General features: G+C 39.8%; 47 protein-coding genes, 5 tRNA genes and 6 pseudogenes (2 of these 58 running past the window's edge). 28 read left to right on the top strand and 30 right to left on the bottom strand.

What is annotated here, in order from left to right:
- A protein-coding gene (tgt, locus tag NXV01_RS17340; RefSeq protein ID WP_004295910.1) for a tRNA guanosine(34) transglycosylase Tgt crosses the window boundary here: on the bottom strand, positions 1 to 997 show its 5' portion. It extends 134 nt beyond the left edge of the window; only the first 997 of its 1,131 coding nucleotides appear in the window; the start codon lies at positions 995 to 997; its stop codon lies off the left edge, out of view.
- Positions 994 to 3,459 carry an endopeptidase La gene (gene lon / locus NXV01_RS17335; protein WP_195650301.1) on the bottom strand — a complete coding sequence of 822 codons (2,466 nt, stop codon included), beginning with the start codon at positions 3,457 to 3,459 and terminating at the stop codon, positions 994 to 996. The genes tgt and lon overlap by 4 nt, the downstream gene beginning before the upstream one ends.
- Positions 3,460 to 3,674: 215 nt before the next feature.
- On the opposite strand from lon, the gene NXV01_RS17330 reads away from it, so the two are divergent.
- Positions 3,675 to 4,385, top strand: coding sequence for a tRNA1(Val) (adenine(37)-N6)-methyltransferase (locus NXV01_RS17330; protein WP_099147034.1), 711 nt, complete (start codon positions 3,675 to 3,677; stop codon positions 4,383 to 4,385).
- A gap of 282 nt (positions 4,386 to 4,667) precedes the next feature.
- Here the strand turns inward: NXV01_RS17330 and NXV01_RS17325 are convergent, their stop codons facing one another.
- From NXV01_RS17325 to NXV01_RS17310, 4 genes are all read right to left on the bottom strand, one after another.
- Entirely contained in the window at positions 4,668 to 5,177 is a 510-nt protein-coding gene (locus NXV01_RS17325; RefSeq protein WP_229128677.1) for a hypothetical protein, read from the bottom strand.
- Positions 5,178 to 5,714: 537 nt separating this feature from the next.
- Positions 5,715 to 5,789: transfer RNA gene (locus tag NXV01_RS17320), tRNA-Pro, on the bottom strand.
- A 34-nt stretch (positions 5,790 to 5,823) separates the two neighbouring features.
- A tRNA-Pro gene (locus NXV01_RS17315) sits at positions 5,824 to 5,898 on the bottom strand.
- A gap of 126 nt (positions 5,899 to 6,024) precedes the next feature.
- Positions 6,025 to 6,762, bottom strand: coding sequence for a bifunctional 2-polyprenyl-6-hydroxyphenol methylase/3-demethylubiquinol 3-O-methyltransferase UbiG (locus NXV01_RS17310; protein WP_259022947.1), 738 nt, complete (start codon positions 6,760 to 6,762; stop codon positions 6,025 to 6,027).
- A gap of 149 nt (positions 6,763 to 6,911) precedes the next feature.
- Here NXV01_RS17310 and NXV01_RS17305 point away from each other — a divergent pair, with 149 nt between their 5' ends.
- On the top strand, positions 6,912 to 7,106 hold the full coding sequence (locus tag NXV01_RS17305) for a hypothetical protein (protein WP_074558541.1): 195 nt from the start codon (positions 6,912 to 6,914) through the stop codon (positions 7,104 to 7,106).
- 62 nt (positions 7,107 to 7,168) lie between these two features.
- Here the strand turns inward: NXV01_RS17305 and NXV01_RS17300 are convergent.
- Positions 7,169 to 7,312: pseudogene (locus NXV01_RS17300) on the bottom strand (ATP-binding protein); the annotation flags it as partial.
- A gap of 498 nt (positions 7,313 to 7,810) precedes the next feature.
- On the opposite strand from NXV01_RS17300, the gene NXV01_RS17295 reads away from it, so the two are divergent.
- Positions 7,811 to 8,083, top strand: a complete 273-nt coding sequence (locus NXV01_RS17295) for a hypothetical protein (protein WP_175486903.1) — start codon at positions 7,811 to 7,813, stop codon at positions 8,081 to 8,083.
- On the opposite strand, the gene NXV01_RS17290 is transcribed toward NXV01_RS17295, so the two are convergent.
- Together NXV01_RS17290 and spt are read right to left on the bottom strand one after the other, a co-directional pair.
- The gene (locus NXV01_RS17290) at positions 8,026 to 8,592 is read right to left on the bottom strand and encodes a DNA-3-methyladenine glycosylase I (protein ID WP_148366666.1); all 567 of its coding nucleotides are present in this window, start codon (positions 8,590 to 8,592) and stop codon (positions 8,026 to 8,028) included. The two genes, NXV01_RS17295 and NXV01_RS17290, sit on opposite strands and share 58 nt — an antisense overlap.
- Positions 8,593 to 8,682: 90 nt before the next feature.
- A complete protein-coding gene (gene spt, locus NXV01_RS17285; protein ID WP_148366667.1) occupies positions 8,683 to 9,867 on the bottom strand; it encodes a serine palmitoyltransferase in 1,185 nt (394 codons plus the stop codon).
- A gap of 220 nt (positions 9,868 to 10,087) precedes the next feature.
- On the opposite strand from spt, the gene NXV01_RS17280 reads away from it, so the two are divergent.
- The 3 genes and pseudogenes from NXV01_RS17280 to NXV01_RS17270 all read left to right on the top strand — a co-directional run bounded on the left by NXV01_RS17280 (position 10,088) and on the right by NXV01_RS17270 (position 13,372).
- Entirely contained in the window at positions 10,088 to 11,113 is a 1,026-nt protein-coding gene (locus NXV01_RS17280) for a diacylglycerol kinase family protein (protein ID WP_167511853.1), read from the top strand.
- 108 nt (positions 11,114 to 11,221) lie between these two features.
- A pseudogene (aspS, locus tag NXV01_RS17275) lies at positions 11,222 to 12,986 on the top strand (aspartate--tRNA ligase).
- Positions 12,983 to 13,372: a GtrA family protein gene (locus tag NXV01_RS17270; RefSeq protein ID WP_004295929.1), complete on the top strand. Its 390-nt coding sequence runs from the start codon at positions 12,983 to 12,985 to the stop codon at positions 13,370 to 13,372. The pseudogene aspS and the gene NXV01_RS17270 overlap by 4 nt, the downstream one beginning before the upstream one ends.
- A 191-nt stretch (positions 13,373 to 13,563) precedes the next feature.
- Here the strand turns inward: NXV01_RS17270 and NXV01_RS17265 are convergent, their stop codons facing one another.
- The 4 genes from NXV01_RS17265 to NXV01_RS17250 form a co-directional block, all read right to left on the bottom strand.
- Complete coding sequence (locus NXV01_RS17265) at positions 13,564 to 14,448, bottom strand: carbon-nitrogen hydrolase (protein WP_099147040.1); 885 nt, start codon at positions 14,446 to 14,448, stop codon at positions 13,564 to 13,566.
- Between the two features lie 67 nt (positions 14,449 to 14,515).
- The gene (locus NXV01_RS17260; protein ID WP_148366669.1) at positions 14,516 to 15,637 is read right to left on the bottom strand and encodes an agmatine deiminase family protein; all 1,122 of its coding nucleotides are present in this window, start codon (positions 15,635 to 15,637) and stop codon (positions 14,516 to 14,518) included.
- A gap of 83 nt (positions 15,638 to 15,720) precedes the next feature.
- A complete protein-coding gene (locus tag NXV01_RS17255) occupies positions 15,721 to 16,263 on the bottom strand; it encodes a ferredoxin domain-containing protein (protein WP_099147042.1) in 543 nt (180 codons plus the stop codon).
- Positions 16,264 to 16,318: 55 nt separating this feature from the next.
- Positions 16,319 to 16,582: a hypothetical protein gene (locus NXV01_RS17250; protein WP_141561026.1), complete on the bottom strand. Its 264-nt coding sequence runs from the start codon at positions 16,580 to 16,582 to the stop codon at positions 16,319 to 16,321.
- Positions 16,583 to 16,734: 152 nt separating this feature from the next.
- Here NXV01_RS17250 and NXV01_RS17245 point away from each other — a divergent pair, with 152 nt between their 5' ends.
- The gene (locus NXV01_RS17245) at positions 16,735 to 17,223 is read left to right on the top strand and encodes an HU family DNA-binding protein (protein WP_099147043.1); all 489 of its coding nucleotides are present in this window, start codon (positions 16,735 to 16,737) and stop codon (positions 17,221 to 17,223) included.
- A gap of 657 nt (positions 17,224 to 17,880) precedes the next feature.
- Here NXV01_RS17245 and NXV01_RS17240 read toward each other — a convergent pair.
- Positions 17,881 to 18,816: a transposase gene (locus NXV01_RS17240; protein ID WP_259021648.1), complete on the bottom strand. Its 936-nt coding sequence runs from the start codon at positions 18,814 to 18,816 to the stop codon at positions 17,881 to 17,883.
- A gap of 40 nt (positions 18,817 to 18,856) precedes the next feature.
- Entirely contained in the window at positions 18,857 to 19,228 is a 372-nt protein-coding gene (locus NXV01_RS17235; RefSeq protein WP_259021647.1) for a transposase, read from the bottom strand.
- 98 nt (positions 19,229 to 19,326) lie between these two features.
- On the opposite strand from NXV01_RS17235, the gene NXV01_RS17230 reads away from it, so the two are divergent.
- From NXV01_RS17230 to NXV01_RS17200, 7 genes and pseudogenes are all read left to right on the top strand, one after another.
- Positions 19,327 to 19,734 carry a hypothetical protein gene (locus NXV01_RS17230; RefSeq protein ID WP_217722854.1) on the top strand — a complete coding sequence of 136 codons (408 nt, stop codon included), beginning with the start codon at positions 19,327 to 19,329 and terminating at the stop codon, positions 19,732 to 19,734.
- Positions 19,735 to 19,758: 24 nt separating this feature from the next.
- On the top strand, positions 19,759 to 20,502 hold the full coding sequence (locus NXV01_RS17225) for a hypothetical protein (RefSeq protein ID WP_217722851.1): 744 nt from the start codon (positions 19,759 to 19,761) through the stop codon (positions 20,500 to 20,502).
- A 57-nt stretch (positions 20,503 to 20,559) separates the two neighbouring features.
- Positions 20,560 to 20,709, top strand: coding sequence for a hypothetical protein (locus NXV01_RS17220; protein ID WP_008998617.1), 150 nt, complete (start codon positions 20,560 to 20,562; stop codon positions 20,707 to 20,709).
- 141 nt (positions 20,710 to 20,850) lie between these two features.
- Positions 20,851 to 20,946, top strand: a pseudogene (locus NXV01_RS17215) (AAA family ATPase); the annotation flags it as partial.
- A 50-nt stretch (positions 20,947 to 20,996) separates the two neighbouring features.
- The gene (locus NXV01_RS17210; RefSeq protein ID WP_195650730.1) at positions 20,997 to 21,617 is read left to right on the top strand and encodes an ATP-binding cassette domain-containing protein; all 621 of its coding nucleotides are present in this window, start codon (positions 20,997 to 20,999) and stop codon (positions 21,615 to 21,617) included.
- Between the two features lie 47 nt (positions 21,618 to 21,664).
- Entirely contained in the window at positions 21,665 to 22,459 is a 795-nt protein-coding gene (locus NXV01_RS17205) for an ABC transporter permease (protein WP_148366671.1), read from the top strand.
- Positions 22,456 to 22,752 carry a hypothetical protein gene (locus tag NXV01_RS17200; RefSeq protein WP_004308920.1) on the top strand — a complete coding sequence of 99 codons (297 nt, stop codon included), beginning with the start codon at positions 22,456 to 22,458 and terminating at the stop codon, positions 22,750 to 22,752. The genes NXV01_RS17205 and NXV01_RS17200 overlap by 4 nt, the downstream gene beginning before the upstream one ends.
- A gap of 18 nt (positions 22,753 to 22,770) precedes the next feature.
- On the opposite strand, the gene NXV01_RS17195 is transcribed toward NXV01_RS17200, so the two are convergent.
- On the bottom strand, positions 22,771 to 23,184 hold the full coding sequence (locus NXV01_RS17195; protein ID WP_259022946.1) for a DUF4891 domain-containing protein: 414 nt from the start codon (positions 23,182 to 23,184) through the stop codon (positions 22,771 to 22,773).
- Positions 23,185 to 23,404: 220 nt separating this feature from the next.
- Positions 23,405 to 23,908, bottom strand: coding sequence for an RNA polymerase sigma factor (locus NXV01_RS17190; protein ID WP_004303051.1), 504 nt, complete (start codon positions 23,906 to 23,908; stop codon positions 23,405 to 23,407).
- 278 nt (positions 23,909 to 24,186) lie between these two features.
- Here NXV01_RS17190 and NXV01_RS17185 point away from each other — a divergent pair, with 278 nt between their 5' ends.
- The 5 genes and pseudogenes from NXV01_RS17185 (at position 24,187) to NXV01_RS17165 (ending at position 32,133) form a co-directional block, all read left to right on the top strand.
- Positions 24,187 to 25,281 carry a Nif3-like dinuclear metal center hexameric protein gene (locus tag NXV01_RS17185; RefSeq protein WP_148366674.1) on the top strand — a complete coding sequence of 365 codons (1,095 nt, stop codon included), beginning with the start codon at positions 24,187 to 24,189 and terminating at the stop codon, positions 25,279 to 25,281.
- A gap of 39 nt (positions 25,282 to 25,320) precedes the next feature.
- Positions 25,321 to 26,119, top strand: a pseudogene (locus tag NXV01_RS17180) (zinc ribbon domain-containing protein).
- A gap of 159 nt (positions 26,120 to 26,278) precedes the next feature.
- On the top strand, positions 26,279 to 27,676 hold the full coding sequence (locus NXV01_RS17175) for an efflux transporter outer membrane subunit (RefSeq protein WP_004295943.1): 1,398 nt from the start codon (positions 26,279 to 26,281) through the stop codon (positions 27,674 to 27,676).
- A gap of 33 nt (positions 27,677 to 27,709) precedes the next feature.
- Positions 27,710 to 28,843, top strand: coding sequence for an efflux RND transporter periplasmic adaptor subunit (locus tag NXV01_RS17170; protein ID WP_167511854.1), 1,134 nt, complete (start codon positions 27,710 to 27,712; stop codon positions 28,841 to 28,843).
- 140 nt (positions 28,844 to 28,983) lie between these two features.
- Positions 28,984 to 32,133 carry an efflux RND transporter permease subunit gene (locus tag NXV01_RS17165; protein ID WP_259022945.1) on the top strand — a complete coding sequence of 1,050 codons (3,150 nt, stop codon included), beginning with the start codon at positions 28,984 to 28,986 and terminating at the stop codon, positions 32,131 to 32,133.
- Positions 32,134 to 32,305: 172 nt separating this feature from the next.
- Here NXV01_RS17165 and NXV01_RS17160 read toward each other — a convergent pair whose 3' ends face one another.
- Entirely contained in the window at positions 32,306 to 32,755 is a 450-nt protein-coding gene (locus NXV01_RS17160; RefSeq protein WP_004295946.1) for a type I restriction enzyme HsdR N-terminal domain-containing protein, read from the bottom strand.
- A 63-nt stretch (positions 32,756 to 32,818) separates the two neighbouring features.
- Between NXV01_RS17160 and NXV01_RS17155 the strand changes: the two genes are divergently transcribed.
- The 5 genes from NXV01_RS17155 to NXV01_RS17135 all read left to right on the top strand — a co-directional run bounded on the left by NXV01_RS17155 (position 32,819) and on the right by NXV01_RS17135 (position 38,074).
- Positions 32,819 to 33,595 (top strand): AMP nucleosidase, encoded by a 777-nt coding sequence (locus NXV01_RS17155; protein ID WP_004295947.1) that lies wholly within the window; start codon positions 32,819 to 32,821, stop codon positions 33,593 to 33,595.
- Positions 33,596 to 33,618: 23 nt separating this feature from the next.
- Positions 33,619 to 34,638 carry a DNA polymerase III subunit delta gene (gene holA, locus NXV01_RS17150; RefSeq protein WP_074558529.1) on the top strand — a complete coding sequence of 340 codons (1,020 nt, stop codon included), beginning with the start codon at positions 33,619 to 33,621 and terminating at the stop codon, positions 34,636 to 34,638.
- Between the two features lie 1,213 nt (positions 34,639 to 35,851).
- Entirely contained in the window at positions 35,852 to 36,322 is a 471-nt protein-coding gene (locus NXV01_RS17145; RefSeq protein ID WP_074558527.1) for a helix-turn-helix domain-containing protein, read from the top strand.
- A gap of 76 nt (positions 36,323 to 36,398) precedes the next feature.
- Positions 36,399 to 37,175 carry a dihydroorotate dehydrogenase electron transfer subunit gene (locus tag NXV01_RS17140; protein WP_004295951.1) on the top strand — a complete coding sequence of 259 codons (777 nt, stop codon included), beginning with the start codon at positions 36,399 to 36,401 and terminating at the stop codon, positions 37,173 to 37,175.
- Positions 37,163 to 38,074: a dihydroorotate dehydrogenase gene (locus tag NXV01_RS17135; protein WP_148366677.1), complete on the top strand. Its 912-nt coding sequence runs from the start codon at positions 37,163 to 37,165 to the stop codon at positions 38,072 to 38,074. Before NXV01_RS17140 ends, NXV01_RS17135 begins: the two co-directional genes overlap by 13 nt.
- Before the next feature lie 216 nt (positions 38,075 to 38,290).
- Here NXV01_RS17135 and trmD read toward each other — a convergent pair whose 3' ends face one another.
- Positions 38,291 to 38,968 (bottom strand): tRNA (guanosine(37)-N1)-methyltransferase TrmD, encoded by a 678-nt coding sequence (gene trmD, locus NXV01_RS17130; RefSeq protein ID WP_004295953.1) that lies wholly within the window; start codon positions 38,966 to 38,968, stop codon positions 38,291 to 38,293.
- 75 nt (positions 38,969 to 39,043) lie between these two features.
- Between trmD and ligA the strand changes: the two are divergent.
- A pseudogene (ligA, locus tag NXV01_RS17125) lies at positions 39,044 to 41,045 on the top strand (NAD-dependent DNA ligase LigA).
- A gap of 59 nt (positions 41,046 to 41,104) precedes the next feature.
- Positions 41,105 to 41,998, top strand: coding sequence for a 4-hydroxy-tetrahydrodipicolinate synthase (gene dapA, locus NXV01_RS17120; protein WP_004303039.1), 894 nt, complete (start codon positions 41,105 to 41,107; stop codon positions 41,996 to 41,998).
- A 295-nt stretch (positions 41,999 to 42,293) separates the two neighbouring features.
- Here dapA and NXV01_RS17115 read toward each other — a convergent pair whose 3' ends face one another.
- From NXV01_RS17115 to NXV01_RS17080, 8 genes and pseudogenes are all read right to left on the bottom strand, one after another.
- Positions 42,294 to 43,229, bottom strand: a complete 936-nt coding sequence (locus NXV01_RS17115) for a transposase (protein WP_259021648.1) — start codon at positions 43,227 to 43,229, stop codon at positions 42,294 to 42,296.
- Positions 43,230 to 43,269: 40 nt separating this feature from the next.
- Positions 43,270 to 43,641 (bottom strand): transposase, encoded by a 372-nt coding sequence (locus NXV01_RS17110; RefSeq protein WP_259021647.1) that lies wholly within the window; start codon positions 43,639 to 43,641, stop codon positions 43,270 to 43,272.
- A gap of 333 nt (positions 43,642 to 43,974) precedes the next feature.
- Positions 43,975 to 44,048, bottom strand: a tRNA-Arg gene (locus tag NXV01_RS17105).
- A 29-nt stretch (positions 44,049 to 44,077) separates the two neighbouring features.
- Positions 44,078 to 44,151, bottom strand: a tRNA-Arg gene (locus NXV01_RS17100).
- 20 nt (positions 44,152 to 44,171) lie between these two features.
- Positions 44,172 to 44,245 (bottom strand) — tRNA-Arg (locus tag NXV01_RS17095).
- 79 nt (positions 44,246 to 44,324) lie between these two features.
- A pseudogene (locus NXV01_RS17090) lies at positions 44,325 to 46,623 on the bottom strand (patatin-like phospholipase family protein).
- 171 nt (positions 46,624 to 46,794) lie between these two features.
- Positions 46,795 to 48,840: a molecular chaperone HtpG gene (gene htpG, locus NXV01_RS17085; RefSeq protein WP_148366680.1), complete on the bottom strand. Its 2,046-nt coding sequence runs from the start codon at positions 48,838 to 48,840 to the stop codon at positions 46,795 to 46,797.
- Positions 48,841 to 48,973: 133 nt separating this feature from the next.
- Entirely contained in the window at positions 48,974 to 51,502 is a 2,529-nt protein-coding gene (locus NXV01_RS17080) for an ATP-dependent Clp protease ATP-binding subunit (RefSeq protein WP_195650134.1), read from the bottom strand.
- 357 nt (positions 51,503 to 51,859) lie between these two features.
- Here NXV01_RS17080 and gyrA point away from each other — a divergent pair, with 357 nt between their 5' ends.
- Positions 51,860 to 54,436: a DNA gyrase subunit A gene (gyrA, locus tag NXV01_RS17075; RefSeq protein WP_259022944.1), complete on the top strand. Its 2,577-nt coding sequence runs from the start codon at positions 51,860 to 51,862 to the stop codon at positions 54,434 to 54,436.
- A 32-nt stretch (positions 54,437 to 54,468) separates the two neighbouring features.
- Positions 54,469 to 55,683: a M48 family metallopeptidase gene (locus tag NXV01_RS17070; protein ID WP_074559631.1), complete on the top strand. Its 1,215-nt coding sequence runs from the start codon at positions 54,469 to 54,471 to the stop codon at positions 55,681 to 55,683.
- Between the two features lie 240 nt (positions 55,684 to 55,923).
- On the opposite strand, the gene NXV01_RS17065 is transcribed toward NXV01_RS17070, so the two are convergent.
- From NXV01_RS17065 to NXV01_RS17055, 3 genes are all read right to left on the bottom strand, one after another.
- Positions 55,924 to 57,045, bottom strand: coding sequence for a universal stress protein (locus tag NXV01_RS17065; protein ID WP_148366689.1), 1,122 nt, complete (start codon positions 57,043 to 57,045; stop codon positions 55,924 to 55,926).
- A 77-nt stretch (positions 57,046 to 57,122) separates the two neighbouring features.
- On the bottom strand, positions 57,123 to 57,413 hold the full coding sequence (locus NXV01_RS17060; protein WP_004295969.1) for a hypothetical protein: 291 nt from the start codon (positions 57,411 to 57,413) through the stop codon (positions 57,123 to 57,125).
- Between the two features lie 130 nt (positions 57,414 to 57,543).
- Positions 57,544 to 57,671, bottom strand: the end of a protein-coding gene (locus tag NXV01_RS17055; protein WP_074559635.1) for a tetratricopeptide repeat protein. Its footprint extends 706 nt past the window's final position; 128 of the gene's 834 nt are visible here — the last part of the coding sequence; its start codon lies off the right edge, out of view; it ends in the stop codon at positions 57,544 to 57,546.

Below are 57,671 nucleotides of genomic sequence, written 5' to 3'. Positions count from 1 at the left end.
CCAGTAGCTCTTGTGCATGGAAAAGATGGCGCAAATAAGCCTTGCTGTACAATGTATCCACGCAAGAGGCTCCGTCGGCTTCAATAGGAGAGAAGTCTGTTTCCCATTTTTTGTTCCGCATATTGATAATGCCATCTTTGGTGAACAACATGCCATTTCGTCCGTTTCTTGTAGGCATAACGCAGTCGAACATATCCACGCCGCGTTCTATTCCTTCAAGAATGTTGACAGGAGTTCCGACCCCCATCAGGTAACGGGGTTTGTCTTTGGGAAGTATTTCATTGACAATCTCGATCATTTCATACATCTTGTCTACCGGTTCACCTACCGCCAAACCGCCGATAGCATTCCCGTCAGCACCTTTGGACGCTACAAACTCTGCAGATTGCTTGCGCAGGTCAGGATAAACGCATCCCTGGACGATGGGGAAGAGAGACTGGTTGTAACCGTATTTAGGTTCTGTCTCATTAAAACGTTGTATACAACGGTCGAGCCACCTGTGGGTTAATCCTAATGACTTTTTGGCATACTCGTAATCCGAGTCGCCCGGAGGACATTCGTCAAAAGCCATCATAATATCCGCACCGATAGTCCGTTCAATGTCCATCACCTTCTCCGGAGTGAAGATGTGCTTGCTTCCGTCGATATGCGAACGAAATTCAGCTCCTTCTTCACGCAGCTTTCTGATTCCGGCTAATGAGAATACCTGAAAACCACCGCTGTCAGTCAGCATGGGGCGGTCGAAACCGTTAAAGCGGTGCAGTCCGCCTGCTTTCTCGATCACGTCCAATCCCGGACGCAAATAGAGGTGATAGGTATTACCCAGAATAATCTGTGCCTGAATGTCTTCTTTTAATTCGGTCAGATGTACTCCCTTTACAGTGCCCAGTGTGCCCACCGGCATGAAGATAGGTGTTTGTATCTGCCCGTGGTCTGTTGTTATCAGACCGGCACGGGCATTACTTTTAGTGTCTGTATATTGTAACTCAAATGTCATTCCTGGCTGGGTTTCTTAACAGATAAATCAATAGGATCCGTTACTTTTTCGTTGGTCAATGCAATAGCGAATACCTCTTTTATATCGTTTACATAGTGGAAAGTCAGTCCTTTCAAATAAATATCCTGAATTTCATCTATGTTCTTTTTGTTCTCGGCACTCATGATGATTTCCTTGATTCCGGCACGTTTGGCTGCCAATATCTTCTCCTTGATGCCACCCACAGGAAGCACTTTGCCGCGAAGAGTGATTTCTCCCGTCATGGCAATGTTGGCTTTCACTTTTCTTTGAGTCAGGGCAGAAGCCAGTGAAGTGGCCATCGTGATACCTGCTGATGGACCGTCTTTCGGAATAGCCCCTTCAGGAACGTGGATATGGATATTCCAGTTGTCAAAGATCTCTTCGTCCAGACTAAGGACAGAAGCATGCGCCTTGATATATTCAAGTGCCAGCATGGCAGATTCTTTCATCACATCTCCCAAGTTACCGGTCAATGTAAGACGTCCGCCCTTGCCGCGGCTCAAACTGGTTTCTACAAATAAGATTTCGCCTCCGACAGCTGTCCATGCCAATCCGGTGACTACACCTGCGTAATCATTTCCCTGATACTTGTCGCGTGTATATTCGGGTGCTCCGAGGAAATCATACAAATCTGTCGGTTTGATTTCCGTCTTAGCGAAATAACCGTCCGTAGCATATTGGCGAGCCGATTTGCGAAGAATCTTACCGATCTTCTTTTCCAGTTCGCGAACGCCGCTTTCACGGGTATATGACTCGATTATAGCTTCCAGCGTATCTTTAGGAAGCTTGATATCCGTTTTTTTGAGTCCGTTGGCTTCCAATTCTTTGGGTAGCAGATGCTTGCGGGCAATCTCGACTTTCTCTTCCGTGATATATCCGCTTACTTCAATCAATTCCATACGGTCCAGCAACGGACCGGGGATTGTGTTCAGGTTGTTGGCTGTTGCAATAAACAATACCTTGGAGAGATCGTAGTCTACATCTAGGAAGTTATCATGGAAAGAAGTATTCTGTTCCGGGTCGAGCACTTCCAGCAATGCAGAAGAAGGGTCCCCCTGACGGTCGGCACTGACCTTGTCTATTTCATCCAAGATGAAAACAGGATTGGAAGCACCGGCTTTTATCAAGCTCTTGATGATTCGTCCGGGCATAGCACCGATATAAGTCTTACGATGACCACGAATCTCCGCTTCGTCATGCACACCACCTAAAGACATACGTACATATTTCCGTTTGAGCGCAGATGCGATGGATCTTCCAAGAGATGTTTTACCCACTCCCGGAGGGCCATACAAGCAGATAATCGGTGATTTCATATCACCTTTCAGCTTCAATACGGCTAAGTGTTCCAAAATACGTTCTTTTACTTTCTCCAGTCCGTAATGGTCTTTGTTCAACGTCTTTTCTGCGTTTTTAAGGTTCAGATTGTCAGTTGTATAAGTACCCCATGGGAGATTGAGCATCGTTTGCAGATAGTTGAGCTGTACGCTGTAATCCGGAGATTGCGGGTGAGTACGCTCCAGTTTGGCAAGTTCTTTCATGAACGTGTCTCTGACTTCTAAATTCCAGCGCATTCTTTCTGCCTTCTGGCGCATTTCCTCTATTTCCTGCTCTTGGCCGCCGCCACCCAGTTCATCCTGAATAGTCTTGATCTGCTGTTGCAGGAAGTATTCGCGTTGTTGCTGGTCGATATCTTCACGGGCACGCATTTGGATGGATGCCTTGATTTCTGCCAACTGCACTTCACGGTTCAGAATTTCCAGTAAGTGATAAGTGCGTTCACGCAATGAGTTGATGCTCAACAAGTCCATCTTCTCATCTTTCTTGAACGGCAGGTTTGAGCAGATGAAATTGACCAGGAACATTGGGTTGTTGATGTTTTTAATAGCAAACGACGAATCCTGATGCATCACATCTGACGATTTGATGTATCTCATTGTCAAGTCCTTGCAAGTTTCCACCAAGGCTTGAAACTCTTTATCATCTTTGCCTGGGACATCTTCCTCCAAAAGTTGTATTTCACCTTTCAGGTACGGATGAGTTTCGATGATGTTTGTCAGACTTAAACGTTTCATTCCCTGAAGAATGACAGTTGTTGTCTGATCGGGCATTTCCAATATCCGCACAATTCGTCCTACGGTACCGATATTGTGTAAATCCTCCAGTTTCGGATCTTCTGTATGTGCCGATCTCTGGCATACTACTGCAATATCTTTATGTTTCTTGTCGGCATCTCGTACGAGTTTCAGAGAAGACTTGCGGCCTACCGTGATCGGCAGGAATACTCCAGGAAACAACACCATATTACGTAAGGGGAGTACTGGAAGAATTTCACCAGATTTCACATTTACATCAAATGCTTGTTCATCGTTCCCATCATAGTCTGTGATTAGCGAGAAGCTGTTATCGCCTCCATCTTCCAATAAATATCTTTCTTTCATCTTTTCGTTTTAATTTAGTTTATGTCATACTGATATGCATAAATCGTTTGCAAAGTTAATTGATTCTCTCTAATAATAAAGCACTGCGCAGAATAAAAACACAAAAACAATGCCAAAATATCGGCTTATAAAGGGAGTATTCCATAATTATTATTTATTTTTGGCGATTTGCAATAAAATAATAGTATAAAACGGCTTTAAGATAAACGGATAAAATGTCGAATCCTTATTTTAAATTTAAGCAATTTACGGTATGGCATGATAAATGTGCCATGAAAGTCGGTACGGATGGAGTACTTCTGGGGGCTTGGACTCTCGTTGAGAGTGCGCACCGGATTCTGGACATTGGGACGGGAACTGGGTTGGTGGCTTTAATGTTGGCGCAACGCAGTTTGCCGGATGCAAATATTGTAGCGTTGGAAATAGACGAAGCGGCTGTTGGGCAAGCCAGGGAAAATATCATTCGTTCGCCTTGGAAGGAGCGGGTAGAAGTGGTGCAGGCTGATTTTAAGAAATACAGGTCTTCGGATAAATTCGACGTAATTGTTTCTAATCCTCCTTATTTTGTCGATTCGCTGGAATGTCCGGATCGTCAGAGAGCCGCGGCTCGTCACAATGATTCTTTGACTTATGAAGATTTGTTGGAAGGGGTAAGCGGATTATTGGCAGAAGACGGATTTTTCACAATGGTGATTCCGGCAGATGTAGCTGAACGGGTAAAAAAGATAGCTTATATGAGAAAGCTATATGCAGTCCGTCAACTGAATGTAATCACTAAGCCCGGCGGTATTCCGAAACGTGTTTTGATTACTTTTTCTTTTTCCAATCAAGAGTGTATTGTAGAAGAACTATTGACAGAACTGGCTCGTCATCAATATAGTGAGGAATATATGACGCTAACCCGGGATTATTATTTGAATATGTAAAAGGGTGACGCTATCCGGTAAAGATAGTGACGGTATATGACAGCGATACCGTCACTATCGCGAGCATATACCGTCACTCTTTCAAAGCTGGTTCAAATACGCTATTTTGAGATCTTTGTTTTGTTCTTTTCTAACTCATAATTCAAGAGAGTAATTTCTAGCTTTTGAACACTATTTTTTAGCAGTACTTTCTGAAGTTGCTCTCGAAGTGAAATTATTATTTTGTCTTTTGATAGTCTTAAATTCAATAAGCTGCTGCAATAACTAAACTACTCTCTTAAATTATTTGTTTTGTATATGCTTTATTTTAAATTCTTTCAGTGACTTTTCTATCTTTTGATAAAGGTCTGTCGTTTTTGTTGAGTATGTAGATAAAGAGCCCCTAGGCTCATCTGCAAATCTGAATAATTCATCTGCATCTGCATATATTGATACTAACTCATTATAAGCATCTTTACAATTTGAAGGATAATCATTTAGTTGTGGCATTATAGCCTCAATTGAATCTTTCTTTTGTTTGAGCCTCTTATAGGTGTCTGTTGTGATTATAAACTCCTGATGCTTCGCTAAGGCTTCATTGAAATCAGTACAATATTCTCCATTGTATTCATGATCATAAATCACTTTTCTCCAAGTATCACAATAATGAAGAGCTATTGCTTCACTTAAATCAGCTTCTTTCTCAATCATGGAAGCGGTATTAGAGAGCTTTGCTATATACTCCTTTTCTGAATTACATGAAACCAAAACGATGGCTAGTATCGCACTCAAATAAAAAAACTTTTTCATCATATCGTTACTTTTGTTATACAATCAATTTATTGGAATCCTGTTTGTAATACTGTATTAGAGTATTACAAGGTTGATATTTTATATTCAAAAAAAACATCTATTTTATTACTTGAAGAATATCCAATGATACGCTTATTTGATTTTTCTGGAATTCTAAAATTCAGAAAGGGACTTTGTGAATGCGAATATAATGAAATGAAAATAACAACGAGCATCAGCAGAGTTTTCTTCATGTGTTTAAGTATTTTGTTTGTTATCGTTTTCTCTATAAACAATGTTTGTATTTCCGCTATAAAGTTAACGCAAAACATTGATAACGCCAAAATAAAAGGGGAATAAAGTTAACAAAATAGATTTTTACTCTAAATTAAATAAAAAAATGAAGATAATGCTAGGAATCTGTTCAAAGATGTTTCAAAGAATTGCCCTTTTTATTTGTCCCCAAACAGGGATAATTGCACTTATCCTATATATAATAAAAAAGCCAATACTAATTGTACTGGCTTTATTTTGTGAATCTTGACTTGATTTTCTTCGTCGGGGTAGCGGGATTCGAACCCACGACCCCCTGCTCCCAAAGCAGGTGCGCTAACCGGACTGCGCTACACCCCGAAAAACTTTGAACTTAATAACCCTCTTTTTGTAGTCGGGGTAGCGGGATTCGAACCCACGACCTCCTGCTCCCAAAGCAGGTGCGCTAACCGGACTGCGCTACACCCCGAAAACTTTGGGGTTATTATTTCCAAAAGCGGTGCAAAGATAGGGAGTATTTTTTAATTAACAATAGCTAAGCGAATGTTTTTTATTTATTATTTTTCAATACCTTGAATCTCATTGCTTTGCGGCTTCACTTTTTTTTCTTGGCAGAGATCAGAAGCATCATGGGGCGTCGTAGTTCATCTTTCATTCCCGGAATAGTATCCAACAACTTTTCGTCGGGTTGTGGCTCTATCAGTTCGCATATCTCAAATCCGGTTTGAAGGAGGCTGTTTATATAGGTAGTCAATGTTTTGTGGTATTTGACCACTTCTTCGCCCAGAAAGACTGCCGTGCGTTTACCTTCTGTAAAATAACGATCTACCGGCCAATGGATAGGATTCCCCTCCTGGTCGTAATGCCAATCCTGATTGCCGTAAGCTGTAAATATAGGATGCTCGACAGAAAAGACAAAAGCCCCTCCCGGAGTTAAGCAATGATTAATTTTCCGGCATATATCTATAAAAGATTCGAGGTAATGGAAAGTTAATGAGCTGATAACTATATCATAAGAATCCGGCTGAAAATCAAAGTCCTCAATAGCCATACATTGATATTCAATGAGTGGAGACGGGTTTCTTTTCCGGGCTTCTTCGAGCATTTTTTCAGAAATATCAATTCCGGTAACGTGTGTCGCTCCATGTTCTATTGCATAAATGCAATGCCATCCGAATCCACAGCCTAAATCCAACACCCTTTTTCCTGCAAAATTGGGGAGCATTTTCTGTAATACGTGCCATTCTCCAGCACCTTTCAAACCTTCCACCGAACGGGACATTTGCGAATATTGACTAAAGAAGCGATTATTATCGTATTTGTTTTCTTTCATAATTTATTAAGAGGATAAGTGGAATGAAAGCACAAATATAAGATTTAGTTTGTATATGACGGAAAAGATATACATAAATAATCTGCGGGTATGAACCATCTTTCGCTGTTTTCTGTTCTCTAAATAAGAAATTTAAAATGAAAAGTCTTATGAAAACAAAAAAACAAAACGAAGCAAGTGAAAAAGAAGTGCACTTGTTAGAGCAAAAAGGATATGAAAGAATGGTGAATGAGATTGTCCCCGTACAACAGGGGGAAGCATACCGCAAGCCGAGTAACAAAGCAGTCAAAGAGGCTGTAAAGGAGCTGAATCCCGATGCGAATAGCCTGGGTAGCAGAGGATAATTCCTCTGCTGTTACCCTGATTATTACATCAGTCCCAAAGGTTCAGAGGCTTTCAGTGATTCTCATTTAGGGAAAGTAAGAATAAAATAACTTCCTTTCCCTGATTCCGATTTTATATTGATACTTCCGTCATGCAAAGTTATGATTTGTTTGCACAGGCTCAATCCGATGCCCGAACCGGATGTTTGGGTAGTAGAGAATTGGATAGGAGGGGGTGAGGTAAAAAACAGAGGTTCCGTTTGCTTGAAACGAAGCCTCTGAATGTATCAAACGGAGCTTCTTCCGCACAGGTTTGGAGCCTTCATTTAGGGGATAAAAAAAGCGTCTTTTTTCTGAACGCATTGCGAAGGACACGGAAAATATTCCGTCGCAAATTGCGAGAACGGTTTGAAGCCATTGATGATGTAGGTTTCCGTGCCTGTTTTGTCTTCTTTCATTATAAAAAATTAAATTGTATATCAAACCTGTATTGTCGGCTTAATTTCCCGCAAAAGTATGAAAAGGAATTGATTTATAACTGTAAAATAAATTGATTTTTAAGGACGTGAATTAGGTGTGTCAAAATCTATTTTTAGTTTTGTTTTGTCGAATAAATTCGGCTGTTAAATCAGTAAACAATAATTATTAAAAAAGCTGATGAAGAAAGAAGATTTGATTTCGTTTATGAAAGAAATCGCTGTCTTGATAAGTTCAACGAGTTTAAAGTGAACAGCGAAAAATATGAACTCACACTAGCGCTTAACGTGAAAAAGGGTGATTATGCCGCTATCAAGGCCGAGCTAACCAGCAGTAAAGGAATGGAAGTAGCTATTGTAAAAGTTACCACTCGTGCAGCTGCTACTCCCTGGGGTGTAGAACTTACCAGTCCGACATTCAAAGAAGATAAGACGATTGATGTTAACGCTAAGGTAACTTTCTCCTACCGGCAAATACAGTCTGCCAGATGGTCGTTAATAAACCCTGCTGCCTGCAAGTGAGCATAACAAATCGTAGCTCCAAAGAATTTAAATCCTCGTTTCTTCATATCCTTGCTCATGGCATCAGATTCGGGAGATGATACCGGAATCTCACTCAATGACTGAAAGGTATTGATGATCGGTTTTCTTTCGGGAAAGAACGACAGTGTATAGTCGTAAAAACTACCGAATTCTTTTTGTATGGCTAAGAACTGTCTTGCATTTGTAATTGTCGCTTTGATTTTCAGACGGTTTTTCACAATGCCATCAAATTGCATCAGTCGTTCAATATCTTCATCGTTCATTTGTGCCACTCGTTCAGGGTCGAAATCACAAAAGGCTTTGCGATATCCCTCTCGCTTTTTAAGGATAGTTATCCAACTCAATCCTGCTTGAGCACTTTCCAGCACAAGAAACTCAAACAGTGTCTTGTCGTCGGTCACTAACTTTCCCCACTCCTGATCGTGGTATTTCACATACAGTTCGTCAGTTCCGCACCAACCGCAGCGTCCGTTTACTATATCTTGCATAATCACACATATTGTTGTAGGCGTAAAGATAATAAAAAAGTCTGATACATTACTGTACCAGACTTTTTTAGATGATTTATATAAATCGGATTATAAAATATCCAGTGCTTTAAATGCCTTAACCAGCTTCTCTACAGCGCGGTCAATTTGATCTTTTGTATGAGTAGCCATCAATGCCACACGTACCAAAGTGTCTTGCGGTGCACATGCCGGAGGAATAACAGGATTGATAAATACACCCTCGTCGAAAGCCAATTTAGTGACCATGAATGTTTTTTCCGTGTCACGTACATAAAGAGGAATGATAGGTGATTCTGTTGCACCGATTTCAAAACCTGCTTCACGGAAACGCTTTAATGCATAGTTGGTAGCTTCCCACAGCGCTTCAAGTCTTTCCGGTTCATTCTGGATGATGTGGAGAGCTTCAAGAGCAGATGCGGTAGCAGCCGGAGTGTTGGATGCACTAAATATATAAGTACGTGCGTTGTGACGTAACCAGTTGATGATAGAAGAATCAGCAGCAATGAATCCACCGATAGAAGCCAGCGATTTGCTGAAAGTACCCATAATCAGGTCAACTTCGTGAGTCAGACCGAAATGGTCGCAAACGCCACGTCCTTGTTTTCCGAATACCCCCAATCCATGAGCTTCGTCTACCATGATAGTAGCGTTGTATTTATGTTTCAAGCGTACGATTTCGGGCAAGTTTGCCAGGTCGCCTTCCATAGAGAACACGCCGTCTACTATGATGAGCTTCACTGAATCCGGGTTGCACTTTTGAAGTTGCTTTTCCAGATCCGCCATATCGTTATGCTTATATTTCAGTTGTTGAGAGAAGGAGAGGCGACGGCCATCTACGATAGATGCATGGTCGCGGTCGTCACAAATGATATAATCATTGCGATCTGTCAAAGCAGGAATAACTCCGGAATTCACCGTAAAACCGGTTGAGAAGCAGAGTGCTTCATCTTTGCCTACAAAGGCAGCCAGTTCTTTTTCCAATTGAACGTGCAGGTCAAGTGTACCATTCAAGAAGCGCGAACCTGCGCATCCGGAACCATATTTATGCATGGCCTTGACACCCGCTTCAATCACTCTTTCATCTCCCGTAAGGCCAGTGTATGCATTGGAACCGAACATCAACACTTCGTGTCCGCCCATTTCTACCTCTGTACCCTGTTTTCCTTCTATCTCACGGAAATATGGGTAAACGCCCTGTGCCATAAACTTTTGTGGCAGGTCGTACTTAGCTAACTTCTCTTGTAATAATCCCATGAATTATAATTTATTATACTCATAATCAGATCGTTCGCTGACGATCTAGCATCTTTTTATCTTAACAAGTGTTTAAAAACAGGGGGCAAAGATAACAAAATTTGCTTTTATCTGTTCTTTTTAAGAGAAAAAAGTTGCTTGCATGTGATTAGAAACCTCTAATAGATTAAAATTTAAGATATTTATATTACTTTTGTCGTCTACAATTGACAAAAATGGCATGAACGAAAGGATGAAAAAAATAAAATTCGTCGTCAACCCTATTTCGGGAACACAAAGTAAAGAATTGATTCTTAACTTGCTGGACGAAAAAATAGACAAGGCGAGATACTCTTGGGAAGTAGTGTATACGGAAAGAGCCGGTCATGCAGTAGAAATAGCTGCCAAAGCTGCCGAAGAGAAAACTGATATAGTAGTGGCTATCGGCGGGGACGGGACAATCAATGAAATAGCTCGTTCGTTGGTGCATACTGATACCGCACTGGGAATTATTCCTTGCGGATCGGGCAATGGACTGGCGCGGCATTTGCATATACCGATGGAACCGAAAAGGGCGCTGGAAGTGCTGAATGAAGGTTGCATGGATGTTATAGATTATGGTAAGATTAATGGTGTGGATTTTTTCTGCACTTGCGGATTGGGGTTCGATGCTTTTGTTAGTCTGAAGTTTGCACATGCCGGTAAACGCGGGCTGTTGACTTATCTGGAAAAGACCCTGCAAGAGAGTCTTAAATATGAACCGGAAACGTATGAACTGGAAACGGAAAACGGAGTTTCCAAGTATAAGGCTTTCCTGATTGCCTGCGGAAACGCGTCGCAATATGGAAACAATGCTTATATCGCCCCGCAAGCTACGCTGACGGATGGCTTGCTGGATGTGACCATTCTTGAACCATTCACCGTATTGGATGTCCCCTCATTGGCTTTCCAGTTATTCAATAAGACAATCGATCAGAATAGCCGTATCAAGACTTTCCGTTGCAAGCAGTTGTGTATCCGCCGCACTTCTCCGGGAGTAGTGCACTTTGACGGCGACCCCATGGAAACGGACGCTAATGTGAACATTGAGTTGATCCAAAGGGGATTGCGCGTAGTGGTGCCGCAAGCGTCGGAAAAGGATGCTGCCAATGTGCTCCAAAGAGCGCAGGAATATATGAATGGCATCAAATTGATGAATGAAGCCATCGTTGACAATATAACAGACAGAAACAAGAAAATATTGAAAAAGCTGACAAAGAAAGTCTGATAAAATAACGGATTACTGACAACGAATTACAAATTATTGCGTACTTTTGCGCAGTTTTGGTTCAATCAAAATAAAAACGCGAGTGATAATCGTTTAAATAAAAAATATATGTTCAGAACGCACACATGTGGAGAACTAAGAATCTCTGATGTAAACAAGCAAGTTACGCTGTCCGGATGGGTACAGCGCAGCCGTAAAATGGGAGGAATGACTTTTATTGACCTCCGCGACCGTTACGGAATTACCCAGTTGGTCTTTAACGAAGAAATTAATGCTGAACTCTGTGAACGTGCTAATAAATTGGGACGTGAGTTCGTCATTCAAGTGACAGGAACGGTTAATGAACGTTTCAGCAAGAATGTAAACATTCCTACCGGAGACATTGAAATTATCGTTTCCGAACTGAACGTACTAAATACTGCAATGACTCCCCCGTTCACCATTGAGGATAATACGGATGGTGGTGATGATATCCGCATGAAATATCGTTACCTGGATTTGCGTCGTAACGCTGTCCGCTCTAATCTGGAACTGCGCCACAGAATGACGATTGAAGTTCGCAAATATCTGGATAGTCTGGGCTTCATCGAAGTGGAAACGCCTGTTTTGATCGGTTCTACTCCTGAAGGTGCACGTGACTTCGTGGTGCCGTCACGTATGAATCCGGGACAGTTCTACGCACTTCCGCAATCTCCGCAGACATTGAAGCAATTGCTGATGGTTTCCGGTTTCGACCGTTACTTCCAGATCGCAAAATGTTTCCGCGATGAGGACTTGCGTGCTGACCGTCAGCCGGAATTTACGCAGATTGACTGCGAAATGAGCTTCGTTGAGCAGGAAGATATTATCACTACTTTCGAAGGAATGGCTAAACATTTGTTCAAAACACTGCGTGGTGTGGAACTGGCTGAACCGTTCCAGCGTATGTCTTGGGCGGATGCCATGAAATATTATGGTAGCGACAAACCGGACTTGCGTTTCGGCATGAAATTCGTGGAATTGATGGATATTATGAAAGGTCACGGATTCTCTGTTTTCGATAATGCTGCTTATGTGGGTGGTATCTGTGCCGAAGGTGCTGCAACCTATACCCGTAAACAACTGGATGCATTGACGGAATTCGTAAAGAAACCGCAGATTGGTGCAAAAGGTATGGTATATGCCCGTGTAGAAGCGGACGGAACTGTGAAATCGAGCGTGGATAAATTCTATACGCAGGAAGTGCTTCCAGCAAATGAAAGAGGCATTTGGTGCTAAACCGGGTGACTTGATTCTGATCCTGTCCGGCGACGATGTGATGAAAACGCGTAAACAACTTTGTGAGCTTCGTCTGGAAATGGGCGCTCAACTGGGATTGCGTGATAAGAATAAGTTTGTTTGCCTTTGGGTGATTGACTTCCCGATGTTCGAATGGAGCGAGGAGGAAGGCCGTCTGATGGCTATGCATCATCCGTTTACTCATCCGAAGCAGGAAGATATTCCTATGTTGGACACTGATCCGGCAGCTGTACGTGCAGATGCTTATGATATGGTAATTAATGGTGTGGAAGTTGGCGGCGGATCTATCCGTATCCACGATGCGAAATTACAGGCGAAGATGTTCGAGATTCTTGGATTCACTCCGGAGAAGGCAGAAGCACAGTTTGGCTTCCTGATGAATGCCTTTAAGTATGGTGCACCTCCTCACGGTGGTTTGGCATACGGACTCGACCGTTGGGTATCTTTGTTCGCAGGTTTGGATTCTATCCGCGACTGTATTGCGTTCCCGAAAAACAATTCCGGACGTGATGTGATGCTGGATGCACCGTCTGCAATCGACCAGACTCAACTTGATGAACTGAATTTGATCGTTGATCTGAAAGAGGGCGAGTGAAAGAATCTGTACGTATATTCCGTTTTATAGTCATCGGTACAATGAACGCCTTAATTATGGCGTTGGTTGTATGGTTAATGATGAAAGAAATGTCATTCGACGGTGACTATATGGTGGCTAATATAACAGCGTATCTGATAGCTCAAATCCATAACTTTATCTGGTGCAAATACTGGATATTCCCCGTAGAAAATAAAAAGAATAGTATCTGGAAACAGATACTGCTCTTTTGTTCTGCTTTTGCCGTGGCTTACACCGCACAGTTCTTATTTCTTGTGTTATTGGTAGAAGGATTGGACGTGAATGAATATCTGGCCCAATTCCTGGGATTGTTTATTTATGGAGGGGCTAATTTTCTAGCCAACAAAAAAATAACGTTTCAATGAAATAGTTATTTATGATAATATATTGAAAGGGCACAGAGTTCTAAAATTAGATTTGAACTCTGTGCCTTTTTTTTTCTTTATTAGATAAACTTTATATAGGAAACTTTATGTGATAAAATTCAGGCAATAAATTTCCTGTAATAAACTTCCTACAATAAACTTTTTGCAGTAAAGCTATGTTGGAGCAATCTTTAATCCAGAAAGCGTTTGGTTAGCCCATCATATTCGTCAATCCGGCGATCACGAAGGAAAGGCCACCAACGGCGAACGTTTTCCGAACGTTCCATATCTATTTCCACTACCATGTTTTCCGGGTGATCGTTTCCGGCTTGTGCCAGAAATTCCCCTTGTGGTCCCGCTACAAAACTGTTTCCCCAGAATAAGATACCGTTTGTTTGTCCGGATGGATCAGGCTCGTGTCCTACACGGTTGACGGAGATAACAGGAAGTCCATTGGCAACGGCATGAGCGCGTTGTGAAATAATCCAGGCATTGAGTTGACGGGCTTTTTCATCGTCCGTATCGCTGCTTTCCCAGCCAATGGCGGTAGGATAAATTAAAAGTTCTGCACCTTTCAGTGCCATCAGACGGGCAGCTTCCGGATACCATTGATCCCAGCATACTAATACGCCCAGTTTTCCTAAGGAAGTTTGAATCGGTTCAAAGCCGATGTCTCCCGGAGTGAAATAGAACTTTTCGTAGTAAGCCGGATCATCGGGAATATGCATTTTCCGGTATTTTCCTGCAATGCTTCCGTCGCGGTCGAATACGACAGCGGTGTTATGATAAAGTCCGGGAGCACGTTTCTCAAAAAGAGAGGTGACAAGGACTACTTCATTAGCTGCTGCCAACTCGGAATAAAAGCCTGTGGAAGGCCCGGGAATTGGTTCGGCAAGATCAAACAGGTTAGTGTTTTCTGTCTGGCAGAAATAAAGTGAATTGTGTAACTCCTGGAGCACAATCAGTTGTGCGCCGTGGGCGGCACAAGCCTCGATACTCTTTGCGAGGTTCATCAGATTGGCTTTAATATCTGCGGTATTGGATTGTTGGATGATTCCGACTTTTATCTTTCTCATGATGAATAATTAGTGGGTTGATTCATTCATTATTTTATAATTCCTTTATAGCTTCTTTGTAATTCTTTTATGACTCCTTTATAACACCCAGCGGATATTGCATGGTGACGCAGTGTAGGGAACCGTGCTGTTTAATCAGGGCGCGACAGTCTATTCCAATTATTTGATAATTTGGAAATGCCTGTTGCAATACTTCTTCTGCTTTTTTGTCATTCGCCGGCTGATTGTATGTCGGGTAGAGAATAACGTCGTTCATAATCAGGAAATTGGCGTAAGTTGCAGGCAGGCGTTCGCCGTCTTCTTCTATCTTGTCTGCCATGGGTAAGGCCAATAGGCGATAGGGTTCTCCTGCTAAGGTGCGGAATGTTTTCAGCTGTTCTTCCATTGCGAGCAGTGCTTCGTAATGTTCATCTTCTTTGTTTTCACATTTCACGTAAGCAATGGTGTCCGTAGAACAGAAGCGTGCCAAAGTGTCGATGTGGCTGTCGGTATCATCACCGGCCAGATAACCGTGATCTAACCAAAGCACCTTTTGCAGGTGGAAGGTTGATTTCAGGTATTCTTCTATCTCTACCTGGTTCAGTCGTCCGTTTCGTTGGGGGGAAAGCAGACATTCGGAAGTGGTGAGCAATGTACCCATTCCGTCGCTTTCGATAGAACCTCCTTCAAGAACGAAGTCAAGATGGTCTATATACTGGCCTTTCAAGGCTCCGGCTTCTACGGCATGCTTGGTAATTTGATTATCCAGTTCGGAAGCAAATTTCAGTCCCCAGCCGTTGAAGGTGAAGTCGAGCAGGGAAGGGGTGCCGGTATCTATCATTGTAATGGCTCCGTGGTCGCGTGCCCATGTATCATTAGTGGCACATTCCAGAAAGCGGACGTTATTCATATTGACAGTGGCAGCTATCTGCTTTTTCACTTCTTCCGGTTCGGGAGTGACGATCAATAATAATTCACGCTTTGCTATTTCTCTGGCAATATTGATAAAACACTCTTGCACTTCTGCTAGCATGTAGGCCCAATCTGTACCGGCATGTGGCCATGTCAACTGTATACCGCTTTGCATATGCCATTCGGCAGGCAAATGAGGTGCTCTCATTTCTACCTGCACGGTCATATTTTTGCCGAAGTTCAACTGCAAATCTTTCTCCGAGCCGCTTGGGCTGGGGAGTCCAACCATGATTCCCATTAGACTATATATATTTAGTTATTTATAAAATCAGTTTATTGTCTGCATCTAAAATCTGTTTGTTTTCTGCATCAATGTGACTGTTATACATTGGTTTCCTGCTTCGGTTTCCGGTCAAAGAACGGATTCTTGGAGGATGCGCTTACGGGGATTGCCATTACCATCTTGCAGTCTTTCAGCCAGTTCAGGCGTTGTGCTGCCAATCCGGCGGAGAACATGACGCGTGTGTCTACGCGTAAATCGGCTGCCGTGGCGCACGCGGAACCTATTGCGATACCTACATCTATGCTGTTCAATGCGCAGGGAACTCCATCAGTACGTCCGGCACAGGTGGTAAATCCGCAATGGCCGCAATTCAAGCCCTGTGTCTGCTCGCGCGTTCCTATTAATACAACACATTCGGCACTTAGGATGTTGTCGGCATCACGAAGGAAGAATTTCATTCCGTGTTCTTCTACCATAGCTATCATAGTGTCCGATAATTGCTTAATCTCTTCATCAGTGATTAGGGCCACTTCAATAATATCGATTCCTTTTCCCTTGGGAGCAGTGCGTGCAGCCGTCATCATCTGGCGGGCTACCTGCAATATATGCTCGTGACGAGTGTCTCTTTCGTTCAGCATCATAACTTTCTTGAATTAATTAGTAAGGCAAAGATAAATGAAAATTGGCAAAATCACACTAGATGATGAAATAAATAGGAGTATTGGCGATGTTATTAGTCATGGATTTAGTAGTGTTGTTAGTGATAAACTTAGCACTGTTATTATTAGTGGTGAATTTGGGACTGTTGTTAGTCGTGAATCTGTTTCTGCTATTATATGAATTAAAGGACTTGTTGTATAGATAGATGTAAGTACTGATGTTGATAATAATGATGGAGCTAATAGTGGTGTTGTTGATAGAACTTAGAATTCTGCCGTATTTTCTTGTTTTTGTAATCATTTACGCTTAAAATGAGTTATAACACATTGGTATATAGTGAATTAAAATAAATATTGCACTATCATTTTGAATTGACATATATAGTGCTATTTTTGTCAAGAAGTCAATTGAGTGACTTCTTGATATAACTATTAATTTAAATATTTATTATTATGGCTATACGCTATAGAAAGAAAAAAATCGTGCTGAACTTTGATAAGGAGAACAAGCAAGAGAAGTACGTTGCTGCTAATGTTCTTATTGGTAGTATTAGTTATGAAAAACTATGTAATGAAGTAAACCAGAGAACTGGTATACATCGTGCCATGGTAGATGTCATACTAAAAGGTGCAGAAGATACCATGATTACTTTCTTGGAAGAAGGTTTCTCTGTGAGGTTTGGTGAGTTCGGTTCATTTCGCCCTGCTATTAATGCTGCGAGCAAGGATAAAGAGGAGGATGTAAATGCTGCTACTATTATTCGAAGAAAAATTGTATTTACTCCTGGACCCAAATTCAAAGTAATGCTTGGTAATGCAAGTATTGAATTGTTCTCAGATAGAGAAGTAAGTGCAAGTGCTGGTGATGAAGATGAAACCGGAGGTGAAAAACCAGATGGAGGTGGAGGTTCTGGTGGCGAAGCACCCGATCCAGCAGCGTAGTTTTTATTCTAATCTTTATGAAACAGGGAAAGTCAATTTACTTTCCCTGTTTTTTTTGCAATTTTGCATATTCTATGCAAAATTGCCGTTGGCTGACGAACAATTTCCCATTAGGCAATGACGATTTCGCCGTTGCCTAATGGGAAATTGTTTTATCATCAATGGGTATTGATTATAATTGTTTACATAAATACTTTTATAAACCATCATTTTTTTTTAGGTGTGGCAAAAATATAATTAATAACTAGATTAGTTTATACTTTTTTCATATATTTGCATCGTTTTCCACGCCGATACCTTTTCGTAAGGTGGATGGGGTGGGGGACTATTATATAAAGAAAGACGTTTACTTGACGTTTTGTCTTTGGCTTATCAGAATCTCGCAAATTTTGAACAGAAGTCGAAACAAAGCAGCAGTAGATGTTCATGGGATGTGTTTATACTATTGTTATGCTTTTATTAAAGGCATGGTCAGTTATACATATCGGCGTGGGCTTCTGCGTTGCTCGTTCAGACTTCTGTGGGCAATGCGAGAGCCTTGATAAGCGGGACGAGTGACAGGTACAGATTCCCGCGCTTTTTCTTTTATAGTAGTAACTTTTCTAAAAATGAAGGCTCAGTTGGAAATCTTGGGGGATTACCCATTCTTAATTTCTGCTATGCATATACTTTAGCTAATCTAAAGAGGAAGAATCTCATATCTGCGACTCCTCTGAAGGAGGCTCTGAAAGCTTTTATTTTCGCATTAAAAGCTTCAGCTGCCGCATTGGTACTTCTGTTGACAAAGAAGTTTAATATCCTTTCATAATGATTCTCAATAGAGTTTGCTACGGTTGCAAACGTTTCATAGCCATACTCTTCTATTTTACTATACCATAAAGCTAATTTAGCTCTTGCTACATCTTTATCATAGTTTGTGGAAAATATCTTTCCCAAGTGTAAAGAATAATAATACACCTGCTTGATATCATCAAATTGTTTGAATAATATTTCAGCTCTAATCTTCTGGCTTTTAGTCCATTTATCAGGTGCTTTAAATAGTAAATATCTACTTCTTGCTAGTAACTGCCTAAGCGTGTCTCCATTTTTAAAAGTCTCCGGTTCATAAGCTACTCCTTGTTCCTTTGCAGCTTTTATTGCCTTGTTCTCATCTTTCATTACCTGCCACCGATAAGTAATACGCAACTCCTGTACGGCTTCGTATACGAGTTTCTGGACATGAAATCTATCGATAACCTGCATGGCGCGTGGAAAACAAGTTTTAGCAATCTTCTGCATACTTCCTGCCATATCCAATGTGATTTCTTTGACCTGATTACGTTGTTCTTTAGGAATCTTCATTAAGATAGCTATAATATCTTCGGCCTTTGTTCCTTGGACTACGGCAATGATTGAACCTTTACGGCCTCGTTTATCCCTGTTGAGTAAGATGGTATAAAGTTCACCTTTACTTAGCGCCGTCTCATCGATACATAGATTATAACCTATATTTTTAGGGTAAAGAATATGGTCTTGGGCATGCTCTTTTTGATTCCAACTCTGATAATCACTCAAATGGTCCTTATATTGATTTTGAAGCTGTTTGCCGTCCATGCAGTAATGCTCGGCCAGACTTTGACAGCTAACGGCATGATTATCTAAGTAATTCTTTTAAAAAAGCACCGAACTCAGCTGTGATGCGAGTACCGGTGGCTACTAAATTCCAGTCACGACTATAAGTCTGACCGGTTGAAGGATCTTCCCAACGACGACGTTTGATACGCAAGTAAACGGCTTTGCCGCGAATAGGAAAATCCTGAACTTCTATCTCAGGAAAAAAGCCTTTCGAATGAAGGGATAAATGGGACAGTTCAGAAGGAATAACCGGGGTTTCTTCTAAAAAGAGAATAAAGCAGGTCTCTTGAGAAAGGCTATCAACAACGGTGAAGTACTCAAGGATACCGGAAGGCAGAAATAGGCTTAAAATATCAGCCGGAAGAAGTGGAGTTTTAGAGTTCGTTTTCATAATGCAAAAATAAGCATTTTAACCAAATCCCCCAAGAATTACAACTGATCCAAAATGAATCGTTCGATTCGGGAATCTGCGGGCAGTATAATAACAATATGAAGCAGTTGATGTTTTTAGTACTATCCTTATGTAGCACAATTTCTTTTGCCCAGAAGCAAAAAGAGAATATTTTTGAAAAAATCTCAGTCAATAATCCTACTATCCCTAAAAGTAAAGTTGTTAATCCCATAACAGATGTTTCTACAATAGCTATAATAAATGATTCTAAAGGACTAGCGCGAGAGGTTCTGGTTCGATTAAAAAGCGGTGATGACACTTTGTACCGTATTATAGATATGAATGCAAAAACAGAGCAAGATATTTCAAATGCTAATATATATTTTGTATTAGCAAATCTTGGTTATACCGTTCCTGAAATAAAGGATAAATGTTGGAGCATCATCAAAATTCAAGGAATCGATTATATAGCGTTATTTATTGACATAAGTAAATTTAATAAATAGGTTTTCATTATAAAGGTGCGTTTTATGATTAAGAAGAGTATTATGAAAAATCTCATAATGGTACTAGTTTTGGCGATATTCATAATGATTTTAGGAGGTGCAATCTTCGCAATGCGTGAATGGAATAAAACAAGATTAGAAAGAGATAAATTCAAAAAAGCCACATTTGCCGCTTATTGCGATTTTAAGATTACTAATCCTGGTTTCAAAATTTATTTTAACGAAGAGGATGGTGGGATAGATTATATTTATATGATTGATTCTATTGGTCATCCCCAAGGAGAATGGCATCGAACTGATAATAATTTTGTTTATTCCCACTCTTTAGAACCTAGTCCAGAATTAAAGGCGCATATGGCTGTCAAGTATATGGAACAACAGTCAGAAGACACACCTTTTCAAATGGATCAGCTAATGTTAATAGGGGAAAAAGTTACTGAACAAAATTTGAATGAACTTTTTTGGAATTATCTGTATATATATCCGCAAAATGAACAGTCTGTATTAAAGTCTATTGAATTATCGTCTGATAATAAAGTTAAAAGCGTAATATTTTATAATAATTTCGGAATTGTATTATCCGCTAATTTCAATCCATGGGGAAATTATTATTATAATGTTCCAGAGTTAGTACGAGAATATATGAAAGAATTAGATTGTTCTTATGAGGAAGCTAGCCAAATATTATCATTACACTGTCGGAAGGCTTTTGAAGAGTTACAAGAAGGTGTGTTAATCATGGGAAAAAGTCCTCTTCTGATCAGATAGAAATTGCTTATAACAAAAATACAATATACATAATTGAATTAATAAAAACAGAGAAGTATGAAAGTCATTTTTAGTTTTATTTTGTTCCTCGTAGCTATCAAATGTTTTAGAGCTGCTTATATTGAAATGAGAGACGGCACTTCATGGTGGGTTATGTGGGGAATATTTGCCGTATTGGCTGTTTTAGGTGCAATTGCACTATTTTAGCGCAGAAGGATTACACAACATTAGCTATGACGTTGTTCACTAACATTTGAGTCCGGTATGAAAAAACTTTCGTATCGGACTTTGTGTTATTGGGTGGAAAAGGCTATCTTTGTATTTGTCAACTTATAAAGTTATGAGTATATGAGTAATAAAATTTATCCTATCGGCATACAGAACTTCGAGAAAATCCGCAAAGGAGGTTATTGCTATATAGATAAGACTGCTTGGATACTTGAAGGTTTAAGATGACAGAACAATTTTGGCAAGATTTTCAAGAGAACAAATAGATGTTACATATTAATAATGCCTGTATTGCTTTTGGTACGGAAGTGCTTTTCTCCGGTTTCAATATGAAGCTGGAAAGGGGAGAAACGGCTTGCATTGTCGGTCAATCCGGTTGTGGAAAGACTTCGTTGCTGAATGCGGTAATGGGGTTTGTGCCTTTGAAAGAAGGATCTATACAGGTAGGGGAAACATTGCTTGATATATCGACTATCGATAGTGTCCGCAGACAGATTGCATGGATTCCTCAAGAATTAGCGCTACCTTTTGAATGGGTCAAAGAGATGGTGGCTCTTCCGTTCGGACTGAAAGTGAATCGTTCTGTACCTTTTTCGGAAGAAAGACTTTTTACTTGTTTCGATGAATTGGGACTGGAACACGAATTATATACAAAGAGAGTGAATGAAGTATCGGGTGGTCAACGCCAACGTATTATGCTGGCTGTGGCTGCAATGCTCAACAAACCTCTCATTATCATAGATGAACCGACTTCTGCTTTAGATGCCGGATCGACCGGTAAAGTCCTGTCTTTTTTCCGGAGACAGGCAGAAAAGGGAACAGCTGTGTTAGCCGTATCACATGATAATGACTTTGCTTCGGGCTGCCATTATTTAATAGAACTGTAATTAATTGAACTGTAACGCAAATCGGATAGAATTGTTAAGAATAAATTGTGGGAACGATTGATATATCATATTATAATCTCTTTATAGGGTTACTATTGCTTGCCATTCCGTTTTTTTACCTTTGGAAATTTAAAACGGGACTGCTGAAACCTGCCGTGATTGGTACACTACGGATGATTATCCAGCTGTTCTTTATCGGCATGTATCTGAAATATCTCTTTTTATGGAACAATCCCTGGATCAACTTCCTTTGGGTGATAATTATGGTATTCGTGGCCGGGCAGACCGCATTGGTACGCACCCAGTTGAAACGTAGTGTTTTATTAATTCCTATTACGGTAGGATTTCTTTGTAGCGTTGTATTGGTAGGCATCTATTTTATAGGTATTGTTCTCCAGCTGGATAATATATTTAGCGCTCAATATTTTATTCCAATATTCGGAATTCTGATGGGTAATATGCTGTCGAGCAATGTAATAGCCTTGAATACTTATTATAGCGGATTGAAACGTGAACAGCAACTATATCGGTATTTATTGGGAAACGGAGCGACAAGGCAGGAAGCACAGGCTCCATTTATCCGGCAGGCCATCATTAAATCGTTTAGTCCCCTGATTGCGAACATTGCCGTGATGGGACTGGTAGCTCTTCCGGGCACGATGATCGGACAAATTCTGGGAGGAAGCAGCCCGAATGTCGCTATCAAGTATCAGATGATGATTATGGTGATTACTTTCACAGCATCTATGCTATCGCTGATGATTACTATTTCATTGGCTTCACGTCGATCTTTTGATGCATACGGAAAGCTGCTGGAGATAACAAAAGAACCCAGGAAATGACTGTTATTGACCAGATATTCCATAAAGTAGCTGAAATAGCTATTCCACACTTCTTTATAACAGTGGAGTTTTCAGCATCCGGCACAGAAATGCCGGAACATATCGAAGCTTTCTTGCAGGAAAAATACGAAGCAATTCTTCGTGGAGCCAGTGGACGTAAATTTATCTATAAGGAAGGAGAGTGGCGGCTTATTTTCACTTTCTTCCCTACGGACAGAGTCGTAGACGAACGGTATGCACTGAAAAACAAGGTACAAATGATAAATAAGGTGCAAATGAAAAGCAAAAGCTAACCGGTTTTAGCGTTTTTGTTATTTGCCTTTCAACATTCCCCATAAGCAGCGAAGCTGCACGAATTGCTCTCCGGGTTGCACATAACCACCTTCAAACATCTTTTCCGTTACTTGAAATTTGGAGAGGTGATGGCGTATATACTTCTCTACATCAGGCGATTGTTTCTTGACGAATGACAGCAAATCAACCTTCCCGTCTTTGCGAATGAGCACCTTAGCTTTGATTGTGCGAAAACCGTACTCTTTGCAGTGTTTGGTTTCTACTTTATCAATCCAGAAGATAGCGGTAGCTTTGACCGTATCTGCCGCACAATTTTCGATACTGTCAATCTTTGCAGCCTCGGCTACGGACATTTCGATACTATCACTTTTCTTAGGCTGGCAAGAAACCATCATAACTAGTAGGAACAGTAAAGTCAAATTTGTTTTCATCGTATTCATTATTTAGATGAAGTAAAAGTACAGAATTTCAATAAATAACGGAAGTTTTAGGCGAAAAATTATAATTAGTTTTTATTCCGGAACCGGTTTTATCCGAATTTATCCGATGAAAACAGGCAAAAGGCAAAAAGAATATGAACTCTTTTTGCCTTTTGCCTATTGATAAAACTGAAAAATGAAATTAACTGTTTAATCTGAAAATAGTTACGGTTTAGCGGAAGTCTTTCAGTTCTTCCTGTAATTTCTGACGGGTAAAGAAGATCCGGCTTTTTACAGTACCCAACGGAAGATTTAGTTTTTCTGCTATTTCACGGTATTTGAATCCGGAAACGTGCATGGCGAACGGAACCCTGTATTCTTTCGGAAGAGCATTGACTACACGGTGCATCTCTTTCAGGTCGTATGTCCTTTCAGTACTTTCAAACCCTGCATCTTGCGGCAAATTAAGATGATAGAGATTGTCAGTCTTGTCGACAAATGTCTGGTCGCGAACTACCTTACGATAATTGTTGATAAAGATATTGCGCATGATGGTATACATCCATCCTTTGAAATTTGTATCGGGTGTATATTTATCTTCATTATCTAATGCTTTCAATGAGGTTTCCTGCAGCAAATCGTTTGCTTCTTCGCGGTCTGTTGTCAGTTTGTATGCGAAACGTAGTAATTCTTCCTGAACTCCTACCAAATCTTTTCTGAAGCTTAAACTTTTCATATGTGTTGTTTTTAAAATGTGAGTATTCGTTGTAAAAATTTTGATGATGCAAGTTTAAGATATTTTGTCGACCTTGGTAGGGGGGAATCAGACGTAATTTAGGGGAATTTCTATCAACAGATAGTTTTTAGGTCCTTTTTGATAGTTTATGGGTGGTATTTTATATCTTTTACGGTGGTCTCAAAAAATGGATAACGATAAATTCTCTAAAAAACGATCACTTAGTATATTAATTCCTATTTTATTTATTATCTTTGCAGCCAAATTTTCTACCAATAATGAAAATTAAGGAAATAGTAAGCGCCCTTGAACGATTCGCGCCTCTGCCATTGCAAGACGGATTTGATAATGCCGGCCTGCAAATCGGATTGACAGAAGCGGAAGCAACAGGGGCTTTGTTGTGTCTTGACGTTACCGAAGCTGTGTTGGATGAAGCTATCGCGTTAGGGTATAATCTCGTTATATCGCATCATCCGCTCATTTTCAAAGGCTATAAATCTATCACGGGCAAAGATTACGTGGAACGCTGTATGCTGAAAGCAATAAAGAATGATATTGTAATCTATTCAGCACACACTAATCTTGATAATGCACAGGGTGGAGTCAATTATAAGATAGCAGAGAAAATAGGGTTGAAGAATCTGAAAGTGCTCGAACCGAAAGAGAACAGTCTGATTAAGCTGGTGACTTTCGTGCCTGATGCACAAGCCGATAGTGTACGTGAAGCACTGTTTGCAGCCGGATGCGGAAATATAGGCAACTATGATTCATGCAGTTACAATCTGAAAGGAGAGGGAACTTTCCGGGCAAAAGAGGGAACGCATCCTTTCTGTGGAACAATCGGTGAGCTGCATCATGAAAATGAAGTAAGGATTGAAACCGTTCTTCCTATATATAAGAAAGCGGAAGTTATAAAGGCTTTATTGTCTGCACATCCTTATGAGGAACCGGCATTCGACTTGTATCCGTTGCAGAATAACTGGTCGCAAGCAGGTTCGGGAATTGTAGGTGAATTGGATGAATCGGAAACGGAACTCGAGTTTCTGAAACGTATCAAGAAAATCTTCGAAGTGGGTTGTGTACGTCATAACAAACTGACAGGGAGAGAAATACAGAAGGTTGCCTTATGTGGTGGTGCCGGAGCTTTCCTGCTTCCACAGGCAATTCGGACGGGCGCGGATGTCTTTATTACGGGAGAAATTAAATATCATGATTATTTCGGCCACGAGGGTGATATTCTGATGGCAGAGATTGGTCATTACGAAAGCGAACAATATACAAAAGAAATTTTTTATTCCATAATCCGGGATTTATTTCCTAATTTTGCACTCCAATTGAGTAAAATAAATACGAATCCCATAAAATATTTATAAGTAAAATGGCTAGAGAAGCAAAAAAAAGATCCGAATGAGTTGACGGTAGAACAGAAACTGAAGACACTGTTCCAACTGCAAACGATGTTGTCTAAGATTGATGAAATCAAGACATTGAGAGGTGAACTTCCGTTGGAAGTGCAAGACCTTGAAGATGAAATTGCTGGTTTGAGTACCCGTATCGACAAGATCAAAGCTGAAGTGGATGAACTGAAATCTGCTATTGCCGGCAAGAGAGTAGAAATCGAAACAGCAAAGGCTTCCAGTAGAAAAATATAAGTCACAACAAGACAATGTTCGCAATAACCGTGAATATGACTTCTTGACGAAAGAAATCGAATTCCAGACATTGGAAATCGAACTTTGCGAAAAGAGAATCAAAGAATATTCTGCTGATAAAGAAGAAAAAGAGGCTGAAGTAACGAAGAACGATCAGATTCTTAACGAAAGACTGAAAGACCTTGAGCAGAAGAAGAGCGAACTGGATGAAATTATCTCTGAAACCAAACAGGAAGAAGAGAAATTGAGAGACAAAGCTAAAGATTTGGAAACTAAGATCGAACCGCGTCTATTGCAGTCGTTCAAACGTATCCGTAAGAACTCTCGCAACGGATTGGGTATTGTATACGTACAGCGTGATGCTTGTGGTGGTTGCTTTAACAAGATTCCGCCCCAGAGACAACTGGATATCCGTTCTCGTAAGAAAGTAATCGTTTGCGAATATTGTGGACGTATTATGATTGACCCGGAATTGGCTGGCGTACAAATCGAACACAAGGTGGAAGAAGCTCCGGTAGCTACTACCAAAAGAGCTATTAGAAGAAAAACTGCTGAATAAGGAAGCAGTGAAGTAAGTAAAGTTACTTTTTGATATATAGTAAGCCCTGCAGTAATGCAGGGCTTTTTTTTGTTTTAGCAAGTGCTTGTATAAAAAAGAATCGATAAACAAACTTACCCTTTAGTTGTTATCTTTTCATTTCATAAAACCTGAACTGATATGAATATACGAGTGTGGGGCACATCGCTCCTTATGTTTCTTTCAACTGTGACCGCGGTTGGACAGACCGCAAACCGTTATTTGAAAGCTCCGCTTCCTCAAGATTGGGAAGAGAGCGGGGAAGTGTTTCAACAAATACTTCCGGTGGATGACCATTGGTGGAAGTCATTCCAAGATACCAAACTGGATTCTTTGATAGCTTTGGCAGTAGATCGTAATTACTCCGTTGCCATGGCAATCAACCGTATAGCTGCCGCTCGTGCCAATCTTTGGATAGAACGCAGTAATTTCTTTCCTTCCATCGGATTGAATGCAGGATGGACCCGTCAGGAAACCAGTGGAAATACGAGTTCACTGCCCCAAACAACCGATCATTATTATGATGCTTCGTTAAGCATGAGCTGGGAGCTTGATATTTTCGGTAGTATTCGGAAACGGGTAAAAGCGCAGAAAGAGAATTTTGCTGCCAGCAAGGAAGAATACACAGGAGTCATGGTCTCGTTAGCTGCAGAAGTAGCCTCGGCTTATATCAATCTAAGGGAGTTGCAACAAGAACTTGAAGTGGTAAAGAAAAACAGTGCTTCGCAGGAAGAAGTCCTGAAAATCACGGAAGTACGCTATAACACCGGGCTGGTTGCTAAACTCGATGTGGCACAGGCCAAGTCTGTATTATATAGCACAAAAGCCTCCATTCCCCAGCTGGAAGCGGGTATCAATCAGTATATTACAACATTGGCTGTCTTATTGGGAATGTATCCCCAGGACATTCGTCCTGTTCTTGAATCCAGTGGCACATTGCCCGATTATATGGAACCTATCGGAGTGGGAATGCCTGTCGATTTATTGCTGCGACGGCCTGATGTACGAAGTGCGGAATTGAGCGTAAATGCACAGGCAGCATTGCTCGGAGCTTCGAAAGCGGATTGGCTGCCGAAAGTTTTCTTGAAAGGTTCATTTGGATATGCCGCCCGTGACCTGAAGGATCTCACCAAAAGTAAAAGTATGACTTATGAAATTGCTCCGTCATTGAACTGGACTATTTTCAATGGAGGACAGCTGGTGAATGCAACACGGCTGGCAAAAGCGCAACTGGATGAAGCGATCAACCAGTTTAATCAGACGGTTTTAACTGCCGTACAGGAAACGGACAATGCTATGAATTCCTATCGGAATTCAATCAAACAGATTGTAGCCCTGCGGGAAGTGCGCAATCAAGGTATTGAGACATTGAAACTTTCACTGGAACTTTATAAACAGGGACTTTCGCCTTTCCAAAACGTACTTGATGCACAACGTTCTCTGTTATCTTATGAGAATCAGCTGGTACAGGCACAAGGTAGTTCGCTTTTGCAACTGATAGCCCTCTACAAGGCTTTAGGGGGTGGTTGGAGAGAATAAAAATCAATCTATAAAATATATAACCTAACAGATATGAAAAAACTGATGTATATCCTTCTTGCACTGCCTATATTGACGGGTTGCAAGGAGAAGAAAAGTGCAGGAGCGATGGGAGGTATGCCAACTCCGGAAATTAGCGTGACCAAACCCATAGTGGAGGATATTACTTTGACGAAAGATTATCCGGGTTATCTGACAACAGAAAAGACGGTGAATCTTGTAGCCAGGGTGAACGGAACCTTGCAATCTACCTCTTATGTCGCAGGTGGACGGGTGAAACAGGGGCAACTGTTGTTTGTCATCGAACCAACCTTATACAAAGATCAGGTGGAGCAAGCAGAAGCAGAACTGAGAACTGCCCAGGCGCAATTGGAATATGCCCGTAATAATTATAGCCGTATGAAAGAGGCTGTAAAGAGTGATGCGGTCAGTCAGATACAGGTACTTCAGGCTGAATCTTCTGTGAAAGAAGGTGTTGCAGCTGTCAGCAACGCGGAAGCAGCTTTGAGCACCGCCCGTACAAACTTGGGATATTGTTATGTCCGTGCACCGTTTGACGGCACCATAAGTAAGGCGACTGTAGATATAGGAAGTTATGTAGGCGGTTCATTGCAACCAGTCACATTGGCTACTATTTATAAAGATAATCAGATGTATGCTTACTTTAATGTTGCTGATAATCAATGGTTGGCAATGACGATGGATACCCAGCAGTTACCGACTGATCTTCCTAAAAAAATAATGGTTCAACTGGGAAAGGGGGGAACTGAAAGTTATCCGGCTACGCTCGATTATCTTTCACCAAATGTAGATGTGAATACAGGAACACTGATGGTTCGTGCCAATTTTGATAATCCGAAAGGGGTATTGAAGAGCGGATTATATGTAAGCATAACTTTACCTTATGGAGAAGCTAAAAATGCCATGCTGGTGAAAGAGGGTTCTATCGGAACCGACCAGTTAGGCAAGTACTTATATGTTGTAAATGATTCGAATATAGTTCATTACCGGCATATTGAAATAGGGCAGTTGGTCGACGGCACTTTACGGCAGGTATTGGGTGGACTTTCCCCGCAGGAACAGTATGTCACGGAGGCTTTGATGAAAGTCAGAGACGGAATGAAAGTAAAGCCGCTTCCTGATTCTCTTCCTAAAAGAGGGAAATAAGGTCTTTGGGATAACTGATTGATTAACAAATGCAATCAATAAAGGTGATGTACTTAAAACCGATTAATTAACAAAAGTAACTTTCTGCTCCCTCTCTTTGGGAGAAGGCTGTAGAGAGGCTGCTTTTAAACCTATACATTATGTTTTCTAAGTTTTTTATCAACCGACCGATATTTGCTACTGTCCTTGCCCTGCTTATTGTAGTAGCCGGTCTGGTCACACTCAATATATTGCCTGTGGCGCAATTTCCGGAGATCACACCGCCAACGGTGCAGGTCTCTGCCGTTTATCCCGGGGCAAATGCTGAAACTGTTGCTCAAACAGTGGGTATTCCTATCGAACAGCAGGTGAATGGTGTAGACGGCATGCTTTATATGTCTTCCAATTCTTCGTCTTCGGGAGCATATTCTCTGACTATTACATTCGCTGTTGGTACGGACATCGATATGGCAACTGTGCAGGTACAAAACAGGGTCAGTATCGCACAATCATCACTGCCGGAACCGGTGGTGGTGCAAGGAGTCACTGTGCAGAAACAGTCTTCAAACATTGTGATGTTTTTGACAATGACTTCGCAGGACTCTGTGTACAACAGCCTGTATCTGACTAATTATGCCAAATTGAATTTAGTGGATCAGCTGACACGTGTGCCCGGAGTGGGTGCTGTGAATGTGATGGGAGCAGGGGACTATTCGATGCGCATCTGGCTCGATCCGGAGGCTATGCGTATACGGAATATTTCACCGCAGCAAGTCTATCAATCCATCCAGTCGCAGAATGTGGAAGTATCTGCCGGATATATCGGTCAGCCTATCGGACAGGATAATAAGAATGCTTTTCAGTATACTTTGAATGTCCAGGGACGATTGAAATCTCCTGAACAGTTCGGAGATATTATTATTCGCCGTGAGCAGGACGGAGCGATGCTTCGTCTGAAAGATATTGCACGTATTGATTTGGGGTCTGCTTCATACAATGTAGTGTCGCGATTGAATGGAAAACCTACGGCTGCTATTGCTATTTACCAGCAACCGGGTTCCAATTCGCTGGATGTTTCAAAAGGAGTGAAAGCTAAGATGGAAGAACTGGCGGAAAGTTTCCCGTCAGGAGTGGCCTATAATGTCACTTTGGATACGACTGATGTCATCCATGCTTCCATTGATGAAGTGATGGTTACTTTCTTTGAAACAACTTTGCTGGTGATACTCGTTATTTTCTTGTTCCTGCAGAATTGGCGGGCAGTGATTATTCCTTGTATCACTATTCCGGTATCGTTGATCGGTACATTTGCCGTAATGGCGGCATTTGGTTTCTCTATCAATACATTAACATTGTTCGGACTGATTTTGGCAGTTGCTATTGTGGTGGATGATGCGATAGTGGTGGTGGAGAACGCTTCGAGGTTATTGGAAACCGGGCAGTACTCACCTCGTGAAGCGGTGACAAAAGCGATGGGAGAGATCACGGGCCCGATTGTCGGGGTGGTTCTCGTATTGCTTGCCGTGTTCATTCCGACGATGATGATTAGTGGAATTTCAGGTCAGCTGTATAAGCAGTTTGCACTGACTATTGCCGCTTCTACCGTATTGAGCGGTTTCAATTCGCTGATATTGACTCCTGCGCTTTGCGCACTGTTTCTTGAAAAGAGTAAACTTTCTAACTTCTTTATATACAAAGGTTTCAATAAGGCTTATGACAAGACGCAAGGAGTATATGACAAAATTGTCAAATGGTTGCTTCAACGTCCGGGAATGGCTCTTGCTTCTTATGGCGCTTTGACTGTTATTGCTCTATTGCTTTTTATGCATTGGCCGTCAACTTTTATCCCGGACGAGGATGACGGATATTTTATTGCTGTTGTTCAACTTCCGCCTGCCGCCAGCCTTGAGCGTACGCAAGCAGTGGGAGAAAAGATAAACGGTATTTTGAATTCTTATCCGGAAGTAAAAAATTATATTGGTATTTCCGGCTTTTCTATCATGGGTGGCGGCGAGCAGAGTAACTCCGCAACTTATTTTGTGGTGCTGAAAAACTGGAGTGAGAGGAAAGGGAAGGAGCATACGGCTGCTGCCATAGTCAATCGTTTTAATGGTGAAGCGTATATGACTATTCAGGCTGCGGAAGTGTTTGCTATGGTTCCTCCGGCTATTCCGGGGTTGGGTGCATCCGGTGGTTTACAGCTTCAGTTGGAAGACCGGCGTAATCTGGGACCGACGGAAATGCAGCAGGCCATCAATGTCTTGCTTGCTTCTTATCATTCGAAACCGGCTTTAGCATCTGTATCCAGCCAGTATCAGGCAAATGTTCCGCAATATTTCTTGAATATCGACCGTGACAAAGTCCAGTTCATGGGAATTGCCTTGAACGATGTTTTCTCTACATTAGGCTATTATATGGGAGCGGCTTATGTGAATGATTTTGTTGAATTCGGACGTATTTACCAAGTGAAGATTGAGGCACGCGACCAGGCACAGCGGGTAATTGATGATGTCTTGAAGCTAAGTGTGCCGAATTCGGCAGGAGAGATGGTGCCTTTTTCTTCTTTCACCAAAGTGGAGGAACAGTTGGGCCAAGACCAGATTAACCGCTATAATATGTACTCGACTGCTTCTCTGACTTGTAATGTTGCTCCGGGAAGTAGTACCGGGCAAGCTATTCAAGAAGTGGAAGCATTGTTTAAAGAACAACTGGGAGATGAGTTTGGGTATGAATGGACTTCCGTTGCCTATCAGGAAACCCAGGCTGGGAATACAACTACCATTGTTCTGATTATGGCGTTAATTGTTGCTTTTCTGGTACTTGCTGCACAGTATGAAAGTTGGACCAGCCCGGTAGCAGCCGTCATCGGATTGCCGGTAGCATTATTAGGTGCCATGATTGGCTGTCTGATTATGGGAACTCCAGTCAGTATTTATACGCAAATCGGGATCATTCTGTTGGTTGCACTTTCTGCAAAGAACGGAATTTTGATTGTGGAATTTGCCCGTGATTTCCGTGCCGAGGGTAATTCAATTAGGGAAGCTGCCTTTGAAGCGGGGCATGTCCGCTTGCGTCCGATCCTGATGACTTCTTTTGCTTTTGTATTAGGAGTGATGCCCTTGTTATTCGCCACCGGTGCAGGTGCACAAAGTCGTATAGCATTGGGTGCTGCTGTTGTATTCGGTATGGCCATGAACACTTTATTGGCTACCATTTATATTCCTAATTTCTACGAATTGATGCAGAAATTGCAAGAGCGGTTCAGCAAAAAGAAAGGAAATGAGGATGGTGGGAAAGATACTGTCATATAGAAGTAAAAAACTGTTTGAAGGCTATCTGAAAGGGTAGTTGATATAGTGACGCTATCTGTTTGGGATGGTGTCACCATAGTAAGCAAATAGCGTCACTATCTTGAATGGATAGTGACGCTATTTTATTCTTGCAGGTAAGTACGTTTTTTGTGGCAAATGAAGCGGAACATTTTTATAAAGATTTGTAATCAGGAATATCCTGAAGGAACGTATAACTCTGATTCTCATAATCCATCCGGCAACAATAATGTTGCATTCCGTTGCTGACAATCAGATAATCTACTTTCAATACCATATTATACCGGGTGATCTGATCGAAAACAGCCTGTGTGATTTCGATATGGGGTGCTTTATATTCCACAATCATCCGGGCTGATAAATCCCTCCGATAAAGTACGGTGTCGCATCGTTTGGTAGTACCGTTCAACTTTACCATTACTTCATTGGCCAGGAGGGCAGTCGGATATCCTTTGTGTGCAATAAGAAAGTGAACAAAGTGTTGCCGTACCCATTCTTCAGGGGTAAGGGCGACATATCGTTTACGAATTACGTCGAAAATTACATTTTTTCCGTTTCGTACGTTTATTTTAGTGTCGAATACTGGTAGGTTTAACGATAACATTTATTATTTTTGTAAGTTAAATAATGGTTCCCATTATTGGGAGCACAAATTTAATAGATAATTATGAAAACAAAAGAAGAAATCGTAGCTAATTGGCTGCCCCGTTACACAAAACGTAACCTGGAGGATTTTGGAGAGTATATTCTGTTGACTAACTTCAACAAGTACGTCGAGATTTTCGCAAATCAGTTTAATGTTCCCATCTTAGGAAGGGATGCAAATATGATTTCTGCTTCTGCCGAAGGCATCACTATGATTAACTTTGGTATGGGAAGCCCCAACGCTGCTATCATCATGGACTTGCTGGGAGCTATTCAACCCAAAGCTTGTTTGTTTTTGGGAAAATGTGGTGGCATCGACAAGAAAAATCAGCTTGGCGACTTGATTCTCCCTATTGCAGCTATTCGTGGAGAAGGAACTTCCAACGATTATTTCCCTCCTGAAGTTCCTGCATTACCTGCATTTATGTTGCAGCGTGCCGTTTCTTCATCCATCCGTGACAAAGGCCGTGACTATTGGACCGGTACCGTATATACCACCAACCGCCGTATCTGGGAACATGATGATGCATTCAAAGAATATCTGAAAAAGACCCGGGCTATGGCAGTTGATATGGAAACTGCAACTTTGTTCAGTTGTGGCTTTGCCAATCATATTCCTACCGGCGCATTATTATTAGTGTCCGATCAGCCAATGACCCCCGACGGAGTAAAAACAGATAGAAGTGATAATTTGGTTACCAGAAATTATGTAGAAGAGCATGTTGAAATTGGTATTGCTTCTTTGCGTATGATTATTGATGAAAAGAAAACTGTTAAACACTTGAAATTTGACTGGTAATCCGGTCTTTCTGAAAATTATATATGGCAAAACAAGAACTGACCTGTGATGACATCCTCAAGGAACTGAGAGCAAAGCAGTATCGCCCTATCTATTACCTGATGGGAGAAGAGTCGTATTATATCGACTTGATTGCAGATTACATAACGGATAATGTGTTGAGTGAGACGGAAAAAGAATTCAACCTGACTGTTGTGTATGGGGCTGATGTGGATGTGGCAACGATTATAAATGCTGCAAAGCGTTATCCCATGATGTCGGAACACCAAGTAGTAGTAGTAAAGGAAGCGCAGGCGGTACGTAATATGGAAGAGTTGTCGTATTATCTTCAAAAGCCTTTGCTTTCCACCATTTTAGTGATATGCCATAAGCATGGAACGTTGGATCGTAGAAAGAAGCTGGCTGCCGAGGTGGACAAAGTTGGTGTGCTGTTTGAATCTAAAAAAATAAAGGATGCACAACTCCCCGGTTTTATAGCTTCATATATGAAACGGAAAGGAGTTGATATGGAACCTAAAGCAACTGCTATGCTTGCTGATTTTGTAGGTTCAGATTTGAGTCGTCTGACCGGAGAGCTTGAAAAGTTGATTATCACTTTACCTGCCGGACAAAAACGCGTAACTCCTGAACAGATAGAAAAAAACATAGGCATAAGCAAAGATTATAATAACTTTGAATTGCGCAGTGCTTTAGTGGAAAAGGATATATTGAAAGCAAATAAGATAATAAAATATTTTGAGGAAAATCCGAAAACTAATCCGATCCAAATGACGCTGTCTTTATTATTCAGCTTTTACTCCAACCTAATGTTGGCTTATTATGCACCGGATAAATCAGAGCAAGGGATTGCAAATATGCTAGGGTTAAGAACTCCTTGGCAGGCTCGGGATTATATGGTAGCAATGCGAAAATATAGCGGAGTAAAGACCATGCAAATTGTTGGAGAAATACGATATGCTGATGCAAAATCCAAAGGAGTCCAAAATAGTTCTATGACAGATGGAGATATTCTTCGTGAATTAGTGTTCAAAATTTTGCATTAAGTAGGATTAAGAATTACCTATATAATCAGACATATACTTTTACCGTAGATAGAAACGGGAAGTATATGTCTTTTTTTGGTATTCCCGCAATTACTTCCATTATAAAAAAGACTTTCACAATACCAGTGATTATTTTACAAATAGATTTACTCCTTTTATAGTTTTATAGAGTTACCCATTTAACGAACTACACAAAGTCTATTTTTAGAATTTTGTATTGATCTACCTTCAAGGAAACTTTTTCTTTTAAATAGGAGCTTTAATTTTTAAACGAGAAAAATTAACTTATTCTTGAGTTTATCAAAAAAGCATTTTGGATTTTAAAGGTATCGTTTTATAGTGAGAATGGAGATTTTTTTCTTTTCTCTAAAATCATCCATTAGTGTCATTTTGATAATCCAGGAGTATATTTGATTACTATAAGCCTATTTTTTCTAGTTTAATAGAAAAATAGAATATGAATTATAGTGGTAAGTCTTTGTCTTTCATTTATTTATGCTAAAAATGAACCTCCTAGAATTGAAAAAAAATAAATAAGTGGAGATCGGTACGGAAATATTGCAAGGATTTTCTTTTTAGAGAAGATTGTAAAGGATGATTAGAAAAAAATAGCAATATACATTGGTAAAGTATGAGTGGCTCCCTTCCTTTTATTGCTTTTGCAACTATCAATATTTACTTTTGTGTATATATGTAATTACAAATGTGTAATATATTTATGTGAACATACTCCAAATGTAATCAATGGTTAGTGTTTACAATAATATATTTATGTATTTACAAAAATAACACCTGATATACAAATGTAGTTGTTGGGGCATTAACAAATGCTTTTATATCTATTATCTTATTGTAAGCCAGCGTTATATAGTTTATTATGTCAATTTGTACTATAAAAGTCTTCTCTATGTGGTATGTATATTTGTGAATACTCCTATTTGAGGTTTATTTATATTATATATGTAGCTGTATATCTGTATTTTGCATTTTATAGTTAAACTGAAACTATATATTTATAATAGCTCGTTTTATTCTATATACAAGCGTAATATTCGATTTGTATAATGCTCTATACTTTTGTAATATTAATATTTTCATATTTGTAATTTGCTTTTGTGAATCTAAATATTTACCTTTGTATAATCAATGAGATCGTGCGTATTTTTGTGAAATAGATACATAACACATACAATTGTAATATAAAGAAGGTAGTATGGAAATAAAAGACAGAATCAGAATGATAATGGAAAGAGAAAAAGTTCCTCCTAGAGTTTTTGCTGAAACAATTGGAGTGCAACAATCTACTCTCTCTCATATTTTAAACGATCGGAATAAACCCAGCTTAGAGGTCGTTATGAAGGTTCATCAAAAGTATGACTATGTAAATCTTGAATGGTTGCTTTATGGTAAAGGCGAAATGATGGTGTCTGAAGAAGGAACTTCCTTTTCTTCTTCTAACCACGATTACCTGCCTTCTTTATTCGACGAGAATCCCGTAAATCCGTCCAAAGAGCCGACTCTTCCGGAAAATCGCAAGGAAATGCCGTTAAGAAACGCCGAAAATGCCCCAAAAGAGATTGTAAAACAAGAGATTAGGTATATAGAAAAGCCTGCCAGGAAAATCACGGAAATAAGAATATTTTTCGATGATAACACCTATGAGACGTTTCGACCTGAAAAATGAAGAGTAAAATCGGTGGTTTGAGCAATTTCCTGTATCTTTGCATCCGGAATACGAATTTATACTTTTATATCCATACATGAAGAAATTTATTTTAGATCTGACAGTGACTGAGAATATCAGATTGAATGCAAACTATGTATTGCTAAAATTGACCTCTCAGTCATTACTGCCCGAAATGTTACCTGGGCAGTTTGCCGAACTCCGGGTGGACGGTTCGCCTACTACATTTTTACGACGTCCCATTTCTATTAACTTTGTAGATAAACAGCGAAATGAGGTATGGTTTCTGATCCAGCTGGTTGGTGATGGAACAAGACGTTTGGCAGAGGTTAATCCCGGTGAAACAATAAATGTAGTGCTTCCGTTGGGAAATGCATATACAATGCCTCTGGAGGCTTCTGATAAGCTCTTATTAGTTGGTGGAGGTGTCGGAACAGCCCCTATGCTTTATTTAGGTGAGCAGTTGGCTAAAAAAGGCCATAAACCTACGTTCCTGTTAGGTGCCCGTAGCGACAAAGATCTGTTGCAGCTGGAAGAGTTTGCCAAATATGGAGAGGTATATACTACTACGGAAGATGGTAGCCATGGAGAAAAAGGATATGTTACCCAACATTCTATATTAAATAAGGTACGATTTGAGCAGATTTACACTTGTGGTCCCAAACCGATGATGGTGGCTGTGGCAAAATATGCCAAAAGTAATCAGATAGAATGTGAAGTATCTTTGGAAAATACAATGGCTTGTGGTATCGGAGCATGCTTATGTTGTGTGGAAAATACGACAGAAGGTCATTTGTGTGTATGTAAAGAAGGTCCTGTTTTTAATATAAATAAACTACTATGGCAGATTTAAGTGTAAATATTGGTGAATTACAAATGAAAAACCCGGTGATGACAGCATCTGGTACATTTGGATATGGTGAAGAGTTCTCCGACTTCATTGATATAGCGCGAATAGGCGGTATTATTGTAAAAGGAACTACTCTTCACAAACGTGAAGGAAACCCTTATCCGCGTATGGCAGAGACTCCTTCTGGGATGTTAAACGCTGTGGGACTGCAAAATAAGGGTGTTGATTACTTTGTGGAGCATATATATCCCCGTATAAAAGACATCCAAACGAATATGATTGTAAACGTTTCGGGATCTGCCATCGAAGATTATGTAAAAACAGCTGAAATCATTAATGAACTTGACAAAATTCCTGCTATAGAACTAAACATCTCTTGCCCTAATGTAAAGCAAGGTGGTATGGCTTTTGGTGTGTCAGCAAAAGGGGCATCAGAAGTAGTAAAAGCAGTGCGTTCAGCTTACAAAAAGACACTTATCGTAAAACTCTCCCCAAACGTTACGGACATCACTGAAATAGCTCGCGCAGCAGAAGAAAGTGGTGCGGATAGCGTGTCATTAATCAATACATTGCTGGGTATGGCGATTGATGCGGAACGTAAACGTCCTATTTTGTCAACTATAACAGGCGGAATGTCGGGAGCAGCCGTAAAACCTATCGCATTACGTATGGTATGGCAAGTTGCCAATGCGGTAAATATTCCTGTCATTGGATTGGGAGGTATTATGGATTGGAAGGATGCTGTTGAATTCATGCTTGCAGGTGCGACAGCCATCCAGATTGGTACGGCAAATTTCATAGATCCTGCTGTTACTATTAAAGTGGAAGATGGTATAAATAATTACCTGGAAAGACACGGATGTAAGTCTGTAAAGGAAATAATTGGTGCGCTTGAGGTATAATTGAAAACATACAATAACCCTTCGCATTAAGTCTGCAAGAAAAATGCTATTTCTCTTTTAAATAGAGAAAGGATAAACAGGCAGGTAACAGCAGATGAAAAAGAAGTTCGTGTTTAGAGGAATTGTCTACGGATAGAATCTTTAGATTGAAGACAAAATAAAAACGACGGTGAGGATTTACGTAATCTTCATCGTCGTTTTTATTTACACTTTATTTTACTCCCCTAATAGGTCGGGACGAAGTTTTCTGGTGCGTTCCAGGGACTGTTGCAGTTCCCATTCTTTGATCTTTGCTTCATGTCCGGATAATAGAATATCGGGAACTTTCCAGCCTTTATAATCAGCAGGTCGTGTATATACAGGTGCTGCCAGCAAATTATCCTGGAAAGAATCGGAAAGTGCGGATTGTTCATCGGAAATGACTCCGGGAATGATACGTACGATAGCATCTGCCATCACTGCTGCCGCCAGTTCTCCTCCTGTTAATACATAATCGCCGATACTGATTTCTTTGGTAATCAGATGTTCGCGGATACGGTAATCAATGCCTTTAAAGTGTCCGCAAAGAATAATGAGATTCTGTGCCAGAGAGAGTGTGTTGGCCATCGGTTGGTTGAATTGTTCTCCGTCAGGGGTCGTGAAGATAACTTCATCGTAGTCACGTTCTGCCTTTAGAGCATTGATGCAGCGTTCGATAGGTTCTATTTTCATCACCATTCCGGCAAATCCTCCAAAAGGATAATCATCGACACGGCGATATTTATCTTCGGTGTAATCACGTAAATTGTGAATATGTATTTCTGCAAGTCCTTTATCTTGAGCTCGTTTCATGATAGAACAATTGAAGAAACCTTCAATCATTTCGGGTAAAACTGTTATAATATCAATGCGCATAATCTTTTAATTTTTCGCAAAAGTACAAATATTCAAAGATAAACATGTATTTTTGCCTTAAACAATCGAAGAAATATGGATATAAAAGAAAAAATAGAGGAATTGCGTGCCGAACTTCATCGGCATAATTATAATTATTATGTGTTGAATGCTCCTGAAATCTCGGATAAAGAGTTTGACGATAAGATGCGTGAACTTCAGGATCTGGAACAAGCACATCCGGAATATAAAGATGAAAATTCACCCACTATGCGCGTGGGGAGCGACTTGAACAAGAATTTTACGCAAGTGGCCCATAAATATCCTATGCTGTCATTGGCAAATACATATTCGGAAGCGGAAGTGACGGACTTCTACGATCGTGTCCGTAAAGCGCTAAATGAGGATTTCGAGATTTGTTGTGAAATGAAATATGATGGTACTTCTATTTCGTTGACCTATGAAAATGGGAAGTTGGTTCGTGCCGTCACCCGTGGAGATGGAGAAAAAGGCGATGATGTGACGGATAATGTGAAAACAATCCGTTCTATTCCGCTTGTATTACATGGTGATAATTATCCCGCTTCTTTTGAGATACGTGGGGAAATTCTTATGCCATGGGAAGTGTTTGAAGAGTTGAACCGGGAAAAAGAGGCGCGTGAAGAACCGCTTTTTGCCAATCCGAGAAATGCGGCGTCCGGTACATTGAAGTTGCAGAATTCTTCTATTGTAGCTTCTCGCAAGCTGGATGCTTATTTATATTATTTATTGGGAGATAATCTGCCTTGTGACGGACATTATGAAAATCTTCAGGAAGCGGCAAAATGGGGCTTTAAAATCTCTGATTTGACGCGTAAGTGCCAGACATTGGAGGAGGTCTTTGAATTTATCAACTATTGGGATGTAGAACGTAAAAATCTACCGGTTGCCACAGACGGGATTGTTTTAAAGGTGAACAGTTTGAGACAACAGAAAAATTTGGGTTTTACGGCTAAGTCTCCCCGATGGGCTATTGCCTATAAATTTCAGGCAGAACGTGCATTGACCCGATTGAATAAGGTGACCTATCAGGTAGGAAGAACCGGGGCAGTCACTCCGGTAGCTAATCTGGACCCTGTACAGCTTTCGGGAACTGTCGTAAAACGTGCATCCTTACATAATGCGGATATCATCGAAGGACTTGATTTGCATATCGGAGACATGGTTTATGTGGAAAAAGGTGGTGAAATTATTCCTAAGATTACGGGGGGTAGATAAAGATGCACGTAGTTTTATGCTTGGGGAGAAGGTTCGATTCATCGTCAATTGTCCTGAATGTGGTAGTAAATTAGTCAGGTATGAAGGGGAAGCCGCTCATTATTGCCCTAATGAAACAGCGTGTCCTCCTCAAATCAAAGGCAAAATCGAGCATTTTATTAGTCGAAAGGCTATGAATATTGATGGATTGGGACCGGAAACTGTGGATATGTTCTATCGTTTGGGATTAATTAAAAATACGGCCGACTTATATAAACTCACAGCTGATGATATCAAAGGTTTGGATCGTATGGGAGAAAAATCGGCGGAGAACATTATAACGGGGATTGCACAAAGCAAAACCGTTCCTTTCGAACGTGTTATTTTTGCTTTGGGAATTCGCTTTGTTGGTGAGACTGTGGCCAAAAAGATAGCAAAATCGTTTGAGAATATAGATGATTTGCAACAGGCAGATCTAGAAAAATTGGTAAGTATCGATGAAATCGGAGAAAAAATAGCCCAGAGTATACTTGCATATTTTGCGAATGAGTCTAATCGTGAGTTAGTTAGCAAGCTAAAGGAGGCCGGACTACAGCTTTATCGTACCGAGGAAGATTTAAAAGGATATACGGATAAGTTAGCGGGACAGTCTATCGTTATCAGCGGTGTGTTTGTCCATCATTCACGTGACGAATATAAAGAGCTTATCGAGAAAAATGGAGGGAAAAATGTAGGAAGCATTTCTGCGAAAACAAGTTTTATACTGGCTGGGGACAATATGGGACCTGCAAAGCTTGAAAAAGCAAAAAAACTTGGAATAACCATATTAAGCGAAGACGAATTTCTGAAACTTATATCGTAAGATAAGAAAAATATTCGTACTTTTGCGGCTAAATAAATTAGAGATTATAATTAAAACTCATGATACAGACTAAATTGAAAGGAATGGGGGTAGCACTGATTACTCCTTTCAAAGAGGATGAGAGCGTTGACTATGACGCGTTGATGCGTATGGTGGACTATCTATTACAGAATAATGCGGATTTCTTGTGTGTGCTGGGGACTACAGCTGAAACACCGACTCTGACCGAGGAAGAAAAGAAAACTATAAAAAAGATGGTAATTGACCGCGTTAACGGAAGAATTCCTATTCTGTTGGGTGTAGGTGGTAATAATACTCGTGCTATTGTAGAAACATTGAAAAACGATGATTTCACAGGAGTTGATGCTATATTGTCTGTTGTGCCGTATTATAACAAACCTTCTCAAGAAGGTATTTATCAGCATTATAAAGCGATTGCGGAAGCTACGGAGCTCCCCATCGTATTGTATAATGTTCCGGGACGTACGGGGGTAAATATGACTGCTGAAACTACTTTGCGGATTGCCCGTGATTTTAAGAATGTAGTTGCTATTAAAGAAGCATCCGGCAATATTACGCAAATGGATGATATTATTAAAAATAAACCGGAAAATTTCAATGTAATCTCCGGAGATGATGGTATAACCTTTCCGCTTATTACATTGGGAGCCGTTGGTGTGATTTCAGTAATCGGTAATGCTTTTCCTCGTGAATTTAGCCGTATGACGCGCCTGGCGCTTCAAGGAGACTTTGCCAATGCATTAACCATTCACCATCGATTCACGGAATTATTCAATTTATTGTTTGTTGATGGAAATCCGGCAGGAGTAAAATCAATGTTGAATGCCATGGGTATGATCGAGAATAAACTTCGGTTGCCACTGGTTCCTACTCGTATTACCACATTTGAGGCAATACGCAAGGTTTTGAATGAGTTGAATATTAAATGCTAATGCTTCTTCAGCGAGGAATTCATAATAAACATCTAAGTGTTTAAAATAAATATCCCAATGATTGAATTCAATCATTGGGATATTTATTTTAAATCAGCCTATGATTTATTTTAAAACGGCCGCTGTCTATTGTGAAAGAGGTATATTTCTTATTAATTACGTTTTTTGATACAGGTTTTTCACCTTTCTAAAGCATAGCTTTAGGGAACGGAAAGCTACGCTTTAGCCTATCTAAAGCATAGCTATTTGAGGGCTCAGTTGGAAATCTTGGGGGATTACCCATTCTTAATTTCTGCTATGCATATACTTTAGCTAATCTAAAGAGGAAGAATCTCATATCTGCGACTCCTCTGAAGGAGGCTCTGAAAGCTTTTATTTTCGCATTAAAAGCTTCAGCTGCCGCATTGGTACTTCTGTTGACAAAGAAGTTTAATATCCTTTCATAATGATTCTCAATAGAGTTTGCTACGGTTGCAAACGTTTCATAGCCATACTCTTCTATTTTACTATACCATAAAGCTAATTTAGCTCTTGCTACATCTTTATCATAGTTTGTGGAAAATATCTTTCCCAAGTGTAAAGAATAATAATACACCTGCTTGATATCATCAAATTGTTTGAATAATATTTCAGCTCTAATCTTCTGGCTTTTAGTCCATTTATCAGGTGCTTTAAATAGTAAATATCTACTTCTTGCTAGTAACTGCCTAAGCGTGTCTCCATTTTTAAAAGTCTCCGGTTCATAAGCTACTCCTTGTTCCTTTGCAGCTTTTATTGCCTTGTTCTCATCTTTCATTACCTGCCACCGATAAGTAATACGCAACTCCTGTACGGCTTCGTATACGAGTTTCTGGACATGAAATCTATCGATAACCTGCATGGCGCGTGGAAAACAAGTTTTAGCAATCTTCTGCATACTTCCTGCCATATCCAATGTGATTTCTTTGACCTGATTACGTTGTTCTTTAGGAATCTTCATTAAGATAGCTATAATATCTTCGGCCTTTGTTCCTTGGACTACGGCAATGATTGAACCTTTACGGCCTCGTTTATCCCTGTTGAGTAAGATGGTATAAAGTTCACCTTTACTTAGCGCCGTCTCATCGATACATAGATTATAACCTATATTTTTAGGGTAAAGAATATGGTCTTGGGCATGCTCTTTTTGATTCCAACTCTGATAATCACTCAAATGGTCCTTATATTGATTTTGAAGCTGTTTGCCGTCCATGCAGTAATGCTCGGCCAGACTTTGACAGCTAACGGCATGATTATCTAAGTAATTCTTTTAAAAAAGCACCGAACTCAGCTGTGATGCGAGTACCGGTGGCTACTAAATTCCAGTCACGACTATAAGTCTGACCGGTTGAAGGATCTTCCCAACGACGACGTTTGATACGCAAGTAAACGGCTTTGCCGCGAATAGGAAAATCCTGAACTTCTATCTCAGGAAAAAAGCCTTTCGAATGAAGGGATAAATGGGACAGTTCAGAAGGAATAACCGGGGTTTCTTCTAAAAAGAGAATAAAGCAGGTCTCTTGAGAAAGGCTATCAACAACGGTGAAGTACTCAAGGATACCGGAAGGCAGAAATAGGCTTAAAATATCAGCCGGAAGAAGTGGAGTTTTAGAGTTCGTTTTCATAATGCAAAAATAAGCATTTTAACCAAATCCCCCAAGAATTACAACTGATCCTATTTGAGGGCTTGATAAGAATTCTAATAACCATTGACATATTTCATTTCCAAACAAGGTGAAAAGGCTGTGTAAGAGTTGCCCTTCACCCGTAAACGACTTATTTGTAGGGAGCCCGGAAGAAAGGTGAAGGTGAAGAGGGTATTGAAAACAAGGGATATGAGGGGATGTATTGCTTGTTTATAATGGCTGACTTTTGAATCTTTTAGTTTAGTTATAGCTAATTTCTTCGATGAAATGGGGGGAAATAAAAATCCTCCGCATCAAATGCAGAGGATTTCGTGATCGCGACAGGATTCAAACCTGTAACCGGCTGATCCGTAGTCAGCTACTCTATTCAGTTGAGCTACGCGACCTCAAATAATATAACTTGTAAATTTTTCAGTGACCGCGACAGGATTCAAACCTGTAACCGGCTGATCCGTAGTCAGCTACTCTATTCAGTTGAGCTACGCGGCCATTCTGTTAATTCAAAAAAGTGATCGCGACAGGATTCAAACCTGTAACCGGCTGATCCGTAGTCAGCTACTCTATTCAGTTGAGCTACGCGACCGTTATTTTGTTTTAACGGGTGCAAAGATACGGACTTTTCCCGAATTAGCAAGCTTTTCACCGACTTTTTTTGTAGAAAATTATTCTATGAACCGATAATTGAATAGTTGTAAACCTATACTTAGTCCGACATTCCACTCCCTTTTCGGTGAGCTATAATGATTTACATATGCAGAGATATCTCCAAAAGGCAATTGACATACAACAGAAATTTCTCCTAAATATTCAAACTTGGAGAAAGCTTTTCCGTAATATGCTTTATTCAACGAGTTTTTTTCGATTGGATAAATAGGCATAAAACCATAGAATTCTCCCCCGGAGATGGAACATCTGGCTTAAACGGTAAATAGGCCGAATGCCGGCTCCGACAAATTGATTGGCACGAAAGGCTTCATTGTAGGTCAATTTGCTATGTAATGTAGGGGAAAACTCTCCGGCTTGCATCATTGTTGCCGTATAGTTCTCGGAGAAGTTTTTGGAGGCATACAGGGCTTTCAAATACCATCCTAAAACCCAATGTTCACTCATATTATGATATTTCTCTTTCATATAAGATAATTGCAGCCAGGAGTGATGATCTTTGTTGTTACTGGTCGTACTTCCTTCGCCCGGATAGAATCGTTCTTTTCCAACGAAAATCTGGGCTACAAGGGCTTCTCTGTATCCACGTGTAGGATATTGTTTGGAATTAAGGGTACTTCCATTAAAACTAATTGATCCACCGAACAAATCATAGCGGCTTTTATCAAATTTGTCATTTCCAAAGTCAATGACACTTTTTTGAAAATATTTATCCTCTATTCTTGCAATTCCTACTCCAAACTCTGCTCGTTTGCTCGAAAGGAAAGGTAATCCAACCTGTAATTTCAAGAAACGTTCGTCTTTTTGGTTAAAGGCTGGTTTGTTATTTCGCGAAAAAAGTTTGTCCTTTTTAAAATAGTCGAAAGTGCTGATCGAACCTATGAGACGGTAAGAGGTAGGAATGGCAGTGGCAAAGTCTATTTTTGCCATAAATTGCACGTTGTTATATACCTTTCCAAGCTGTCCGTCAAGAATAAACTCTTTGGCATAGTAGTTTAAGTCCTGATAACTAAGTCCCAGGTAGATCTGATTCGAATTAGAGGTGGATATGTTACCTCCCAGCCGTACAGCAAAGTTGTTTTCCAGTTTGACTTTTAAATGCAGATCATAGGTGTCATCTTCCGGATTATAAATTGCATGCGGTATGATTTCTGAAATCATTTTATCTGATAGCAATCGAAAATAACCTTGTTTTAAATCTTCATAGGTAAATTCTTTGTTATCTGACTTATGAAATTCTTTCTTTATATATGCTTGTTGTTGTGGATTAGCTCCATCAATGATGATATTTTTAAAACGTAGTTCAGGGAAATTACTACGGTATACCATTCTCCTTAAACGAATATTGTCCAGATTCACACGCCGATGGATACGGCTTTTGATAGAATCCATCATGCTGATGGTTCGATTATATCCTATATCATGTAATTCGTCGATGCGTTGAAAATCCATCAAGTTGACATTGTCATATTTGAACGTCATTAAAATCCCCATAGAGTCCGGAATAGAATAATCGGTTTTCTGCATCACCATATTCTCAATTTGACTCATGAGGTCATTTTCCTTGGGTTTAGTGGGATTGGTGGATACAACGCTTCCTATAATGACATCCGGATGGAAATCATCTCTCATGACGTCCGTGGGAAAGTTATTATAGATACCTCCGTCGTAGGCCAGTACATTGTCTATTTCAATGGGTTTAAACATGAAAGGGAAGCTCATGGAAGCTCTGACGGCATCTCCTAAATCTCCTTCCTTCATGACTAACTGTTTTTTATTGTACACATCGGACGCAATGCAACGGAAAGGAACAAAAAGTTTATCAAAATCTCCCTTACAAGCGGCCGTAGCACGTGCATATAGGTCAACAAATACGAGATTCATTTGAATCGGGTTGACAACACTGGTAGGCAGGAATTGAGGTTTTAAACTCTTCAGTGAATCTTTGAATGAAAAACGAATATTGAAAAATTCGGGAGTGGGAAGATTCTTTTTGAAATGGTATACATATTTCTCTTCCACCTCTCCGGAATACCATCGTTTAAAGTCCTCCGATTTGAGCAGTTCTACCATGTCATCAGGAGAATACCCCATAGCATACAAAGAGCCGATAATAGCTCCCATGGAAGTACCTGCAATGTAGTCAATAGGGATGTTATTTTCTTCCAATGCGCGAATGATACCAATGTGTGTCATTCCTTTGGCGCCACCACCGCTTAATACAAGTCCTACTTTTTGGGCATGGATAGCCGGAATAATCAGCCATAAAGTAATGAACACTAAAAAAATCTTTCTCATAACCCAAATCAAACAATTGAATTTTTTGTCTATTAAGTGTTCAAATATATACAATACTTTTCAATTAATCGATATTTTGCCGATCGTTTTAAATTGAAAAAGAGCATTACAACGTGTATTTAACGTTGAATGCTCTTTCTTGAAGTATGTGTTATGTTTAAAGGGACGATATTAAATCAGCTCAATGCTACGTTTTACGAAGTTATTCAAAGCTTCACCTCTTAACATATTGTTTTGAAGTAAGGCCAGATCGATAAGCTGGCGGATAACTTTGTTATTGCTTGCATAGCCGATAAAGATAGCTTCTTTCTTGCTTTTCAGATCATCCCACTTCTTGTCGAGATCGTTTAATTCATCTTTTTCAGCTGTCGGGATGTCTTCTTCTTTTTTATCCTTCTGTTTGTCTTTCAACTCATTACGTTGTTTGTTGACGTTATCCATTTCGGAGAGTATCGGAGCTACTTCTGCTTGACAGGCATTCTCTTCTTCATTCAATACTTGTTTTATCAACTTGTGGTCTGAATTCAGGATCAGATTGAACATGTCAGGCATTTCGCCGTAGAAGCTCATTCCGGCTTGAATATTCGCCATTTCTTTCATACGACGCATATATTCGCTTTGAGTAATCATGACCGGAGCCGAATTTTCTCCCAACGCCTGCGTCATCACATTGAATTCAACCTTATCCATTTTAGGCAATTGGCTCTTGAAGGCTGTTGTGATTGCATCTTGTTTGTTGGCTTCCAGAGTTTCACCTTTCTTGTCTTCTTTTACAATCAGATTGTCAACAACATCACTGTCTACACGGGTGAAACGGGATTTCTCAAGCTTTTGCTCCAACATACTTACCATAGCTACATCTAACTGGCCATCCATGAGTAAGACATTGTAGCCTTTGTTGGTTGCAGCTTCAATATAGCTGTATTGTTCGTCCTTGTTATTTGCATACAGATAGATTAGATTTCCATCTTTGTCTGTCTGGTTATCTTTAATAAGGGTCTGATATTCATCGAATGTGTAATGCTTGTCATTTGTATCGGTGAAAAGGGCGAATTTTTGCGCTTTATCATAGAAATCCTCTTGTGTGAGCATTCCATAATTGATAAATATTTTCAAGTCATTCCACTTTTCTTCAAACTGCTTACGATCATTCTTGAATATAGACTGCAAACGGTCGGAAACTTTCTTGGTGATATAAGTTGAAATCTTCTTCACGTTTGAGTCGCTTTGCAAGTATGAACGGGAAACGTTCAACGGAATATCCGGAGAATCTATTACTCCATGTAACAAAGTCAGGAAGTCCGGCACAATGCCTTCAACAGAGTCTGTTACATATACTTGATTGCAATATAACTGAATCTTGTTCTTATTTAATTCAATATTGCTCTTTACCTTCGGGAAGTAGAGGATACCAGTCAGATGGAATGGATAATCCACATTCAAGTGAATCCAGAAGAGTGGTTCATCAGACATCGGATATAGCTTGCTATAGAATGATTTGTAATCTTCATCCGAAAGTTCGCTAGGCTTGCGTGTCCACAAAGGAGTGGTATCATTGATTATATTATCTTCAGCCGTTTCTACCTGTTTGCCGTCTTTCCATTCTTTCTTTTTTCCAAATGCAATAGGAACAGGAAGGAAGCTGCAATATTTCTTCAGAAGTTCGGAGATACGTGCTTCTTCGAGGAATTCTTTGCAGTCATCATCAATGTATAAGATGATATCTGATCCACGGTCGGCTTTTTCTATTTCTTCAATAGTGAATTCAGGGCTGCCATCACAAGTCCATTTTACGGCTTTTGCATCGTCTCTGTATGATTTAGTGATGATCTCCACTTTCTTTGCAACCATAAAGGCAGAGTAGAAGCCAAGTCCGAAATGTCCGATAATGGCATTTGCGTCGTTCTTATACTTCTCCAGGAAGTCATTAGCTCCGGAGAAAGCTATTTGATTGATGTACTTCTCTATTTCTTCTGCAGTCAAACCGATACCACGATCAGAAATGGTAATAGTATCTTTGCCTAATTCAACGTGAACAGTTAAGTCACCCAGTTCACCTTTGAATTCGCCAATAGAAGCAAGCGTATTCAACTTCTGAGTGGCATCTACCGCATTGGATACTAACTCGCGCAGAAAAATCTCATGGTCACTGTACAAAAACTTTTTAATGATAGGGAAAATGTTTTCTGTTGTAACCCCAATATTACCTTTTTGCATAATACGTATATTTTTTAGTTTATCTATTGATTAATTTTAATTGATGTTTGTCCATATAGAGACAAAAAAAATGCCAGACCCGAAGGTCTGACATTATGGCATATAAAATTATTTTCTTATTCAGGAAATAACTCTATTCCGGAGAAACAACTTTCATCTCCAATTCGCCTTTTTCTTCATTAAGGGTTACTTGAATAGTATCTCCCTCTTTTAAAGACGAGGAAATGATGAGCTCGGATAAACCATCCTCCAGATAGGTTTGAATTGCGCGTTTCAAAGGACGGGCACCATATTGTACGTCATATCCCTTGCTAGCGATAAATTCTTTCGCCTTATCTTCAATAACAAGCTTGTAACCAATAGATTCTATTCTATTGTACAATCCTTTTAACTCTATGTCTATAATCTTTGTTATCGCTTCCATAGAAAGTTGATCAAACGTGATAATCTCATCTACACGATTGATGAATTCAGGCGCGAATGATTTATTTAGAGCTTTTTGTATTACACTTCGCGAGAATTCTTTATCATCCAGGCGACTTTGTGTCGCAAAACCGACACCACGTCCAAATTCTTTCAGCTGGCGGGTTCCGATATTGGAAGTCATGATAATAACGGTATTTTTGAAATCTACCATTCTGCCATAACTGTCAGTCAGACGACCCTCATCCATTACCTGAAGCAGGATATTGAATACATCCGGATGTGCTTTTTCTATTTCATCAAGCAATACAATAGAGTATGGTTTACGGCGCACTTTTTCTGTCAGCTGGCCACCTTCTTCATATCCTACGTATCCTGGAGGTGCTCCAACCAAACGTGAAACAGTGAACTTTTCCATATATTCACTCATATCGATACGAATCAGTGCATCGGCAGAACCGAACATATACTTGGCCAATTCTTTTGCTAAGTGAGTTTTACCAACTCCTGTCGGACCTAAGAACATAAACGTGCCAATGGGCTTATTGGGGTCTTTGAGTCCTACACGGCTTCGCAAAATGGCTTTGACCAACTTTTCTATCGCTGTGTCTTGTGCGATGACTTTAGCTTGCAAATCTTCTTTCATACCTGCTAACTTGATGCCTTCAGCCTGTGCCATTCGTTGTACTGGAATGCCTGACATCATTGAGATAACATTGGCAATTTCTTCTGCATCAACAGTTTGCCTGTTTTCTTTTAGATTGGCTTCCCATTCTTTTTTCATCTCATCCAATTGGATAGAAAGCTCTTTTTCCTTATCGCGGAAGCTAGCTGCAAGTTCAAAATTCTGCGATTTTACAGCTTCATTTTTCTTATTTTTAGCTTCTTCGATCAGTTTTTCCTGTTCTTCTATCTCTTTGGGTACATTGACATTAGTAAGATGTACACGTGAGCCGGCTTCATCTAAAGCATCAATGGCTTTATCAGGGAAATTACGATCTGTGATATAGCGGTCTGTCAGCTTGACACATGCTTCCAATGCTTCATCCGTATAATACACATTGTGATGATCTTCATACTTATCCTTGATATTACGCAAAATCTGCAGAGTTTCGGCAGCAGTAGTCGGTTCTACGATTACTTTCTGGAAACGGCGTTCCAAAGCGCCATCTTTCTCAATATTCTTACGATATTCATCAAGAGTGGTGGCACCGATACATTGTATTTCTCCTCTTGCCAATGCTGGTTTTAACATATTGGCAGCATCCATAGAACCTGCTGCAGAGCCTGCACCAACAATCGTGTGAATTTCATCAATGAATAATATAACATTCGGATTCTTCTGCAATTCATTGAGAATGGAACGGATACGTTCTTCAAATTGTCCACGATACTTTGTTCCCGCTACAACAGCAGTCATGTCAAGAGCAACGACTCGTTTATCAAACAGGATACGTGAAACCTTTTTCTGAATGATTCTCAATGCAAGGCCTTCAACAATCGCTGATTTTCCTACACCGGGTTCACCAATCAGAATCGGGTTATTCTTTTTGCGCCGACTTAAGATCTGCGCTAAACGTTCGATTTCTCTTTCTCTGCCCACGACAGGATCCAACCGCCCTTCTTCTGCCGCTTTTGTCATGTCAGTACCAAAATTGTCAAGTACCGGCGTATCATTAGACGGCTTCTTGGAAGCGGTTTGCGCCTGTTGGCGTTCATCCGAACCACCTCTGCCGGAACGAGGAGAAGACATTTCTTCGTCATCCTCATCGTCTTCCGAAAAGCCCATACCGGAATTGATATCCGGCTGCAATGTAGCTTGCTCCAGTACTTTCACATAGTTTATATCGTTTGCTTCAAGTACGGAAGCCGCCATATTGTTTTTTTCTCTTAAAATAGCCAATAATACATGTTCTGTATCAGCGATGTTACTTTTCATTCCACGAGCTTCTAAAATACACATTTTTAATATCTTTGCCGCATCATTAGATAACGGTACCTCTGCATCAGGCAATAACATATCATCAGCTTCTGCCTTCAGCTGAGCTTCAATCTGTTGCTTTATAGCAGCCAGATTGGTGTTGAGTTTAGACAATATCTCGATAGCTTTTCCTTCACCGTCACGGAGTATTCCCAGAAGCAGGTGTTCGGGACCTATATACCTACTTCTCAACCGATTCGCTTCTTCCTTACTATAGACGATAATGTCGGAAACTCTTTGTGAGAATTGATTATTCATACTTTTTTCCTCTTCTTCTAAGGGTTATTCACTGGCAAATATACGCATTTAATCAAGTTTGTATTGCAATATTTGCTTTATTTCTTATATCTACAAATGGCGTGCCATAAAAACAGTGTATTTGTATTATATATATAAGGTATAACAAATAACAGGCTCTTTTTTGCCGATGTTATTTATCTTTCCATATTATATTTATCGTTTTTATCTTTTTATTTTCGTATTTTAAAGTTTAGTGGGTTATCGTCCCGGTCATGATAAAACTTTCTTTCTAAAAACTTTCGTATATCGGGGAAAAGTAGTACTTTAGCGTGGTTTTTCACAAACCGTAGAATGTATAATTAATAATCATTTTAAATGCTTGAACAAGACAGAATTATAAAGATTAACATCGAGGAGGAAATGAAGTCATCGTACATTGACTACTCCATGTCGGTCATCGTTTCGCGTGCCCTTCCGGATGTTAGAGATGGATTTAAGCCTGTTCACCGTAGAATTTTATACGGAATGATGGAATTAGGCAATACTTCAGACAAACCTTATAAAAAGTCAGCGAGAATCGTGGGTGAGGTACTTGGTAAGTATCATCCTCATGGGGATTCTTCTGTCTATTTTGCAATGGTACGTATGGCGCAGGAATGGGCAATGCGTTATCCTTTGGTAGATGGACAGGGGAACTTTGGTTCTGTGGATGGTGATAGCCCTGCTGCTATGCGTTATACAGAAGCTCGTCTTAATAAGTTGGGTGAAGCAATGATGGATGACCTGTATAAGGAAACCGTTGATTTTGAACCTAACTTTGATAATACACTGGTGGAACCTAAGGTGATGCCGACGCGTATCCCGAACCTTCTGGTGAACGGAGCATCCGGTATTGCTGTTGGTATGGCTACCAATATGCCTCCTCATAATCTTTCGGAAGTGATTGAAGCATGTGATGCATATATTGATAATCCGGAAATTACGGTAGAGGAACTGATGGAATTTGTCAAAGCACCGGATTTCCCTACTGGCGGATATATATATGGTGTGAGTGGGGTACGCGAAGCATATTTGACAGGTCGCGGACGTGTAATTATGCGTGCGAAAGCTGAAATTGAAAGCGGACAAACACATGACAAGATCGTAATAACAGAGATTCCTTATAATGTAAATAAGGCCGAACTGATTAAATATATTGCTGATCTTGTAAATGATAAGAAGATAGAAGGTATCTCAAATGCCAACGATGAGTCTGACCGTGATGGTATGCGTATTGTTATTGACATAAAACGTGATGCAAATGCAAGTGTAGTGTTGAATAAACTCTATAAAATGACAGCTTTGCAGACCTCTTTTGGCGTTAACAATGTGGCTTTGGTTCATGGACGTCCAAAAACGTTGAATCTAAGAGATTTAATTAAATATTTCATTGAGCATAGACACGAAGTTGTTATTCGTCGTACTCAGTTCGATCTTCGTAAGGCGAAAGAGCGTGCGCACATTCTTGAAGGTCTGATCATTGCTTCGGATAATATTGATGAAGTAATTCGTATCATTCGTGCTGAAAAAACTCCGAATGATGCTATAACAGGCTTGATTGAGCGATTTAACCTGACAGAAATTCAGGCTCGCGCAATTGTAGAAATGCGTTTGCGTCAGTTAACTGGTCTGATGCAGGATCAACTTCATGCAGAATACGAAGAAATAATGAAGCAAATAGCTTATTTGGAAAGTATTCTGGCTGATGAGGAAGTATGCCGTCAGGTAATGAAAGAGGAATTGTTAGAAGTTAAAGCGAAATATGGAGATGTACGTCGTTCTGAAATTGTTTATTCTTCAGAGGAATTTAATCCGGAAGACTTCTATGCAGATGATCAGATGATTATTACAATTTCTCATATGGGGTATATTAAACGTACACCATTGACCGAATTCCGTGCACAAAATCGTGGTGGAGTAGGTTCGAAAGGAACGGAAACCCGTGATGAAGACTTTGTTGAGCATATTTATCCTGCTACTATGCACAATACCATGATGTTCTTTACACAAAAGGGTAAGTGTTATTGGTTGAAAGTATATGAAATACCTGAAGGAACGAAGAATTCTAAGGGCCGTGCTATTCAGAACTTGTTGAATATTGATTCAGATGATAATGTAACTGCATACTTGCGTGTGAAGAGTTTAGAGGATTCAGAGTTCATCAATAGTCACTATGTATTATTCTGTACTAAGAAAGGTGTAATAAAGAAGACATTGCTTGAACAGTATTCTCGTCCCCGTCAGAATGGTGTAAATGCTATAACTATCCGTGAAGATGATAGCGTAATTGAAGTTCGTATGACGAATGGAAATAATGAAATCATCATTGCAAACCGCAATGGACGTGCAATTCGTTTCCATGAGGCAGCAGTTCGTGTAATGGGACGTACAGCAACAGGTGTACGTGGTATTACGTTGGATAATGATGGTCAGGATGAAGTAATAGGAATGATTTGTATTAAAGATTTGGAGACAGAATCTGTAATGGTAGTTTCTGAACAAGGATATGGTAAACGTTCTGAAATTGAGGACTATCGTAAAACGAACCGTGGAGGTAAGGGTGTGAAGACTATGAATATTACCGAAAAGACAGGTAAGTTGGTAACAATCAAATCAGTAACCGATGAAAATGACTTGATGATTATCAATAAGTCTGGTATCACTATTCGTTTGAAGGTAGCGGATGTTCGTATAATGGGCCGTGCTACTCAAGGCGTTCGTCTGATAAATCTTGAAAAACGTAACGACCAGATTGGTTCGGTATGTAAGGTTATGACAGAAAGTCTTGAAGATGAAATTCCGGCAGAAGAGGCAGAGGGTACAATCGTGAGTGATCCGAATGCTTATGCTCCTGATATTGATGATGTAGCGGACGTAAATGAAAACGAAAGCAATAACGAAATTGAGGAATAGACATAATATTAATAATTAATCAAACAACAATCATGAAAAGAGTATTATTTTCGATGGTTTTATTGATGGCTGTTAGCTTCTCATTCGCACAAATGAAGAATGTAAAGGAAGCAAAGAGTATGGCTAATGACGTAAAACCTAATTTTAAGCAGGCTGAACAGCTTATTAAGGAAGCTATGAAGAATCCTGAAACGAAGGATCTTGCTGACACATGGGACGTTGCTGGATTTATTCAGAGACGTATCAACGAGGAGCAAATGAAAAATGCTTTTTTGAAAAAGCCGTATGATACATTGAAAGTATACAATAGTATTTTGAAAATGTATGAGTACTATAATAAGTGTGATGAATTAGCGGAAATACCTAATGAAAAGGGAAAAGTTAAAAACAAATATCGGAAGGCTAATGCTTCCAGTATGTTGGCTGAACGTCCAAATTTGATTAATGGTGGTATTCAGTATTTCAATCTGGACAAGAATAAAGAAGCTTTGAAGTTTTTTGCAACCTATGTGGAGTCAGCTTCTTATCCGATGTTAGCTGATAAAGAATTGGCTAAAAATGATACTCTTATTCCGCAAATTGCTTATTACGCAACATTAGCTGCTGATAGAGTGGGTGATAAAGATGCAATTATCAAATATGCTCCTATGGCTTTATCTGATAAAGATGGTGGCAAATTTGCAATGCAGTTGATGGCTGATGCTTACAAGGCTAAAGGGGATACTGCTGCATGGATTAAGTCTTTGGAAGAGGGCATCCTTAAGTTCCCTGGAAATGATTATTTCTTCGCTAATTTGGTTGATTATTATAATAGTTCTAATCAAGCTTCTAAAGCTATGGAGTTTGCTGATAGAATGTTAGCTAATGATCCTAATAACAAGTTGTATTTGTATGTAAAAGCATATCTTTATCATAATATGAAAGAATATGATAATGCAATCGAATACTACAAAAAAGCTATTGCTGCTGATCCGGAATATGCAGAAGCATACTCTAATGTAGGTTTGGTATATTTGATGAAAGCACAGGATTATGCTGATAAAGCAACAACGGACATCAATGATCCTAAGTATGCTGAAGCACAGGCTGTGGTTAAGAAATTCTACGAAGAAGCTAAACCATTCTATGAAAAAGCCAGAGCTTTAAAACCCGATCAACAAGATTTATGGTTGCAAGGTCTTTACAGAGTTTACTATAACTTGAATATGGGACCTGAATTCGAAGAAATCGATAAGATGATGAAGTAAGATCGTTTTCTGAAAAAATATAAGAAGGCTACTAGAAATAGTAGTCTTCTTTTTTATTCATATAATTTAAAGTAGTAATTGAAAAATCTTATATTTGATATGGACTTGAGTGGAACAGATCATTTTCTTTATTTAAATAAAAATAGAAAAAGGAGTAAGGTCATTATATTACTCCTTTTTATATTAAACATAATATTAATTATTCCCTAATCTTGGACGCTTATTTTTTGCCTGATCTGATCAGCTGTTAATAACAAGCAATGGTGTATCTGAATGAAAAACCATTTTTCTGGCAATACTTGGATTAAATAATCGAGCAAATATATTCCTTTTGTAAGAAGTCAAAGTGATTATATCTATATGATTATCTTTGATATACTGATCAAGTCCCTTTAATAAATTATCATTCATCACTACGTCATAATGAATTTCAAGCCCCGGATATTGCTTGTGAAAATATTCTTTTATACCTGCCAGTTTTATTTCATTCCAGGTGTCTTTAGAATCTGTAAGGTGTATCAAAGATACAGAAAAATGGAATGATTTCCAAGTATTAAAGAATGCCTCGAAAGCAATTAGATCTCTTTGATCAAAATTGGTAATAAAGGCAATCCGTTTTGCTTCACTAAACTGTTTGAATGGTGTATTTTCTGGAATAGCCAATACAGTCGTGCGACTTCTGTCAATAACTTCAGCGGTTACACTGCCAATTAAATCAATGTCTTTCTGATTTTTACCTCGGGTACCCATAATGATAACCATAGGACGCTGTTCTTTGGCATATCTTAAGATTTCCTCCTCTGGAATACCTTCACGTAAGATGCAGCTATATTTAACGTTGGGAAATTCGCCTGATGCAACTTTTTCTTTTATCTTCTCTGATAAAGCATTGAGATCAGAATGGACTTTTTGGATAATCGTTTTTACAGATTCTTCATCTCCAATCTGGTAATTGAAAACATCTCCATAAGGCAACGACGAAGCATATATAGGCGTAAAATAGACATGCAACAGGATGACTTCCGCATTTTCTATTTTTGCCAGGTTAAATGCAAATTCACATGCTTTCATCGAATAATTAGAGAAGTCGACAGGAATTAAAATCTTATTTGATTTATCTTTCACTTTGGGCTCCTTCTCTCCCACTATACTTTCAGACAGCCATGTAGAACTTTCTGTTATTTTTAAAGCACGTGGCAAATCGCTTTCTTTAATTCTTAAACGCACTCCCGATGAAACAACCGGTTGTATTTGATTAACGTTATGAATGTAGGTTTCTATACCTTCATTTTCCAAGACATTCTTTAAGATCTGCGCTTTGGTGTATGTCAGAATGGCCAGGGTTACTAATTTGTCTTCCATAAATGTACATTTTATAAGGTGAAAACAAATAAGAAATCCCAATTGTTTGATTCAATTGGGATTCAGTTTGTTATATTTTAAACTTGCACAGATTCGGTAGCCTGTTCTTTTTGCATACTCATATTCAATTCATCTAGGATTTTTAAAGCCCGATCAAGAACGGTCGTGTCATCCAACATTACAAGCCCACCATCTGGACCGGGCTCGAGATGTATTCCGACGCTTTTTCCCTCCTTGAAATTGTGTCCTCCGAAGAAGTTTCGCACTGTATCTACGTGCAAACCAAGTTCGTCTGCTATTCTATGCATGCTACCGCTAGGCAATGAATCTTTAATTTTACGAAGTTCATTAAACGTTATTGTTCTCATGTCTCATAAATTTAATGGTTAATACTATGTGATTTTTTTATCACGCTATAAACTTAACAAGCAAAAAAAAGATAAAACAAATTATTTGCTTATCTTTTTTTCTTGAATATATAAAATCTATTAATGACCTTTATATCACCTCGATAGCAGAAGCTGGTACCCACCCGACTTTTCCATCTTCCAGTCGAATTTCTTTCCATTCTTTCATGGAGTTGTCTTTGACACTTACCTTTCTCCCTTCATGGAGAATAAACAAGC

It is taken from the genome of Bacteroides sp. BFG-606 (assembly GCF_024788145.1).
Taxonomy (GTDB): domain Bacteria; phylum Bacteroidota; class Bacteroidia; order Bacteroidales; family Bacteroidaceae; genus Bacteroides; species Bacteroides vicugnae.
The sequence above is the reverse complement of the archived record's forward strand: the minus strand, read 5'-3'. Positions and strand labels throughout refer to the sequence as shown.

What these genes read in the sequence shown, in the direction of transcription:
- NXV01_RS17185 (WP_148366674.1), top strand. Translation starts at nt 24,187, where the DNA reads ATGAAAATTAAGGAAATAGTAAGCGCCCTTGAACGATTCGCGCCTCTG.
- NXV01_RS17145 (WP_074558527.1), top strand. Translation starts at nt 35,852, where the DNA reads ATGGAAATAAAAGACAGAATCAGAATGATAATGGAAAGAGAAAAAGTT.
- NXV01_RS17255 (WP_099147042.1), bottom strand. Translation starts at nt 16,263, where the DNA reads ATGATGCTGAACGAAAGAGACACTCGTCACGAGCATATATTGCAGGTA.
- lon (WP_195650301.1), bottom strand. Translation starts at nt 3,459, where the DNA reads ATGAAAGAAAGATATTTATTGGAAGATGGAGGCGATAACAGCTTCTCG.
- holA (WP_074558529.1), top strand. Translation starts at nt 33,619, where the DNA reads ATGGCAAAACAAGAACTGACCTGTGATGACATCCTCAAGGAACTGAGA.
- NXV01_RS17245 (WP_099147043.1), top strand. Translation starts at nt 16,735, where the DNA reads ATGGCTATACGCTATAGAAAGAAAAAAATCGTGCTGAACTTTGATAAG.
- NXV01_RS17265 (WP_099147040.1), bottom strand. Translation starts at nt 14,448, where the DNA reads ATGAGAAAGATAAAAGTCGGAATCATCCAACAATCCAATACCGCAGAT.
- NXV01_RS17155 (WP_004295947.1), top strand. Translation starts at nt 32,819, where the DNA reads ATGAAAACAAAAGAAGAAATCGTAGCTAATTGGCTGCCCCGTTACACA.
- NXV01_RS17250 (WP_141561026.1), bottom strand. Translation starts at nt 16,582, where the DNA reads ATGATTACAAAAACAAGAAAATACGGCAGAATTCTAAGTTCTATCAAC.
- NXV01_RS17060 (WP_004295969.1), bottom strand. Translation starts at nt 57,413, where the DNA reads ATGAGAACAATAACGTTTAATGAACTTCGTAAAATTAAAGATTCATTG.
- NXV01_RS17110 (WP_259021647.1), bottom strand. Translation starts at nt 43,641, where the DNA reads ATGAAAACGAACTCTAAAACTCCACTTCTTCCGGCTGATATTTTAAGC.
- NXV01_RS17280 (WP_167511853.1), top strand. Translation starts at nt 10,088, where the DNA reads ATGAACGAAAGGATGAAAAAAATAAAATTCGTCGTCAACCCTATTTCG.
- spt (WP_148366667.1), bottom strand. Translation starts at nt 9,867, where the DNA reads ATGGGATTATTACAAGAGAAGTTAGCTAAGTACGACCTGCCACAAAAG.
- NXV01_RS17230 (WP_217722854.1), top strand. Translation starts at nt 19,327, where the DNA reads ATGAAGCAGTTGATGTTTTTAGTACTATCCTTATGTAGCACAATTTCT.
- NXV01_RS17225 (WP_217722851.1), top strand. Translation starts at nt 19,759, where the DNA reads ATGATTAAGAAGAGTATTATGAAAAATCTCATAATGGTACTAGTTTTG.
- htpG (WP_148366680.1), bottom strand. Translation starts at nt 48,840, where the DNA reads ATGCAAAAAGGTAATATTGGGGTTACAACAGAAAACATTTTCCCTATC.
- NXV01_RS17325 (WP_229128677.1), bottom strand. Translation starts at nt 5,177, where the DNA reads ATGATGAAAAAGTTTTTTTATTTGAGTGCGATACTAGCCATCGTTTTG.
- NXV01_RS17235 (WP_259021647.1), bottom strand. Translation starts at nt 19,228, where the DNA reads ATGAAAACGAACTCTAAAACTCCACTTCTTCCGGCTGATATTTTAAGC.
- NXV01_RS17065 (WP_148366689.1), bottom strand. Translation starts at nt 57,045, where the DNA reads ATGGAAGACAAATTAGTAACCCTGGCCATTCTGACATACACCAAAGCG.
- NXV01_RS17305 (WP_074558541.1), top strand. Translation starts at nt 6,912, where the DNA reads ATGAAAACAAAAAAACAAAACGAAGCAAGTGAAAAAGAAGTGCACTTG.
- NXV01_RS17175 (WP_004295943.1), top strand. Translation starts at nt 26,279, where the DNA reads ATGAATATACGAGTGTGGGGCACATCGCTCCTTATGTTTCTTTCAACT.
- NXV01_RS17190 (WP_004303051.1), bottom strand. Translation starts at nt 23,908, where the DNA reads ATGAAAAGTTTAAGCTTCAGAAAAGATTTGGTAGGAGTTCAGGAAGAA.
- NXV01_RS17240 (WP_259021648.1), bottom strand. Translation starts at nt 18,816, where the DNA reads ATGGACGGCAAACAGCTTCAAAATCAATATAAGGACCATTTGAGTGAT.
- NXV01_RS17080 (WP_195650134.1), bottom strand. Translation starts at nt 51,502, where the DNA reads ATGAATAATCAATTCTCACAAAGAGTTTCCGACATTATCGTCTATAGT.
- NXV01_RS17195 (WP_259022946.1), bottom strand. Translation starts at nt 23,184, where the DNA reads ATGAAAACAAATTTGACTTTACTGTTCCTACTAGTTATGATGGTTTCT.
- NXV01_RS17330 (WP_099147034.1), top strand. Translation starts at nt 3,675, where the DNA reads ATGTCGAATCCTTATTTTAAATTTAAGCAATTTACGGTATGGCATGAT.
- NXV01_RS17140 (WP_004295951.1), top strand. Translation starts at nt 36,399, where the DNA reads ATGAAGAAATTTATTTTAGATCTGACAGTGACTGAGAATATCAGATTG.
- gyrA (WP_259022944.1), top strand. Translation starts at nt 51,860, where the DNA reads ATGCTTGAACAAGACAGAATTATAAAGATTAACATCGAGGAGGAAATG.
- NXV01_RS17200 (WP_004308920.1), top strand. Translation starts at nt 22,456, where the DNA reads ATGACTGTTATTGACCAGATATTCCATAAAGTAGCTGAAATAGCTATT.
- dapA (WP_004303039.1), top strand. Translation starts at nt 41,105, where the DNA reads ATGATACAGACTAAATTGAAAGGAATGGGGGTAGCACTGATTACTCCT.
- NXV01_RS17070 (WP_074559631.1), top strand. Translation starts at nt 54,469, where the DNA reads ATGAAAAGAGTATTATTTTCGATGGTTTTATTGATGGCTGTTAGCTTC.
- NXV01_RS17260 (WP_148366669.1), bottom strand. Translation starts at nt 15,637, where the DNA reads ATGGGAATCATGGTTGGACTCCCCAGCCCAAGCGGCTCGGAGAAAGAT.
- NXV01_RS17210 (WP_195650730.1), top strand. Translation starts at nt 20,997, where the DNA reads ATGTTACATATTAATAATGCCTGTATTGCTTTTGGTACGGAAGTGCTT.
- NXV01_RS17135 (WP_148366677.1), top strand. Translation starts at nt 37,163, where the DNA reads ATGGCAGATTTAAGTGTAAATATTGGTGAATTACAAATGAAAAACCCG.
- NXV01_RS17115 (WP_259021648.1), bottom strand. Translation starts at nt 43,229, where the DNA reads ATGGACGGCAAACAGCTTCAAAATCAATATAAGGACCATTTGAGTGAT.
- NXV01_RS17165 (WP_259022945.1), top strand. Translation starts at nt 28,984, where the DNA reads ATGTTTTCTAAGTTTTTTATCAACCGACCGATATTTGCTACTGTCCTT.
- NXV01_RS17310 (WP_259022947.1), bottom strand. Translation starts at nt 6,762, where the DNA reads ATGAAAGAAAACAAATACGATAATAATCGCTTCTTTAGTCAATATTCG.
- trmD (WP_004295953.1), bottom strand. Translation starts at nt 38,968, where the DNA reads ATGCGCATTGATATTATAACAGTTTTACCCGAAATGATTGAAGGTTTC.
- NXV01_RS17160 (WP_004295946.1), bottom strand. Translation starts at nt 32,755, where the DNA reads ATGTTATCGTTAAACCTACCAGTATTCGACACTAAAATAAACGTACGA.
- NXV01_RS17290 (WP_148366666.1), bottom strand. Translation starts at nt 8,592, where the DNA reads ATGCAAGATATAGTAAACGGACGCTGCGGTTGGTGCGGAACTGACGAA.
- NXV01_RS17170 (WP_167511854.1), top strand. Translation starts at nt 27,710, where the DNA reads ATGAAAAAACTGATGTATATCCTTCTTGCACTGCCTATATTGACGGGT.
- NXV01_RS17220 (WP_008998617.1), top strand. Translation starts at nt 20,560, where the DNA reads ATGAAAGTCATTTTTAGTTTTATTTTGTTCCTCGTAGCTATCAAATGT.